This window comes from Salmonella sp. A1325 (assembly GCF_056991255.1).
On sequence record NZ_JAMLWO010000008.1, the window covers coordinates 115,344 to 173,014 of the forward strand.

The following is a 57,671-nucleotide window of genomic DNA, read 5'->3' on the forward strand; positions in this document are numbered from 1 at the left end:
TTGCCGGAGCAGGAAAGATAGTTCGGTTCGCCGCCGCTGAACATGCTGTCCGCGCCGGTCGCCAGGTTGACGTGCGCAGTGGTGGCGCCCTCGGTATCCGCCGCGATATAGCTGTGTTTCTGCGTCGGCCAGCCGTAGGTCGTTTCCATCGCGTTGCCGGAATGGGCCTGATACAGCGTATCCAGCAGCAGTTGTCCAGGCACCTGGCCTGTACCGCACTGGTTCGTTGCCGCCGTTACCGAGTTAAACGTGGCCCAGTATTCGTTATTTTCAAATTCAGATCCGGTGTCCTGCGTAGCTTCTTCCGCCAGTAGCGGGCGTTTGTAGATATTGCCCGCCTCCACCACGCCCTGCATATGGCCCCACATGCGCGCCTGCGCCACGTCCGGGCTGGTGATTACGGTAAAAATCACGTTCTGCGTCGCTTCTGTACCGTCGAACAGCACCACACGCACCGGGGTTAGCACGCCCGCGCCCTTGTCCTGAGTCAACACCAGCGAGAACTGACCGTTGGCGTCGGTGACACCGTGGTAATGGCCCTCGCCGCCCTCCAGATTGGTGATAATTACCGGTTCATCCGTCCACTGATGCGCGCTATCAAGATCAGCATTCTTTTGATTCTGACGGTTCTGCTCGTCGCCCAGGTAGACATTAAAGTAGCGATAAGGCAGCGGCTTATTGGTGGCGCTGTCGGTGACGGTGATCTCCATGTTGATGTCATCACCGACCTTCACTTTTGCCGCGTTGACCGTCGAATCAACATTATCGGCGCTAATCACTAATTTCGGCGTGACCGCAGGCGAGGCTTTATCCACGCAGCTCACCAGCGATTGCGTGGCGTCTGGCATTTGCGTGAGGCTGCGGCTGCGCATATCAATGCTGATATGCGCAGTGGCAGTCGATCCCTGGGAGGAGGACCAGTACTCTTCGTCACCGGATGTCAGCCCCACCGGCCAGCCGAGGGTGGTGGCTAAATCGCCGCGCTCGATTTTTAGCCCTTCCAGTTGGCGCGCATCCGGCAGGATGTCGCAGTGCGCGTCGGCGTGGCCCCAGTTGAACTGCGCCCAGCTTTCATTGTTGATGCTGACGGCACGGTCTTCGCCATCGGTTTCCGCCGCCAGTTTGGGGCGGCTAAAGGTGTAGCTTTCGCCGTCCACCGTGGCGGTGGAATTGTCCGCCATATGGCCGTACATATTGGCGCTGCTGCTGTCCGGACTGGTGAGGGTGGTAAAAATCACGTCCACGCCAGCTTTCAGCGCAGGCGCGCCTGACGGGTGCGCCATCAGCGGGGTTTTCACACCCGGACCGTTAGTCTGGGTGACGGTTACCGTCGCTACCCCTTCCGCATTGGTGGTGCCGTGATATTCCGTGGCGGTGGTGGTCAGTTCGGTGCTGTCGACGCGCACTGGCGCGGTATTGTTCACCACACCCTGGCGGTTTTGCGCATCGCCGCGGGTGATCACGAACGCGATATTGCCCACAGGCTCACCGTTACAACCTTTGGTATTTACCGTTAGCGTGATGCTTTCACCCGCTTTGACCTTCGCGGCGTTGAGCGACTCGTCCAGATGATCGGCGGCAAGCGTTACCGGGTCGCCCATGGCTGGCGCGATATCCACGGCAAACTTTTGATCAAGCACTTCGACCGCCGTGTTATAAGGCACGCCAGTGCGGGTAAGCAACCACAGCGGCGGTATGGCGGTTGAGGTATCCAGTTGCGGCCAGACCACCAGATGGCGGCCTGCCATATTTTGCTCACAGAACGTCAGGTTTGCCGACGGCTGCGGAGAAAGCGGTGTCTCCGGCGTGGCGGCGTCGGCCCACACCAGCGTGACGGTAGGCGCACGTTCAGCCTGCCAGGCCAACGGCGGCACGGCGAAGATATCGCCTTCGGTGTCGTGCGGATTGGTTAAGGTCAGCGCGCTGCCGGCATCACTGGTGCTGAACTGGCTGGGTTTCGCGAAATAATCAACAGGATTCGCCACATCCGAGCGCAACTGAACGCTGCCCTGATATATCGGGATCGTCACACTATCGGCCTGAGGGGGAGTACCGTTAATAGCCGCAGTTTGCTCAGTGAGTTCTTGCCATGCACCGCTGCTTCGCACGGCCTGCGCGAAGAAAGGCGTTAAAATGAAGGCGCATAGCAGCAACCAGGATAAAAAACCGACACACTTTTTCGATTTCACTGATATACCTGAGAAAAGTCTATTTCGTTGCAGTTCATTCCATTAATACCAGGAATTAAAAACGCATCGCTACCCAACAACGCCAGTCACAAGGGATACCCAGGTTGGGCGACGCAAAGCACAACCCAACGTTCACGCCCAACATCCGGCGTCGCAGTGTTGGGTTTCGGCTTTGCCTCACCCAACCTACTGCACCCGACACGACCCAAAACCAAAATCACTTTTCACACGAGTACAGGTTTCCACCCCGGTGGTTTCGTTAAATGAGCAGAAACGACCGCTTTGGCTCCCTTCCGTTTGCGACATATAGTCATAGGTGTAACTTGACGCTGGTGCTGACGTCGGCCATCGCAAGGTGCCAATAACGTCACGTAGCGCCTTCAAATCGTCCAGCGAGGCCATGTTTTCCTGCGATCCGCAAAGAACAACCAGCGATGTATCCGCATGTCCGCCACTCGCGTAATCGATATAGTTCGGCGACCATACCTCATTATTAAACGGCCACACGCCCGGCCCCTTTTTAGCGAGCTCGGCTCTCAGATACGGGCGGCGCAACGTGACGCCGTTAACCTTCACGGTATCCGGCATATGGCCCCAGTACGACGCATATGGGGTATCCGGGCTGGTTGGCGCCGTAAAGATCGTATCGACGCTCGTCGTCTCGGTAGCTTGATCCGCAAGCGTCGCCGTGACGGACGTTCTCAAACCCAGCGATTTATCCTGGTTTAACGTGAACCGCAGCTTACCGTCATCGCCGGTAAAGCCATACCATTTCGTGCTGGTTCCCCTCTGGTTAGTAAACGGCAATGCCGCACCCGCAGGCGAAACCGGCGTCAGGGTCATGTCTGATGACGAACCTTTGGACGCAACCGGCTCGCCAATCACGCCGGGCTGAATGGCTCCGCTATCCACCGTACCACGTGAATAAGAGTAATCACGCGTCAGCATAACCGTCGCCCCCGCCTGTGGTTGCCCGGCGGCGTTCGTTACCGTGACCGTCATCGGTATCGCCTCGCCTTTTTTCGCCACCGCCGCCGATTTATCCGCGTTCCACACGTCCGCCGAGAACGCCATATTCATATGACGCGGTTCCGTCAGACAGAGCTGGTAATAGTAATTACCCGGGGTCTCCTGACTAGTGCCGCCTTTATTCGTACTGAGATCAATAAACTGCCAGTAAAGGGTTTGATTCTTTATCAGGCTGTCGCCCGCCCACCATTTCTTCTTGATGGGCAGCCCAAGGTCGGTCGTGACCTTGCCGCTGGGGTGATCGCCGTACAGCGCCTGGAGATCCACCAGTGTGGCCATCTGATTCATCGAGCACGCGCCATAATCACCGGTATTAAAATTATTCACCGTAAACCAGGTTTCATTAGTTTCAGGATAACTCGCCGTATGCTCCTGCGATGAGAGTTCGTCATACAGCAGCGGGCGCATAAACTTCGCGCCGTTGCTGGCGGTGAAGGTTTCCGGCATGTGGCCGTACATGTTGGCTTTGTCGCTGTTCGGGCTGGTGATAGTGGTGAACACCACCGGCAGCGATGAGGTCACCATCGGCGTATCGGTCAGCGCCGCAGTCAGCACGTTTTTCACCCCCGGCCCATTTGGCTCGGTCAGCGTGAGGGCTAACGTACCGTCTGCCCCGGTCACACCATAAAGCGTATTTGCATCAGTGAGTTGTTGCGTCGCGCCACTGCTCTGCGCCACTCCTATATCGGCGTTGCCAGTAAAGTCATAGCCAGCTTTACGCGCCGACCCGGCGTCACGTGTAAGCGAAAAAAACGCATAAGGCGCCGGGTTGCCCGCCGCATCGGTGGTGGTGACGATCAACGGGAGCGATTCGCTGTTTTTCACCTTCACCGCCTGTACATCGCTATCCGTCGCCAGCGTGGAGGTCAACGTAATCTGCATGGCCGGCACCTGCGACGTCGGGGAGCAAATTAGATATTGCGTACTGTAAGTCGAGTCCACGCCCGCCGCCCGACGAGTATCGTCACTCAGATCGACGGCATAATAGTTACGGGAAGTGGAGGAGCTTATTGACCCTGCGTTCGAATTACTCCAGTAAGAACGGACGACAGGCCAGCCCTGGGCCGTTTTTATCGTGCGATCGGGGTATTTTCTGTACAGTGAATCCAGCGATGCTAAGGCAGGATAATAGCCGCTGGCGCAATTGGCCGGATTGGTTTTCGTTGTTGTCGGCCCGAAAAAACCGGCCCAGGTTTCATTATCTTCCAGGTACGAAACGACATTTGACTTATTCGTCTCGTCGTAAAGCAGCGGGCGCTGATACACCGTGCCGTCCTCCGCCGTCAGTGACGGCGACATATGCCCCCACATACGGGCGGCGTCAACATCCGGGCTGGTGATGACGGTAAATATCGTATCAATGCTGGCGCTCACAGCGGCGTTTTCATACAGCGTGGCAATAATGGCCGTACGGGTACCGTGGGTGTCCGGGCGGGTGACGCTGATGATGCGGGTGCCGTCAGCGCCGGTCAGCATCCCCATTTTAGTGGTGGTCCAGGCCAGTGATTCACCATCGATCACCACGGGCGTGACGATATTTTGCTGATCGCTACCGTCCTGGGCGGTGTACTGCTCCCCGCGACGGTCATAACCGTCGCCACGGGTGAGCACAAACGGCGCTTCCGGCGCCGGGTTGCCGTTGGCGTCCTTCACCGTCACCTTCAGTTGGACAGTATCGCCCTTTTTGGCTTTGACCGCGTGGACGCCGCTGCCGTCGTACCATAATGATGGATCGACCGGCTCAATGGTAATCGAGGCCGTCGCCGGGTTAGCGTTGACCAGACAGCTGGCGTAAATTGAGACGTTGGCGTTGGCAAATTCGCTGCCGCTAAACAGTGAGATCAGTTTCCACGTGCTGGCGCTCTGGAAGGTGGACGACCAATAGTTAAGCAATGTCGGCCAACCCTGGGTGCTTTTTATCGCGCCGTCGCTGTTGGCCTTGTACAGCGCCTCAAGCTGGTCGATGCGCGGCAGGTGGTTCGCCGCGCAGCCGCCCTTATCCGGATTACCCGCCGCGTCAGGGTGAAGGACGCGCGCCCAGGTTTCGTTGGCTTCAACCTGGGTACGTTCCGGCGCCACTTCATCCGCCAGCTTCGGTCGCTCAAAGGTCAGATCGCCGACGGTGATGGTGTCGGCCATATGGCCCCACATTTTGGCTTTTGCCGTATCCGGGCTGGTGGCGACAGTAAACTTCACGCTGCGAGAAATGGGCGAGCTGATTAATGAATCGACGGGCGTGATGCTTAACGGCGTCAGCAGCCCCACGCCCTTCGGCTGGGTGAGGATAATGGTCGCATCGCCGTTGGCGTCGGTGATCCCCTGATAAACCTGTCCGGCAACGTAGCCGACGCCGTCAAACTGCATCTCGCCGTTGCTGGTATCGGTAAAGCCGGTCGTCAGCCCGTCGCGCCGCCTGCCGTTCGCCATGGTGACGGTGAAGTCGGTATAGGCGACCGCCATGTCGTTGAGGGCGTTGCGCGAATGAACGTTCAGCTTAATCTGTTCACCCACTTTGGCGTCGGCGTTTTTGATCACCGGGTCGTCGTTGAAGTAGACGTCCAGCACCGCCACCATTTCGTTAGCCGAGCAGGTCAGGTAGTTCGGTTCATTGGTAAATTTGCCGCTATCGCCGTTTTCGAGGTTGACGTGTACCGTTCCGGAGGCGTCGCTGTCGGCGGCGATGAAATAATCTTCGGTCGGCCAGCCGTGTTCGCTTTCTATCTGGCCGCCAGCATGTTCGCTGTACAAATGTGCCAGCGATGACTGGTCCGGCACCTGGCCGGTGCCGCACTGCGCGGTAGCAGACGCCACCGAGTTAAATGTCGCCCACTCTTCGTTATTTTCGCTGAACTGGCCGTCTTTGTGGCTGCTTTCCACCGCCAGCAGCGGGCGTTTATACAGGTTACCCGCGTCTATTACACCCTGCATATGGCCCCACATGTTGGCGCCATCCACGTCCGGGCTGGTGACCACGGTGAAAATCACTCTAAAGGGAAGTTCGACGCTGCCGCCTTCATCATCCGGCATCACGATGCGGATGGGCGTCTCAACGCCCAGGCCGCTGTCGTGCTTTAACGTCAGGTGCGCCTGGCCGTTGGCGTCGGTCATCCCGGTATAGTGCTCCGGTGAAGAAGCGCGCATATCGTCACTACTCACCGTTACCCGCTGATTATCCCACGCATCCTGATGCTCTCCCTTGCGGTTCTTCGCCGGATCAATCAATATCTCCACGTAGCGATAAGGCAGCGGTTTTTGCGTGTCTTTGTCGACCACGGTCATCGCCAGATCAATCTCTTCCCCTACCTGCGCTTTATAGGGTCCCTCTGGAGAGAGGGTTATCTGCGGGTGCGCCGCAGGCTGGGCCTTATCCACACAGCTGACCAGCAACGTATTACTGTCGGCAACTCTGGCAACCGACGCGCTGTTCATATGCACCGCAGCGTGATAGCCGCTCAGTTGATCTTTGTTAGACGACCAGTATGCCGCATCGCCCGATACCGGCCAGCCGGTCCAGGTTTCCAACGTACTATGCTCTTGCCTTAGCTCCACCAGCTGTTCGGCGTCCGGCAGAATGTCGCAATGGTTATCCGCGCCGCTCCAGGTAAACAGCGCCCAGGTTTCGTTGGTATCCACAACGGTGCTATTTCCGCTGGTTTCCGCCGCCAGTTTTGGCCGGGTAAAGGTGTAGGTCGTACCGTTCAGCGTTGCCGTGGTGCTCTCCACCATATGGCCGTACATACTGGCCTTATCGCTGTCCGGGCTGGTAATGGTGGTGAAAATAACGTCGACATTCGCCGTTAGCGTGGGATAGTTTGCCGAAGAGACGATAAGACGCGTTTTTACGCCTGGGCCTTGATCCTGCGTCACCACTACCGTGGCGTTGCCCTGCTCGTCCGTTACGCCATGATACTCTGTTTGCGCGGTCGTCAGCTCAGTATTACCAACGTGTACCGGGTTAGCGTTATTGACCACGCCCTGGCGATTTATTGCATCCTCGCGACGGATCACGAAGGCGGCATTCGGCGCCACGTCGCCATTACAGGCTTTGGTGGAGATGGTAAGGGTAATGCTCTCCCCGGCTTTGACTTTCGAGGCGTCAAAATTAGCGTCAAAATGATCGCCGCTCGCGGAAACGGGATCGTTCACCGCCGGTTTGATATTCAGTGTCACTTTTGGGCTAAGCAGCGGAATGATCGCATTATTTGGCACGCCGGTTCGGGTATAAAGCCACAGCGCGGGAACGTTTGTTTCATCTTCCAACTGCGCCCAGGCAACCAGTTGCCGACCCGCCAGATTCTGAGCGCAAAAGGTCTGGTTGAGAATCGGCTGTGGCGAGAGGGGCGTGTCTGGCGTGGCGGCATCGGCCCATACCAGGCTCATGGTCGGCGGCTGTTGATTTTCCCAGGCGATGCTCGGCGGATCGGTAAAAAGATCGCCTTCGGTATCGAGGGCGTTAACCGCACGCATCGAATCTGGAGCCGCATCCGCACTAAAATCGCGCGGCATGGCGGTGAATTCAATATCGTAGGTTTTGGTAGGGTCAAGCAGCATACTTCCCTGATACAGGGGAATAATGGCACCGTCGGCTAGCGGCGCGGTGCCGTTAACCGCGCCGGTCGTCGAGTTCAGCTCTTGCCAGGTCCCGCCCTTCAATAACGCCTGCGCAGGTGCGATCAACACTGCAAACATGATCAGTAATGTCAGTAAGAAATGTACAACTTTATTCACTTGCCGATTCCTGCCCATGAGCGATAGCCACCCGTTTTCATTCTTTGTCGTAATTCAACCCACTTTGCTTAGCGTGCAGCTAAGCAAAGTGCGCGGAAAATACCACTCCCCGCAGGGAGTGGTATGTTGAGGACAACTTATTTGCGTCTGTAGTCGATGGACAAACCAAAGCCCTGGACACCGTCGCTACCCACGGTAACGCCGCCGTCTGCTCCTTCGAACGCCGTTTTCGCTTCGGCGTTGGTGACAGGGATGACAAGGTCTTTATCGTTCCAGCTTTCGTTGACGATACCGCCAGTACCGGTACCTGCAATTTTACTGGTGCCGACGAATTTCCAGCGGTAGTCGTACTGGCTGGTAACCTCTTCACCGGTATCGTATTTACCTGCCGTACCACCCTCTTTATCTTTCCACAACAGAACTTTATAAGTTGTGTTGGTTTTGAGCGGAGTAGAGGTACCCAGCAGGTTGGTGGTTGAGCCAGACTCGTAGATAACCACATGGACGTTTTCATCCACCACCGGACCTTCCGGAATATCGTCGTCATCCGAACCACCGCCCGTATTGGTCGACAGGTCTTTCAACAGCAGTTCGGTTGCCACGGCAGGGTCGCCGGTAGTGGTGGTTGGCGTGATTTTGATACCGATATAGTGGTCTGCATCACCCGCCTGAATTTCATAGGTATCGCTACCTTTGGTGCCAATCTCTTCGGGATTGCTACCATTCTGGTCGCTGTATCTCATCCACTGCACCGTCAGTTTCGTGGCGGCGTTGTCGGTGTCGAGGTCGCCTTCCGTATCGCCAATCGCCCAGTTCACCGTGACTTTATCGCCAACGTGAAACTGCTTATCGCCTTCGGTCGTAATGGTCCTTGAGCCGCGATCGATAGTTACCGTCACGTGATCTTTGTCGGTATCCGCGGTTTTATCCGCCGCACGGGTAATCCACGGCACCGTACCCTGAATGGTGCCCGTCTGTTCAGAGACAATCTGCCACTGCCCCGATTTCAGATTACCGTTTGCCGCCACCGCTGGCGCGGCGCAATATCCGGCAACCACTAATGCTAAAGCGACCTTCGTCAGCCGCCGTTTTACTGTTGCTTGCATTCAGACTCTCCTTTTTCTCCAAATTCAGCGGCTGGCTGGTCAGCCATAACGCTGACGCTATTTCTGGCTATACGTAACGCGTATGCCGTAACCCTGAACGCCATCTTCCTCATTGGCGGCAAACTTCTGCGCTGCCTCTTTATTGGTTACTGGCAGGACAAGATCTTCATTCATGGTGTTGGCCAGCGCGCCGGTATGTCCGTTTGTACTTTGCCCGGTAAACTCCCACTGGTAGTCGTACAGCGACATCTCTTCTTCCGTGAGCTGCTCAGACATCTGGAATACGCCGTCTTTATTCTTGTCGCGCCACAGCAGGAAACGGTAGGTATTATTGACCGTAGGGTGCTTATCTTCTTTGCCGATAAGGTTGACAGGGTTGGCGGCTTTGACCTGATAAATCACCGCATTCAGCGCGCTCAGGTTGTCGCCGATAAAAGTGACATCAACGTAGTTACTGTCGCCATAGGCGTCTGCTTTCGCCTTCCAGCGGAAAGTTCCCGGCAGGGTGCTGGAAAGCGTCACCGTCCCCGCTTCTTTGTCACGGCTGGCAATAAACACGCAGGGGGTTTCCGTGGTGCAGGGCGTCTGGGCCAGGGTGACTTTTTTATCATTGCTGTCGTACAACTCTGGCATCATGGTATCGTCCACCAGTTCGTTACCATTGCGATCCGTGGCGTCGCCAAAAGAATCGGTGATCAGGAGATCCATCACCACGCCGTCTTCGCCATCGGCCAGCGCGCTGGCTTCATGGCTGTGATCGCTGCGATCGGTATCGGCAATGTTGTCGACGATCAGTTCAATTTTGCGATCCTGCTGGACGGTGATTTCAACCACGCCGGAGTTCTGCTTATTGCCCTTTTCATCTTCCAGCGTCATGCGTACTTTCCAGGTGTTCAGGGCGGTGCGCTGCTCCTCGGTCTCGGCATTAACCCAGGCAGGAAGCACCAGATTCCAGCTGTTATTGTTGCCTTCGGTTAACGCATTAGCTTTTACTACCGGCATCACCAGCGTACGGGCGGCGTTGTTTTTCGCCTGCCAGGAAGCAGAAATAATTTTGTAATGGTGGTTAATCAGCGCGTTGACCGTCCACTTACATTTCTCCAGCCCCACCGCAGCCTCAGGCGTATCTTCAATCACGCATTCCGGGTGTTCGTTGGTGGTGTCAGCCTTCAGCCACAACGTAACGTCCAGCGGATCTTTCTCGCGATATTCGAGAACGATGAAATTGTTACGATCGACAAAATCGGTGCGGCTGCCCATTAAGGAGTGCTGAATTTTAACGTTTTCCGGATCGAGCTGAGCCGCCAGCGGCGTGCCTATCTGATAGTTCACGGTCGCGTTAACGCTAAAATCGTTACTATCGCCAGTACCGGCTTTGTAATCCGTACCAACCGTGACCAGCGGTACCGGCGTATAATTTAGTCCGACGGTAACGGCATGAGGATCTTTTTGCAGGTTATCGGTGCCAAACAGCGCCACTTCATCGCCGTAGTACTGTTCGTAAATTAATTTAGCGCCAAGCTGCGGATAAAACGGCAGCCAGCTTTCCATGCGGATATCCCAGCCGCGCGCGGGTCGTTCTTCATAAAAGTCAAAATCTTTGGAATCTTTCCAGTCAGAAAGAGGATGGTAATAGTTGCCGGAGAATTTCAGGTAATCCGTCCAGGCTTCGGTTCCCAGACCTAATCGACGGTGACCGCGCGTAAAATCGTAGTCATAGAATGCGTTGCCGCCAAGCAGCCAGTTGCCGACATTCTGGCGCACGCCAAGCCCAACGTTACCAATGGTGCGGTCTTCCTTACGTTGAGCCGAAATCTGGCTAAAGAAAAGCGTGCTCTGGTTGTCATACCAGGGAATAAAATAATCCAGCGAACTGCCGTCCAGATCGCCGCCTTCGCCAATAGATAAACTGGTACGAACTTTACCATAAGGCGAAAGCATACCTTCGAGATAGGATTGCGCAGAAGACGTGACTTGCCCTTGAATATAACCGCGCGCCTGGGATTCCAGCGCTTGCGGGGTGAGATTATCAAAGCCCTGGGTGGCGGAATTAATAAAGTAGTCAGCGCCCCGTTCTTTAAAGGTCTTTCCTTTATTTTCCTGTTCTTCTTTTTTCGCGGATTCGCTGGCTAAATCAGGCAGGGAGGAGTGGCTTTCATCATTATTTGCAGATACAGGGTTATCTGCGCCGGAAGCCGCTACTGATACTCCAGACACTAATAGCAGAACCAGAATGCGAATCCTTCGCACCATATGATATCCCTGTCGTTAAATAAATACGCCTCTATAAAACGATATTATATGGATGATTCACACGGAATCATAACCAACAGGCCTAAATATATTCCTAAAAAGAAATGTTTAATATGAAACAGACTAATAATATTGATATAATAAATAAAAAAGAAAGCTGCTATTTATTTATAATATTAATTTTAGGGAATAATATTCCCTATAAATAGTTGAATAAATAAAAAGAATTAAATAGCCGCCGGGCAGAATACTATGCTGATATTACGGGAGTATCGAATAACTATTTTGCCTTTAGCCGGATAAGACGTCGGCGCCTCTGCTCTGCGGCGCAACGTCGACAGCGGTTTTATTGATCGGAAATGACGAAATTAACCCGTTTTTTTGAAATTAAACCGTGACCGTTCTGGCAAAAATAGTCCATTGCGCCGCAAGCTTTCAAAACCTGTAACGGCTGGCGGCAGTCAGGACAAATTGCCTGTAACGAGAAATCTTTAGCGCATGTCTCGCAATGCGCAGTATCGCCATTGCGCTCCAGCGCGTGATGGCAAACGGGGCAGGTTATTTCCATAACATTCTCCTCAGGCGCGTGACTCACTTTTACTCGAAAGGCCTGATAGCGCGAGCTTGTCAGGCCTGGAATATTACTGAAAAAGCATTACTTGCTTTTCTTGATATGTTTCATCAGACGCTTACGTTTGCGCATTTGCGTTGGCGTCAGTGTGTTACGCTTGTTCGCATACGGGTTCTCCCCTTCTTTAAACTGAATGCGAATCGGCGTCCCCATCACTTCCAACGACTTGCGGAAGTAGTTCATCAGATAGCGCTTATAGGAGTCTGGCAGATCTTTTACCTGGTTGCCGTGAATAACCACAATCGGCGGGTTATAGCCGCCAGCGTGGGCATATTTCAGTTTTACACGGCGACCGCGCACCAGCGGCGGCTGATGATCTTCAACCGCCATCGTCATGATACGGGTCAGCATCGCAGTGCTCACCCGGCGAGTGGAACTGTCGTAAGCCTCGCGTACGGACTCAAACAGGTTGCCGACGCCGCTGCCGTGTAGCGCAGAGATAAAATGAACGCGGGCAAAATCAATAAAGCCCAGACGGAAATCCAGCGTCTCTTTCACCTGCTCTTTGACTTCCTGGCTCAGGCCATCCCATTTGTTGACTACGATAACGAGTGAGCGCCCACTATTGAGGATAAAGCCCAGCAGAGACAAATCCTGGTCGGAGATCCCCTCGCGCGCATCGATAACCAACAGTACGACGTTAGCGTCTTCAATCGCCTGCAACGTTTTAATCACCGAGAACTTTTCTACCGCATCGGTGATTTTTCCGCGCTTACGCACCCCCGCCGTGTCAATCAGCACATATTCCCGTTCGTCGCGTTCCATCGGGATATAAATGCTGTCGCGAGTGGTGCCCGGCATGTCGTATACCACCACGCGCTCTTCGCCGAGAATACGGTTAGTGAGTGTGGACTTACCTACGTTCGGGCGACCAACAATCGCCAGCTTTATCGGCAGGCTTTGCGGGTCAAAATCATCTTCCGGCGCTTCTTCGCCATTTTGTTCCGCCTCGAACTGCGCCCAGTATTCCGCGTCTTCATCCACCTCTTCCTGCGGCGCGACATCATCCATCCACGGCAGAAGCACATGTTCCAGCAGGCTCAATACGCCGCGACCATGTGAGGCGGCGATAGGGTAAATTTCGCCTAATCCCAGCGAGTAAAAATCGACAACCGCCTGATCGGGATCGAGACCATCCGTTTTATTCGCCACCAGGAAGGTCGGTTTTTCACGGGAACGCAGATGTTTGGCAATCGCTTCATCCGCCGGCATCAGGCCAGCGCGCGCATCTACCATGAATAACACCACATCCGCTTCTTCAATCGCCAGCAGCGACTGTTCCGCCATCCGCGTTTCGACGCCATCTTCGGTGCCGTCAATACCGCCGGTGTCGATACAGATAAACTCGCGGCCTTCAACTTCCGCACGACCGTACTTACGGTCACGAGTCAGACCCGGGAAATCCGCAACCAGCGCATCTCGGGTGCGGGTCAGACGGTTAAATAGCGTGGATTTTCCGACGTTAGGGCGCCCGACAAGCGCGACCACAGGTACCATGTTTAAAGCCTCATTAAAAAAATCATCAGACAACGCGCGCATTTTGCGCCATTGTTAAAAACAGGAAAACGGCCCCTACACCAGGAGCCGTTTTTTAAAACGCACAACCGTGACGATTAACGCGTAATTGCGTAGACCGTACCGTCTTTGGCCTGGATAAGCAGTTTACCATCCGCCACCGTCGGTTCGGTCAGAAAACCGGAACTGTCTACTTTTTGTTGGGCCACAAAACGCCCGTCATCAACATCAATCCAGTGCAGATAACCTTCGCTATCGCCGACGACTAAATCACCATTATACAGCACCGGGGAGGTCAGCAAACGGTGCAGCAGATCGCTTTGCGTCCACAGCGTTACGCCGCCGTCAGTGGTCAGCGCCAGCACGCGATCGTTCTGATCGACCAGGTAGATACGGTCGCCGTCGACGATAAAGTCATTGACCGAACCCAGCTCGCGTTTCCACATAATCTGACCACTGCGCAGATCCAGCGCCGTTAAGTTACCATTATACGCCAACGCGTAAACGACGCCGTTTACCACAACCGGCGTGGTATCAACGTCGCTCAGACGGTCAATTTCCGTTGGGCCAGTGGCCTGGGAGATACGCTGTTGCCAAATCATCTGGCCTTGTTGCATCAACACGGCGCTGACGCGGCCATTGTCGCCACCAACGATAGCCGCGCCGAACGCGGTTGCCGGCGCAGATTCCCCGCGCAGCGACAGCGAAGGCATATCCAGGTTCACCGTCCATTTAATGGCGCCATCCGCCTGATTTAGCGCCTGCAACTGACCGTTGCTGGTATGGATAAGGACGATTCCATCACTGACAACCGGGCGAGACAACGCTTCGCCTGCGACCTTCGTCTGCCATGCTGTAGTGCCGTCGCTGGTATTCAGCGCATAAACCTCGGCCTTTTCACTGCCGATATAGACGTGACCGCCCGCGACCGTGACTCCGCCGGACAACAGCGCGGACGAACGAGAGAACCAGCCGTCTTTTTCGCCCAGATTCACAGACCAGATCTCTTTGCCATCATCCGCATTGAGCGCTTTTACCACGCCCGCGCGATCGGCTGCATAGACCACGTTATCTGCCATTACCGGATGAAGGTTAGAATAAAATTCGCCAATTCCGTTACCGACAGAGGTGCTCCAGACAGTGGTCGGGGTAAACTGGTTTTCAACCTGCGGTAATGGAGACATCTTGACGACATCTTCTTCGCCGCTAAACAGTGAACAGCCGCTGAGCAGGGTAACGGAAAGCAACCCTGGCAGAAGTAATTTACGCAATTGCATCGGGTCCCTCTCAGATGGACAAATTATTGATTTTCATCTGCATCATTTCGCTCAACGCCGGAGAAGCATCGCTATTGACGCCCGCTTCCCATGCGCTGCGCGCGCCTTTTTTATCACCCTTACTCAGCAACGCTTCGCCGCGCAAATCAGCGACAATGGCCGTCCATCCTTCGCCTTTAACGGCATCCAGAGTTTTCAGCGCGGCATCAGCTTGCTTAAGCTGTAACTGAACGCGAGCGAGACGCAGATTAATCACCGCTTTGAGATTTTCATCGCTGGTGGCCGCCAACCCCTGCTGCAACTGGGCTTCGGCTTTTTTAAGTTCATTCTTATCCACAAACTGCTGCGCCAGTTCCATAGACGCCAGCGCACCATAGGTATTTTTATTCTCAGCCGCGAATTTTTCTGCGGCGGGAATGCTATCCGGCTTATCGGCGCTTACCGCCGTCACCGCATTTTGATACGCCAGAGAAGCAGCACGCGCGGACTCCGTCTGATGGCTGCTCCAGTAACGCCAGCCAACCAGCGCGCCAACCCCTAAAATCACTCCGACAGCCAGCGCTTTGCCGTTTTCGGCAAAGAAGCGTTTAATCGCATCCACCTGGTCGTGTTCGTTCTCGTAAATTTCCACGCTGTCCTTCTCCTTAGCCCAATAAAGTGCGCAAATGCGCGGCGACGCTGTCCTGCGCCACTGCCGTTTGCTCACCGGAGCGCAAATCCTTCACTACAACAGTCCCATCGGCGACTTCAGATTCGCCAAGAACCAGTGCAATACGGGCGCCCCACTTATCGGCGCGGGCAAACTGTTTCTTAAAGTTGCCGCCGCCGTGGTTTGTCATTAGCTTCACGCCTGGCATTTCATCGCGCAGCCGCTCCGCCAGCGTCATTGCCGCAGACTGCGTTTGTGCGCCGGCAGCTACCAGGTATATATCGACAACAGGAGAGGCAATAAATTCCGGATTAACTGCCTGAACTAACAAAACAAGTCGTTCCAGGCCCATCGCAAAGCCCACTGCCGGGGTAGCGCGACCACCCAGTTGTTCCACCAGACCGTCATAACGACCACCCGCACAGACGGTGCCTTGTGACCCCAGACTGTTTGTTACCCATTCAAATACGGTGCGGTTGTAGTAATCCAGACCGCGTACCAGACGCTGGTTGACGGTGTAGGCAATCCCCGCCGCGTCCAGCAATTTACACAGGCCGGCAAAGTGCTCGCGTGAATCGTCATCAAGATAGTCGCCGAGAGCGGGCGCGTCGTTGAGCAGCGCCTGCACGTCCGGATTTTTTGAATCCAGCACGCGCAGCGGATTGGTATACATACGGCGTTTGCAGTCTTCGTTCAGCGTCTCTTGATGCTGTTCGAGGAACGCGACCAGCGCATCGCGATAGTTCGCACGCGCCTCTAATGAACCAATAGAGTTCAGCTCCAGGCTAACGTGGTCAGCGATGCCTAGCGCGCGCCACCAGCGTGCGGTCAGCATAATCAGCTCCGCGTCAATATCCGGGCCTTGTAAGCCGAAGACTTCGGCGCCTAGCTGGTGGAACTGACGGTAGCGGCCTTTTTGCGGACGCTCATGACGGAACATCGGGCCGATATACCACAAACGCTGTTCCTGATTGTACAGGAGACCATGTTCGATGCCGGCGCGTACACAGCCCGCCGTACCTTCAGGGCGCAATGTCAGGCTATCGCCGTTGCGATCCTCAAAGGTGTACATCTCTTTTTCAACCACGTCAGTAACTTCACCGATCGCGCGTTTGAATAACGGGGTCTGCTCTACAATCGGCAAGCGGATTTCACTGTAACCGTAGCTGCCGAGCACGTTTTTGAGTGTGCCTTCAATGCGCTGCCAGATGGCGGTTTCGCCAGGCAGATAATCGTTCATGCCGCGAATGGCTTGAATGTTTTTTGCCACGTTTATTCTCTTTCTGAATATAAAAATGAACCCTCAGCGCTTCCCCGAACGAACCGGGAGCCATGCGGGTTCAATCATACACGGGAAGCGCGCCGCTTCCCATCACGTTCTTATTTTTCAACCTGCAGCACGTCAATCCGACGCGCTTCATCAAGTTGACTTGCTTTCGCGCGAATACGAGATTCAAGCTGCGCAATCATATCGTCGTTATCGAGTCTGTCCTTACGCACGCCGTCTTCATACAGGCCGCTTTTCTTATTGCCGCCCGTCACGCCCAGCGTTGATACCAGCGCTTCGCCCGGCCCGTTCACCACGCAACCGATGATCGAGACGTCCATCGGGGTGATGATATCTTCCAGACGCTGCTCCAGCGCGTTCACCGTGCCGATAACGTCGAACTCCTGGCGAGAACAGGTCGGGCAGGCGATGAAATTGATGCCGCGCGCGCGAATGCGCAGCGACTTGAGGATATCGAAACCGACTTTGATCTCTTCCACCGGATCGGCCGCCAACGATACGCGCAGCGTGTCGCCGATACCTTCCGATAACAGCAGACCTAAACCGATCGCCGACTTGACTGCCCCGCTACGCGCGCCGCCCGCTTCGGTGATCCCCAGATGCAGCGGCTGATCGATCTGTTTAGCCAACAAACGATAAGACTCAACGGCAAGGAATACATCGGACGCTTTTACGCTCACTTTGAACTGATCAAAGTTGAGACGATCAAGATGATCCACATGGCGCATGGCTGATTCCAGCAACGCCTGCGGCGTCGGCTCACCGTATTTTTCCTGCAGATCTTTTTCCAGCGATCCGGCGTTTACGCCGATACGAATAGGGATGTTTTTGTCGCGCGCGCAGTCCACCACCATACGAATACGTTCTTCGTTACCGATATTGCCGGGGTTGATACGCAAGCAGTCAACGCCGTATTCCGCTACTTTCAGCGCAATGCGGTAGTCGAAGTGAATATCGGCAACCAGCGGGACGTTAACCTGCTGTTTGATAAGCTTGAACGCTTCGGCGGCGTCCATTGTCGGTACAGAAACACGAACAATATCTGCGCCAACGCGCTCCAGCGCTTTGATCTGATTAACCGTCGCTTCCACGTCAGTGGTACGCGTGTTAGTCATCGACTGGACGGTGATGGGGGCGCCATCGCCAATCGGCACATTCCCAACGTAAATACGTGTCGATTTTCTACGTTGAATCGGAGCCTGGTTATGCATGAAAAATCTCCCGCGTTACCCGTCTGTTACTGCGCCGGTGTCGGTTCGGCATTAAGGGTCAGACGCGCAACCTGATTAGTTCTGATAAAGCGGCTCAGATCGACAGGTTTTCCTTGATACTGGATCTGCACCGCGGCCGGCGCGCCAATTTTAAGTTTATAAGGCGCCTGACCTGTTAGGTTTAAATTACCATCTTTACGCTGCATACCGCTAAACAGCTTCTTACCCGTGGCGTCAGTGACTTCTAGCCAGCAGTCAGCGGTAAAATTCATCACCAGCGCGTTCGGATCGGCAGCAGGCGCCGCTACGCCAGCCTGACTGGTCGGCAGCGCGGACGGCGTCTCCGTTGCCGCTGGCGCGGCAGATGTCGCAGCCGTATCGACATTCGCCTGCGAAGGCGCGACTACCGTATTTTGCGCTGCCGTTGGCGCTGGCGTTTGCGTCGCCGCTGTCGAATCAACCGGCGTCGCAGGAGCCGGAGCCGTTTGCGCTGGCGTCGTATCCTGACTTGTCGCGTCACGGGTGTCCAGCGGTACGCTTTGGCCGCTGTCTTTATCTGCGTTCAGTTCAGCCGTGCTTTGATCGGCCATTGTCGTGATCTCTTCCTGCTGCGCCTTATGGTTCTGCCACCACCAGGCGCCGGTGAGCCCTACGACCACAAACAGTACCAGCCAGGTAAAAGACATTAACCAGCCGTCGCGTTTTTTGCGACGCTTTCCTAATGAGAAACTCTGCATCGGAGCGACTTTGGCGGCGCGCAGCGGGGCCTGTTTTTCCAGCCCCGGCAGCAGTTCCTCTTCTGGAACATGCACCAGACGCGCATATGAGCGGATATATCCGCGCAGGAAGGTTGAAGCAAGATCGGACGGCGCCTTATCTTCTTCAATATCGCGTACCGTAGAAACCTTCAGGCAAAGTCGCTCAGCGACAGCCTGCTGGCTGAGTCCGAGTTGTTCACGGGCATTGCGCAGACGAACGCCGGTGGTTTGTGCTTCATTTTGGTCGTGCGTGGCTTCAGTATTCATTCGCTACAGCTACAGGTACGTGTAAATTAGGATTCAGGCGCCGACGAGCCGTAATGCCCGCCCACACCGCGAAACATCAGGTTAGTTAACCTTAGTCAGACAGTATAAGCCTGTCAGGCCGCAGATGACAAAACCGCGTAAGACACAAGGCTAAACTCTTGTTGCACCGTTACATACTGCCTTAAAGTCGACAAAAACGCACCGTTATTATTGACCAGACAAGTACAACGCCAGATATTATTCAACTGACATTGCGCCACGGTATAATGAATGCCCCGTGGCGCAACTGCTATCAAATAGCCTTGATGTCAATCACCTCTCCCTGCATACGCTTACGCAGAGTACGTTTAGTACGGTCAATCACATCGCCTGCCAACTGTCCGCACGCCGCATCAATATCATCGCCACGCGTCTTGCGTACGATGGTCGTGAAACCATAACTCATCAAAACTTTAGAAAAGCGATCGATACGGCTGTTAGAGCTGCGGCCATACGGCGCGCCAGGGAACGGGTTCCACGGAATCAGATTAATCTTACAAGGCGTCTCTTTTAATAGCTCCGCCAGTTGATGCGCGTGTTCAGTGCCGTCGTTGACGTGGTCAAGCATCACGTATTCAATCGTCACGCGCCCCTGATTGGCGTTGGATTTCTCCAGATAGCGGCGAACCGCGCCCAGGAACGTTTCGATATTGTATTTTTTGTTGATCGGGACGATTTCGTCGCGAATAGTGTCATTCGGCGCATGTAAGGAGATAGCCAGCGCGACATCTATCATATCGCCCAGTTTATCCAGCGCAGGCACCACGCCGGACGTTGAGAGCGTGACACGACGTTTGGACAGGCCGAAACCAAAGTCATCGAGCATAATTTCCATCGCCGGTACGACATTGGTCAGGTTAAGCAATGGCTCGCCCATCCCCATCATGACCACGTTGGTGATCGGACGCTGGCCGGTGACTTTGGCCGCGCCGACGATTTTCGCCGCACGCCAGACCTGACCGATAATTTCCGATACGCGCAGGTTGCGGTTAAAGCCCTGCTGCGCAGTTGAACAAAATTTGCACTCCAGCGCGCATCCTACCTGTGAAGAGACACACAGCGTAGCGCGGTCATCCTCCGGGATGTAGACCGTTTCAACGCGCTGATCGCCGACAGCAATCGCCCACTTAATGGTGCCGTCTGAGGAACGCTGCTCTTCAACGACCTCCGGCGCGCGGATTTCCGCGACCTCTTTTAATTTGCCGCGCAACACTTTGTTGATGTCGGTCATCTCATCAAAATTATCGCAGCAATAGTGATACATCCATTTCATCACCTGATCGGCGCGGAAAGGCTTTTCACCTAAGTTTTTAAAAAACTCGCGCATCTGCTGACGGTTGAGATCCAGCAGGTTGATTTTTGTTTCTTTGTTAGGAACTACCGGGGTACTGCTTTCAGGTGTGACAATTTGTTCAGACATATGCTATTCCGGCCTCGTTATTACACGTTATGGCCCCTGGAGGGTTGAAAAAAGAAACGCCCCGGTAAGCTTACTGCTCGTCCGGGGGCGCTGCATTGTACAAATTCTGGCGTAAGGATGCCACGTCTGCACGCGGCATTAGCAAAAATAATATTTGAACCGATAATTTATCGCCAACGCATTTGCAGCGTGAAAGACGAAGGAGATTAACGGGTGCGCGGGCACACTTCGCCTTCACCGAAGAAAAAGGCGATTTCGCGCTGCGCGGATTCCAGCGAATCCGAACCGTGGGTGCCGTTTTCAGTTAAGCTATCAGCGTAGTCGGCGCGCAGCGTACCCGCCAACGCGTTCGCCGGATTGGTGGCGCCAAGCAGATCGCGGTGACGCTGTACCGCATTTTCACTTTCCAGCACGGATACCACGATAGGGCCAGAGGTCATGAACTCCACCAGACCGTCAAAGAACGGCTTGCCGTCGTGCTCAGCATAGAAGCCGCGCGCCTGCTCAACGGTCAGGTGCAGCATTTTAGTGCCAACAATTTTGAACCCTGCAGCTTCAAAGCGCGCAAAGATGCTGCCAATAACGTTTTTTGCCACCGCGTTGGGTTTAATGATGGAAAAAGTCCGTTCAATAGCCATGTTTACCTCTGAAATATGTTCTGTTGTTATGTCAGGCGCGGATTATAAAGAGCATCCCATCAATTGCCTATGGATGCAGGTAACATTTTTTTAAAATAAAATGAGCATTAGCAACAAAAGTCAAAGGCGCACAGCAAACTCAGGGGACTGACACAGCACGCAGTGCGTGTGTTCAGACGTAAGAGCATGGAAAGTACGTTTGCAGCTTTCGCAGGTGAGCGTATGCACCGCACTATGCCGCGTTGAGGCGGGTTCCACGTCAAACCGTAGCCGCAGCGCCTGATGCGGACATACCGCCGCACAGCCGCCGCATCCCGTACAACGCGTCGCCACTATCGTCAGGGTATTGTCGTCAAACTGGATAACGTTTTCCGGGCAGCTTCGCCAGCAGGCACCGCACATCCTGCACTCTTGCGGACTGATTTCGGGTACGCATTCGCTGAACGCGGAAAACGCCTGTCTGAGACGCCGTTTCCCCGGCTCGACGGCGCACGGAGTAATGGCGTCGCGCGGAACATGAAACAGAGTGCGCCGCGAGGCGTTAATCTCCGCGCCGACAACGTGTTTGAAAGACCAGCCCGTCTCTCCGTAGCGGCGCAGCGCTAAATTTAGCCCCGCCAGCGCCATCAGCCACTGCGCCGATCGCTCCACCGCAATATCAATAAAGCGAATACCGTACTGGCTGTGCCAGAGAAGCAGTTCATCGACCGTTGGCGCCTGTAGCGAAAACGGCCCCACCAACGTATCCCCCTGCACAAAGCGTTTAACCGGTTTGATACCGGTAATGGCGTCAACAGGACAGACAAACAGACAGTCGCCACAGGCTATGCAGCGCGCCGTATCTATGCTGACCTGCCCCTGCGCCAGCGAAAACGCCTGCGCCGGACAAACATCGGCGCAAGCGCGGCAGGAAGAAAAACGAAAGCGACGACGGACGCAAGCCTGCGTCACGTCTACCGCCGGATCGATCGTCAGGTTAACCATCAGCCAATACTAAAGAAGACGTAGCGCAGCATAATCTCGCCGATAAGCAGCAATACGCTGCCCGCCACCAGCGTCCCTCTGGCGTTTCGCAGACCGCCTGCGGCAAAGCAGAGCATTCCCGCCGCTGAGACACACCAGCCGAGAAGATAGACGTCGCGCAACTGCGCCAGCGCCTGTAGAGGATGATGCGGGAAAGTGACGACCGTCGTATCCACCGCATTAATATCCGCCAGCCATAACGGCTGCATGATCAGGCGAATCAGCACCATCAGTGCGACCACCACCACAGCGCAGCGCATTGCGGCGCCAGCGTTGCGCAGATAAGCCAGCGCAATGACTACCGAGCCGATAATGCCTGACGTGCCAAAGAACAGCGCCAGCGTGTTGCTATGCTGCCAGGTCGCCACCGAGGCATGGATATAAACCTGCGCCATGCAGAATACATCCACCAGCCCGCACGCTGCCGCCAGCGCCAGCAGCGGCTGCCAGCCTGGCTTTCGGAAAAACAGCAGCACAACCCCCAGTCCCAGCGCCGCCAGATAAAGGCTGGCAAAGACGATTTCGCGACTCAGCCACGAACTGGCGACATGACGTAACGCATTTAGCGCATTCAGGGGATAGCCCATGTGCAGCGCTGAAGCAAGCAGCCCCACGCAGGCCAGTACAAACGCCCCCGCCATCGCGGGAAGCGCGCCGCGTGCAGGCACGCGTCCCTCTACGGCGTACTGGCGGCCCAACGCCAGCCACAGCGTCACCCCCACAGACCCTTGCAAACAGAGCGTAAAAATCAGCAGCGGTAACTCATGCATGGCGTTTACCCTCTTTTTCTGCGCCATGATGCGCTTTGACAACCAGATTAGGCTTGGTTATGGATGAATCTGGCAGCCCGTTAACGTCGCATACGCTACCGTACTTCGCGCGCAGTTCATCAATCGGGCCAAACTTGATGGCCTCCAGCGGACAGGTCGCGACACAGACGGGCTGTTCACCTTTCGTCTGTAAATCAACGCACATGTCGCACTTGGACATTTGGCCGGTCTGCTCGTTAAGCTGCGGCGCGCCGTAAGGGCAGGACCAGGCGCAGTAGCCACAGCCGACGCATTTGTCGGTATCAACGCGCACGATGCCGTCGCCAGGGCGTTTATGCATAGCGGTAGTCGGGCAATTTTTGGTGCAGACAGGGTCCGCACAGTGGTTGCAGGAAATGGAAAGCGTATAAGCAAATACGTTATTGCTGACCCCGCCCTGCCCGGTCGGGATGAAACTTCCGCCCTTGACTTCATAGACGCGGCGGAAACGGCGGCCTACTTCCAGATTGTTTTTGTCTTTGCAGGCCACCTGGCAGGCTTTACAACCGGAGCAGCGTGAGGAGTCGATAAAAAATCCCAGTTGTTTATCGCTCACCGGCGGGTAATGTGTAAACTGACTCATGCTTTAGCCACCTCCACCAGCATGGTTTGATGTGAATTTCCCTTCGCCAGCGCGGTAATACGGGCCGAGCTGAGGACGTTCGCACAGCCGCCTTTATCAATACCGTTCTCATCCGGCTGCCACCAGGCGCCGGCCTGCATCGCGACAACGCCAGGAATAATGCGCGGCGTCACTTCCGCCGGGACTTCGCAAATCCCGCGTGAGTTATGAATGCGCACCATGTCGCCATGCGCAATGCCGCGCTTTTGCGCATCCTGCGGGTTGATCCACAATGTCTGCTGCTGCACTTCAATCAGCCACGGGTTAGCGTATTGCGTTGAGTTGGCGCGGTTTTTTCCTTTCCACGTAATTAACTGGAGCGGAAAATCTTTTGCCAGCGCATCCTCCGGGCCTTCATGTGCAGGAACGTAGTGCGATAACGCCGGGATTTCCGGATGCTGCATGTCGTACAGGCGCTTCGAGAAGATCTCTATTTTCCCTGACGGCGTCGGGAACGGATGATTGTCCGGATCGCGAATATTGTCTTCAAAGGCGATAAATGGCGCGCTTTTGAACAGATGCTGACGGGTCTTTTGCAGCGTGGCGAAATCCGGCAGATTTTCGTCCGGCATCGCCAGGCGCGTCTGTTCCCAGATGTGTTCAATCCACGCTTTCTCATCGCGCCCCTGGCTAAATTCATTCTCAATGCCTAATTTCGCCGCCACCTCACGTAGCCAGTCGTAGTCGGAGCGACGCTCAAATTCAGGCTCGATCAGTTTTTCAGAGAGCATCAGGTAGCTTGCCGTGCCCCAGGTTTCACCGATGTTCCAGCGTTCCATAAAGCTGGTTTCCGGCAGCAGTAGATCAGCGTATTTCGCGCTCGGCGTCATAAACAGATCGCTGGCGACAATAAATTGGATCTTTGATTCATCCTCCAGTACGCGTACCGCCTGGTGCAGATCGGGGTTCTGATTCGCCAGATAGTTCCCGGCCAGCGAGAACAGAATACGGATGTTACTGTCCAGCTTATCGGCATCTTTCAGCCCCATATCCGGCGTCACTTTGCTGGCGTCGTCTGCGGCCTGCACCCAGTTCATCACCGAAATTTTGGCTTTTACCGGGTTATCCGGCATCTCCGGACCCGCGGCAAATTTACGGTTAGCGCAGCCGCCGTAACCCGCAGCCCAACCGCCTTTGATGCCGACATTACCGGTAATGGTCGCCAGTAGAGTCGAGCCGCGCGCGGTGCGCTCGCCGCAGTTGTGGCGCTGTGGCCCCCACCCCTGAATCAGCGCGGCGGGTTTGGTATTCGCGTAATCACGCGCTAACTGGCGAATGGTTTGCGCCGGCACATGGGTGATCTTTTCCGCCCACTCGGGGGACTTAACGACACCGTCTTTGGCGCCGGTCAGATACGCCACCAGCGATTCGTTAGCCGGTACGCCTTCCGGCATTGAGTCTTCGTCAAAACCGATAGCGTAGCGCGCAATAAATGCGCGATCGTGCAGATTCTCGCTGATGATGACGTACATCATCGCGTCCATCAGCGCATTGTCGGTGGTGGGCAGTAGCGGGATCCACTGATCCGCCAGCGACGAAACGGTGTCGGAATAGCGCGGATCGACCACGATAAACCGCGTACCGTTCTGCTTCATCTTCTGCAAGAAATAGTTGGTATGACCAAAAATGGTCTCCGTCGGGTTATGGCCCCACAGAATCACCAGTTTGGTGTCCAAAAGCGTATCCAGCGAACTGCCGCTGGCGGCAATGCCGTAAGTATAAGGCGTCGCGGCCGCCGTGTTGCCCATACTCACAGAATGGTAGCTTTCGAGATAGCCGCCGGTCAGATTCAGCAGGCGACGCGCCATTTTATCGCCGGAAAAGGTGCCGCCGGAAACGGCGGTACCAACATGAACATAACGCGAAGCCGGGCCATATTTTTCAGTAATCGATTTTAAATTATCGGCGATTAAGGTTGTCGCTTCATCCCAGGAAATTCGCTCGAACTTTCCTTCACCGCGTTTTCCTACGCGCTTCATGGGATATTTAAGTCTGTCAGGATGATAAACAAATTTACGGTATGCGCGTCCACGAACACAGGCACGCATCACCGGCATTTGCGCATCCAGCGCATTATCCGGTCGCGTTGAAATTCGCGTCACGATACCGTCACTAACATGCGCCCGAATATCGCATTTGCCCCCGCAGTCAAAAGTGCTGCATGTCTGAACGACTTCTTCCGCAGGCCTGTTTTCAGTTGCCGTCACAGCGCGCGCCTGAGCGGTAGCTGGCGAGGAGACAAACGGTAACGCAATAAGCGCGGAGCTGGCCTGGATAAAGTGGCGGCGAGAAATAGCGGGCTGTTCGCCATTTCCCTGGCTTTTTATATTTTTCATGATCCGACTCGTCAAATAAAAACCCATTCTCACGTTTTTATGCGCTGGTTCTCTTGATATTTATCAAGCTCCCTCATTAAGGGTAATTCCGGAAAAATTAATAATTCTCATTAACTTTAAATTAAATGAAATTCATAATTTATTCTGAAGAGTTGTTAACGTATTAATTCAAAATTAACAGCTGCAACCTGACCGGACTCATCCATTACGACAAGTTGATAACGTCCAGCGATATTGAGTAATAAAGAAAGGCGATTATTTTCGCCATTAACAGGTTCGCCATTTAAAAACCACCAGCGACGCCCTTTACCGCCGGTAGTCGAGACGGGCAGCGTGACGTTTTCCTGGCCTAGCAATTGCCTGATCACCGCGCCATCCCTCACTCCTGACAGCATTAACGGCGCGGCATCATTGCCCTGTAGCGGCGGACAGTAAGCGGACGCCGCGGGCAAGCGGGCGCTACGTCTTTCCGCAGGCGGCAGCCACGGCTCCAGCGGCCGCGGCCAGACGATAAACGTATGCGCACGCGCCTGCGGACAGTCGGCAGCGACACGCCGCCCCGTATCATCCAGCCAGATCGGGAAACGAATACCGTTGATGTCTTCCTGCTCAGGTAACAGCAGCGTGGGCGGCTGGCTGTCATCGAGCAGCCATGTCGCCAGTCGGCGGCGACAGTTGCTGTCTCCGGCAGGCAGAGTCTGTCCGCCCGGCCAGCAAATGACGCCGCGGCTTACCGTCTGCGGACGCGGATCTTCCGGTAGGCGTCCCGTATGCGCCAGTAACAAATTATTGACCTGGTTAAGCAATGGCACCGCGCTGGCAAAACCAAATTGCCCCACCACAGGCGTGCCGTCGGGTCTGCCTGTCCAGATGCCGATGATATAGCGCGCGTTAACGCCAATAGCCCACGCATCGCGATAGCCGTAGCTGGTGCCGGTTTTCCACGCCAACGGCACAATGCGCGGCAGCGCGTTATCCGGTAAGGGTTGCGCTTCATCCGCCATAATTCGTCGAATGATCCACGCCGCTCCCGGCGACATTAATGGTCTTTCCGACAGCGGATCGTCCGGCTGTAACCGTAATTTCGCCGCTTTCCCATGACGAGCGAACGCGCTGTATGCCGCCGCCATCTCGTCAAGCCGCGCGCCCGCGCCGCCCAGAATCAGCGAAAGATTGGGTGCCGCGCCAGCAGGCAAATATAGCGGCAAGCCGACGTTACGCAGTTTTGCCGCAAATCGTTTCGGCCCATAGGCTTCAAGCACCTGAACGGCAGGCAGATTCAGCGAGCGTACCAGCGCGTCGCTCATGCTGACCGGGCCGTGAAATCCGCTGTCGAAGTTTCCCGGGCGGTAATCTCCGGTGCGGCGCGGAACGTCCTGTAATAATGATGCGGGATGGATCAAGCCGTCATCCAGCGCCAGACCGTACACAAAGGGTTTGAGTACCGATCCCGGCGATCGGATCGCCGTTACCATGTCGACATGACCAAAACGGCTGTCGTCATTAAGGTCTACCGATCCTACCCAGCCGCGCACGCTCATATCGGTATGATCGACGACGATCATCGCCAACGAACTGCGTGCAGGCAACCGCCCTTTCCATGCCCGTGCCAGATCTTCCAGTTGCCGCTGCAACCCGGCGTCCAGCGTGGTCACAATTTTGTCGTTCTGGCTTTTACTCAACATCATTCGGGCAAAAAGCGGCGCCAGTTGCGGCATTTGACGCGGCGCCAGCCAGACCGGTTCTTCACGCGACTCGCGTACCGTTTCGGCAGGCCAGACGCCCTGCGCCGCCATCCGATCCAGCACTTTATTTCGTGCCGCTTCGGCTCTCGCAGGCCAGCGGTCGGGGCGTAACCGGCTCGGCGCCTGCGGCAATACGGCCAGCAGCGCCGCGTCAGCGTAGCTCAGGCGCGCGGGCGGCTTGCCGAAGTAGGCCCAGCTTGCAGCGCCAATACCCTGTAGCGTGCCGCCGAACGGCGCGCGGTTCAGGTACAGCGTCAGGATATCGCGCTTGGACAAATGCCATTCAAGCTGGAGGGCGCGCCAAAGCTGGCGGATTTTACCGCCGAACGTGCGCGAATGCGGGTCCAGCAGTCTCGCCACCTGCATAGTCAGCGTACTGCCGCCGGAAATAACGCGCCCGGCGGTAAGATCCTGCCATGCCGCGCGCGCGACGGAGAAAGGGTTAACGCCAGGGTGCCGCCAGAACAAGCGATCTTCGTAATTGATTAAGGCCTCCAGGTAGCGGGGAGAGACCTCTTCAATCGTCACCGGATAACGCCAGATCCCCCCGGCGTCGGCAAAGCGCCACAGCGGCGTACCGTCATGGGCTACCACGACCCGCGCAGGATGGACCTCATTGAGCGGCAGCGGCCAGAGTTTATCCGCCGCCCATAACGCCAGGAAAATAAAAAGCGGCGCGCCCGCCAGCCACAGCCAGCGGCCACGTTTACCACGCCAACCGTTCATTTAAGGCGTCACAATCAGCAGCCCCTCGCTCGCGCCGGTTGCCCGCCACTGAGGCGCGTACATCGATTCCACCTGCGGTTGCGCAAGCTGGTACGTCCCCGGAGTTACCGCGCGCGCCAGGTAGACCATCGTCACGGGCTGGCCCTCATTGACAACGACGGCAGCCACAAACCGATCGTCGCGGAATTCCATATACTGAATATCCGCCTGCTGCATCTGATTAAGCAGATTTTGCACTTCGCTACCGCTCTCCGGCAGGCTGGCGCTGCTGTCAGCCAGATTCTGGTTTTCCAGCTCCAGCCCGGCCGGGAGCAGGTCCACCACCAGCGCATCCGGCACATTGCGATCGGCCACTACCGTTAACCAGACCAGCACCAGTTCGCCGCTACGCAACGAGGACAGCGATTTGCGCTGACCATCGGTCCCCAGTATTTGTCGTTCAATCTGCAAAACGTTGCTGGCAGGCTTAGGCGCAGATGAGGGATAGCCGCTGCTATCCAGACGCAGCCATAGCGGCTGGCTACCGGTGTTCGTCACCTCAAGGGCGGCTAGCTGGTCAGCATCCAGATTACGGGTCAGCGCCTTGTCGCCCGACAGCGGCTGCGCCTCTAACGAGGTCTGCGCCTGCCAGGCGCCCGCACTGGCCTGTCGCGAATGCGCGGCGAGGAACAAGGCATTGTTCTCCTGGGTAGAGAGCCAGCGCTGACCGAAGGCCTGCTCAGAAAGCGAGCTTAATAGCGCGTTTTGCGCGTCCGGTCTGAGGTTGTTCTCTTCCAGTAACGACAACATCAGAGCGTTATCGCGCAGAGAACTGCCGTAATCCGCTATCCATTGCCGTTCGTCCTGACGCGGCGTATTCAGAGCCAGCGTAATGGCCTCTTCGCCGCGTCTGGCATCACCCATCGTGTTTAACGCGATGCCCAATTGCATCAGCGGCAGTCCTGAAGCCGCCTGACTACGGCGCTCCCAGATTTCGCGCAGCGCGCCGAGCGGCGCTTTCTGCTGACGCGCCAGTACCAGCGCGGCGTAAGCCTGAGCGGCAAAAGTACTGGCCTGGGTATTATCGCTATAACGAATCAGCATCGTGCCGGGATCCTGCAGATAGCGCAGCAGTCGCTCATTGCCCCGGTTAATGGCCTCCGGCGGGACGCTATATCCCTGCTCGCCCGCGCGAATGAGGAAATCCATCGCGTAGGCCGTTAGCCAGGGCTCTTCCGCCCCATTTTCATCCCATAGCGCAAAACCGCCGTTATCACGCTGCATCTGTAGTATGCGGGAGATGCCGATATCCACCGCGGCGCGCCGTTTTTCATCGCTATCGCCGGTAATACCGAGCGACTGCAATTGAGCGGCATTAGTATACAGCGCCGGGAATAACCCGCTGGCGGTTTGTTCCAGGCACCCGTACGGATATGCTTTCAGCTCGCGAATGTAGCGCGCCAGATTGAGCGGCGGTTTTCCGCTTAATAGCAGTTGTCCCTGTAACGTGGCTGGCGAGACGTTTGTCAGATGCTGCTCTGGTACATGCCAGCTCTCTCCCGGCGCCAGCGCAATGCCGCTATTTACCGTTTGGGCTGGCCAGGCCGGACGCACGCCGATTTGCCACTGCTTATGCTGCGCGCCGAGGGTTTCTCCCGGCAGATTCAGACCGCTAATGGTCGCCTGGATTTCGCCTTCGCCAAAACCTTCCAGCGCGCGTACCGGAACGAATAAGGTGGTGCGCACGCCCGGCGCCAGGTTGACCGGTTGCGGCTGCTGGCTAAGCAGTTCCAGTAACCCACTGGCGGCGAGCGCAATATTCAGCGTCTGCGGACGGTCGGTCAGATTGGTGACGTCCAGCACCAGTCGCGAAACATCCCCTCCCGCCAGAAAACGCGGCATATTCAGCTCGGCAATCACTGGCGCGGCGACAACGACTTTGCTTTCGCCGCGACCAAAATCGTCCGCTGTCCATGCCTGCGCCATAACCCGCAGTTCGCCGTTAAAGTCGCCAATCGGCAGCGTTACGACCCCTTCGCCCTGCTCATTGAGCGTGATCGGCTGCGCCTGCTGCGCGATGATATTGACATGGTTTACCGGCGGTTTTCCGCCGCGCTTAAGGTCGTCGCCATCGCCGCCAAAACGCAACGCCGCCAGCCGCCCCTGCCCTTCAATGACCTGGCCGTAAATATCGTAGATATCCGCACCGTAGCGTTTTTGACCGAAGAACGCCTGCCACGGGTCCGGCGTCGCGTAATCGGTGATGTTCAATACGCCGCTATCGACCGCGGAGACCAGCACGTTGATCTGTTTTGGCATTTCGCCGTGTTTAACGCTGGCTTTCACCCTGACGGTGAGCGGCTGATTTGGGCGCATTTTAGCCGGGCTTTCGAGCGCCAGATCGAGGCGGCGGTTTTCATCCCCCAGCGGTAGGTGTAGTAACCCCACGGCGCGTTTTGGCGTCGCGGAACGAGATTTATCGCCGGGACGCACCACCAGCGTACTGAGATAGAGATCGTGGCGATTCCAGGTTTTATCCACCGGAATCGTGAGCTCCAGACCTTGTGCCGGCACATCGATTGCCTGCCACCACAGCGGACCATCGCTGGACTCCACCATGGCATAACCTTTACCGGCGACCGGCGCGGCGATATGCAATTTCATGGTATCGCCTGGACGATAATTCGCTTTATCCAGTTTGAGGGTGACGCGATCCGGACGCGCCGCGCCGCTACCGTCGCTGTTATCCTGCCAGCTATAGCCGGCCCAGAAACGAACGCTGCTGACCGTCTCATTCGGCGCTTTGACCTCCAGACGGTACGCTCCCCATTCCACCGGGAAGCTGACTTTTCCGGTTTCATCCGCGTTCAGATCCAGCGTCTGCTCGCCCTCTACCAGATCTTTTTGATCAAACTGCGACTGCCAGCCTTCGCTTTCCGACCAGTTCCAGTAATAGTCGCGACGCTCGCGGATGAGCCGCACCTGTAAACCAGACACCGCTTTTTTCTCGCCCTGCGCGTTGGCGTAAACAATATCGAATGCGGCGTTGCTGTCTTCGTCGACAATCGGTTGATTAACGGTGGTATCCGTACGGTAGTCGTATACCGCTTTGGCGGCGAACTGTGGACGAATTCCCGGTAACGTATCGGCAGGCCAAATCGCCTGCTCTACGCGACGAGTGACCGGACGACCGCCAGACTCCAGCAGGCTGGCCTGTAGAATTACCTGCAGCGGCGAATGCGCTTCTTGCCACTGGCTGGCAGCACTCACTTCACCACGTCCGCCTTTATCCAACGTAAGCTGAACTTCGTCCAGGCTGCGCGAAAGATTCTCTTCGGCAATATTGCCGAACTGGAAGCCAGGCAACGCCGCGACAGCGTCGCGCAGCGGACGCAGGAAAAGTTGCCCTTGCAGGGTATTGCCGTTAGCAGGCGCGCCATACAAGTAATAGCCGACAACGGAGAATTTCACCTCATCCGCAGGCGCCAGCGGTGTTTTTTGCGCCGTCAGGGTGAGCGCCATCCGCTCCGGCATAAAGTCTTCCACGTGGAAATCCCAACTCCGCAGCAAATTATCGCCGGTGTTGGCGCGGACATGCCACAAGCCGGTCGGCGCGTTGATATCCAGCGGATAATTCAAACGGTATAGCCCGTTTTCCGGCTGGCTGACGACGGTACGCATCACCTGTCCGTCTGGTTTTACCACTTCCAGCTTAACGGGTTGATCGGGCAGCGTTTTACCGTCGCTATCGCGCAGTAATCCGTTGAGGATAACCGTTTCGCCCGGTCGGTAGAGATCGCGCGGGCCGAACATAAAGAACTGCTTGCTGTAGCCGGGCGCGCCAGCGACATTAAATTCCGACAGATCCAGAGCCGGAAGCGTGAGATCGAGCAGCGTGGTCTGCTCCTCTTTACGCGCCAGTAATAGCGCCGCCGCTTTATCAGCCTCCAGTTGCACATGTCCCTGCGCGTCGCTCGTCGCCTGCGCCAGCGTCTGCCCTTTATCATTCAGAAGAACGATCTCAATTCCCGACTGCGCCGCGCCGTTTTCCAGGCTTTGCGTAAAGATATCCAGCCGATTATGGTAACGGTGCGCGGACACGCCGATATCGCTAAGGGTAAACAACGTAGCGGCATTACTATAGTTGTAGTGTCCAGCCTGATTCATTACCGCCACATATACGCCCGCCTGTTGCAGCGGCTTAATATCGCTTAATGGCAGCAGCAGTTTCTCACGCGTATTGCGCGCCGGATTAAGATCAAAACGACCGGTATAAACCAAATCCGCCATTTTCAGCAGATTGTCGGACTCCCAGTTAGAGAGAGAACTACGGTACTCCCACTGGCTGACAAATGACGCCAGCGATCCGGGCTTAACGCGGAAAAAGTTCACATCAACGTGGTTGACGTTAAGCGCCATGACCGGCAGTCCTTCCGCGATTTTCCCCGGTAGCAGCGATCCCCGGCTGGCAAAGCCGACGCTGGGCTGGACATCACGCGTGGTAATCGTTTTTTCATAAGACTTGCCGAAGGTGGCGTTATTCAGCGCCTTAACGGCGGGATCAACCGTGACCACCAGCACGCGCTCAGGTTCCAGATGACGTAACCTTAGCTCTTTTAAATTTGGCGCCAGCTCCCATGCGCCGTCAACGCTGCCGCTTTTCTTATCAACCACGTGAACCACACGGGAGAAATCCTGTTCAGGATCTAAAGGAATTGAAAACGTCAGCACCAGCGTCGCCGCGCCGTCAAGCTGCGCTTCGGAGGCGTCTAATAGCGTGAGCGCTTTGCCCTGGCTTTGCTGCGCCAGCTTTTGTAGCTGTGCCGGATCTTTCGCAGGCGATGGCTGCGCTACGGCTGGCGCTTCGCTTTTAGTCGTCGGGGCGGTTTTATCGTTGTTATCGCACCCCGCCAGCGCCAGCATGATCATGCAGGCCACCACGCGTAAATGTTTCATCTTTCATCCCTGGCCTTAACGGCCTGTCAGCAACGGTTGATGAGATATTATGCGCGAGAAATTTTATTGTGTAAGTCCGTATTACTGTGATGATGCGAAAATTTTACGCAGAAATGTGGTTTCGCCAGCCAAACCAGCCTCTTCTACTTGTCCCTTTTCGGGAAACGTCCGACAATTTGACCATAATCAGGTAACAATGGAGATGCCCATGACCACCGCCTTTTTTGTCGCCGCCGACTGGCTTGCCGAACATATTGATGATCCGGAAATACAGATTCTTGACGCCCGTATGGCGCCGCCGGGACAGGAACATCGTGATATGGCGGGCGAATATCGCGCCGGACATATTCCCGGCGCGCTGTTTTTTGATATTGAAGCGCTTTCCGATCGCGCATCGCCGCTGCCGCATATGATGCCGCGCCCGGAAGCGTTTGCGGTGGCCATGCGTGAACTGGGTGTTCGCCAGGATAAACACCTGGTCATATACGATGAAGGCAATCTGTTCTCCGCTCCGCGGGCATGGTGGATGCTGCGCACGTTCGGTGCCGAGAAAGTGTCCATTCTGGCGGGCGGACTGGCGGGCTGGCAGCGTGACGAATGGCTATTGCGCGAAGGCGAGGAAGCGCATGAAGGAGGCGAGTTTGAGGCCAAATTCGCGCCGCAAGCCGTGGTGCGTCTCACCGACGTATTGCTGGCAAGCCATGAAAAAACCGCGCAAATTGTTGACGCGCGTCCGGCGACGCGTTTTAACGCTCAGGCTGATGAACCGCGTCCGGGACTGAGGCGCGGACACATTCCTGGCGCGCTAAACGTCCCGTGGACGGAACTGGTGTATGAGGGCGAATTAAAGACCACTGACGAACTGAATGAGGTTTTTTTCAGCCACGGCGTGAGTTTCGACAGACCGATTATCGCCAGTTGCGGTTCCGGCGTGACGGCCGCGGTCGTGGTGCTGGCGCTCGCCACGCTGGATGTGCCTGACGTCACGCTTTACGACGGCGCATGGAGCGAATGGGGCGCGCGTACCGATTTACCGGTTGAACCCGCTTAATATCTGCCATGCCGGATGGCGCTCACGCTTATCCGGCCTACCGTTCAGGCTGATGTAAAACGATCTACAGACATTGTTTTTATTCAGCTCTTTTCCGCTGTCCTGCAAACGGGCATTATGTTCTCTTAATAAAATCCTATTTTTTATCGGTAAATACTTTACGCCGGGTATAAGGAGTATCATCACCGCTGTTTTGGTTTTCACCGGGAATAACTCCTGTAAATATAATTTTTTAAGGATGGAAAATGAATATTTCACTCGCTAATTTAATTGAGTTGGTTAAAAAGGTTAACCGCAATAAGGTACCTAATCCTATGCCTGCCGAGGAAATAAGTCGTCTGCGGGTGCGTAAGTATCGCGATCCGCAAAATACGGAAACCACTGAGTTACCTGAAAGCCTGAAGGCGCTACTGGCCTACGACCGCGATCTACTTAGCAATTATAATATGCCTGTGATTGAAACATTACAAAGATCTATTGATAAAGAGGGAGTAATTCATTCTTACTCCCCTGATGAAGAGGCGTATTACGGCGTTGGCATGGATGGCTCAGGTATTGATATTGAAGATCTGATGCCTGTCTGGAGTAACGATCCCCGTCTTCCGGCATTAATTTGTATCGATCATGTCGGCGATCAGGCCATTTTTATCTATATCACAGAACGGGATGCCAACGGCGAATACCCTATTGCCCGCATGGAACGAAATGAATTCTGGCTGGCGGAGTCTTCCCTGGTGGAATATCTCTATAATATTCTTTCGCGCGCTAAAGACATTGGCTTTACCAAAGAGGATTTACATCTTCCGCAATGGAAGGCACAGCAAAAAATGAATGAACAACGCGATGCCGCTTTACTTGACCTGGAGAATTATCATGAGGAACTTTGGGCAAAACTGGACGCGCTCGGCGATTAATCGCCATGATGTCGGGTGGCGCTCACGCTTATCCGGCCTACCGTTCAGGCTGATTTAAAACGAATCTACATAAATTCTGTTTAAGCAGGCCACAAAAAAACCGCTCAATTGAGCGGTTTTTTTGTGCTGGTCCGGTTCGCGGCCTTTCCAGCAGGCTTTGTTGCCATAGCAACGCAGGCACACCACAGTAGGTAAATACTCCCTTTTAAGGAGAGCAAAGTCAAGTTAATTCACGACGAAACTATTCAGCATTTGAGGTATTATCTTTCCCGGCCCCCTCCGCCGTCTCGCAAACGGGCGCTGGCTTCAGGAGAGGATGTTCCATGGCCGTAAGCACAGGCACACCACAGTGCCTGCTATCACGGCATTATCGTCAGCGGTGCTGCCGTGATGCGGTCTTCGCAAGGACCGCAACATGAAGGTACGATGCTTTTGTGTCGTGCTTCTTGTTTCTGGCACGTTGTGTCTTCACGCAGACAGAAGCCACCCAGGTAGCTCTGTTCCCGTAACGCTCAACGTCCAGAGCAGGTAAGCCAGGAGGCCGCCCTGTTGGGCGGCTCAGATGATGCGGTTCTGTTTAAAATCGCGCAGGAACCCGCCCCAGCGGCGCTCGTAGAACGGCGCGATATGCTCGGTGATAAAGTGGCTGATACCCTGCTCGCCCTTCCTCACCTGACAAATATCGATCGGTTCGTCACCCGGTAACGTGTCGGTCGCCACATTGCCCGCTGCGTGAATGATCTCTTCAATATCGCCGTCAGCCTCAATGCCAATCAGCAGATTGGGTTGGGCGTCCGCATGTTCTTTAATCGCGCAGAGAAATGCGCGTTTCACCGGTTTGATGGTTTTAAACAGCGTAGTGAGGGAATCAATCATCTGCGACGGCGGCTCGGCCACTTCGGATAAAATAAGCGACTCGCCGCCTTCCAGCACTTCCTGCGTACTTAATGGGCTGCTTTCCTCAGCGAGAAGCAGGCTGATTTCACGCGGCATAAACTCTTTGCCGGTCGGCAATTTAGCGTTGAGGAATAGCGTTTCGCCAAGCGTCATTTCAAACAGCGTGCGCGCCGGCATCACCACAAACGCCTGTTCGTCTTCCACGGCCTGCTGCAGCGCCTCCAGAGAAGTAAAGAAGGGAATGACGGTCGTGCCGTCTTCTTTTTCCCAGTGCTGCAAATCCAGAGCGCTGTCTTCCACAATCGCCTCGCCTTCGGCAGCGCTGCCCGGCACCCAGACGGTGGACTCCAGTAAGGTACGGAAAAATGCCGGACGATGCGCGGGCTCAGTCGCCGCTTTCTCCAGCAAGATTTCTAATTCATTTTTAGTTTCGGACATAAGAATCACAAATTATGTATATGGGTTGTAGGCCAGATAAGACGCACGGCGTCGCCATCAGGCAAAATGCCGGGTGGCGCTTCGCTTACCCGGCCTACAAAAACACCGTTCAGGCAGTCAGCAGATTCGCGATTGTGCGCACACCCAGACCGGTTGCCCCGGCAGCCCACTGCTCAACCGGCGCTTTGCGATAAGTGGCGGAACAGTCAATGTGCAGCCAGCCTTCGCGGTAATTTTCAACAAAGTGCGACAGAAAACCCGCGGCGGTGCTTGCCCCAGCGGGATACGCCGCGCTGCCGGTGTTGTTCAGTTCCGCAAAGTTAGACGGCAGCTGGTTACGGTGGAACTCCGCCAGCGGCAGACGCCAGAACGGTTCATTCTCTTGCGCCGCGCTGGTCAGCAAGCGCCCCGCCAGCGTATCGTCAAAACTGAATAGCGCATGGTAGTCGTTACCCAGCGCCGTTTTCGCCGCGCCGGTTAACGTCGCCATATCAATGATTAGCTGCGGGTGTTGCGCGCTGGCGTCAATCAGGCCATCCGCCAGTACCAGTCGCCCTTCCGCATCGGTATTCATGACTTCAACATTCTTGCCATTACGGTAGCGAATAATATCGCCCAGTTTAAACGCATTGCCGCTGATCAGATTATCGGCGCAGCACAGGAACAGTTTTACGCGTTTATTCAGCCCACGGGTAATGGCGAACGCCAGCGCGCCCGTTACTGTCGCCGCACCGCCCATATCGGATTTCATTGAGTCCATAAAAGCGCTTTGCTTGATACTGTAGCCGCCGGAGTCAAAGGTAATACCTTTACCGACCAGGCAGGCATAAACCGGCGCATCTTTGTCTCCCGTCGGGTTGTAATCCAGCGCCAGCAGCACCGGCGGACGCTCAGAACCACGGCCTACGGTATGCAGCCCCATATAGTTCTGCTCGCGCAGATCTTCGCCTTTGGTGATACGGTAAGTGACGCTATCGCACGCGACGCTGCACAGCAGATCCACCGCGCGCTGCGCCAGTTGCTCCGGCCCAAGCTCTTCCGCCGGAGCATTAATGGTGTCGCGCACCCAGTCAATAATGGTCAGGCGGTTATCCAGCTCCTGACGTTGGGCATCGTCTAAATCCGGCCACACTACGGTACGGACGCCTTTTGGTCCTTTGTAACCCGCCCAGAATGCCCAACAACGCTCGGTATCCCATCCTTCGCCTGTCAGCGCGACCTGTTTTATTCCCAGGCCGTCGATTTTACGCGCCGCACGCTGGATCAACCCCAGATCGTCTTTACCGTTAAGATGCAAGGTAATACCGTCGTTATTAATACTGTAAGTGGCTTTATCGCCCCAGCGCGCATCGGCAGGCTGCGTGGAAAGCGTAATTTTCATGGCTTCTGTCATTGTTATTTTCCTTATTAGCAAACGGGCCGCCGTAGGGCAGCCCGTTATTTGACTTACTCTGCTTCATCCAACCAGACTAGCAGAATCGCCTCCAGAATTTTTTCATTGGATGCGTTAGGGTCGTCGTCAAAATCGTCCAGTTCGCAGATCCACTGATGCAGATCGGTGAAACGAACGGTTTTAGGATCGACATCAGGATATGCGTCGTATAACGCTTCGCCGATCTCGCGGCTATCGGTCCACTTGAGTCCCATACTACCCTCTGTTAATGCTCACGCGCATGGTTGATTGTGTAACGTGGAATTTCGATAACCAGATCGTCGTCGGTAACGCGGGCCTGGCAGCTCAGTCGACTTTCCGGCTCCAGCCCCCACGCTTTATCCAGCATATCGTCTTCTTCTTCCGAACTTTCCGGCAAGGAGTCGAAGCCTTCACGTACAATACAGTGACAGGTGGTGCAGGCGCACGATTTCTCACAGGCGTGTTCAATCTCGATGCCGTTGCGCAGCGCAACGTCAAGAATGGTTTCACCGGTCTCAGCTTCCAGAACTGCGCCATCCGGACAAAGATCCTGATGAGGCAGAATAACAATCTTCGGCATGTTAAACCTCGTCTACGGAATGGCCTTTCAACGCGCGACGAACCGACTGGTCCATGCGGCGAGCGGCAAATTCCTGGGTTTGTTTATCTACGTTTTTAATGGCTTGTTCTATGGCGTCAACATCATCGCCTTGTGCGACCGCGCTTAAATGTGCGGCGGCATCATCAATGCATTGACGTTCTGCGGCGCTTAGCAGCGCGGCGTCGGCAGTTAGCGCGCCGGTCAAACTTTCCAGCACGCGCGCGGCTTCGACTTTTTGCTCCGCCAGCATACGCGCTTTCACGTCCTGCTCGGCAAAACTCATGGAATCCTTGATCATCGAGGCGATTTCGCTATCGGTCAGGCCATAGGAAGGTTTGACCTGAATGGAGGCCTCGACGCCAGTGGATTTTTCCATTGCGGTGACGCTCAACAGGCCATCGGCGTCTACCTGGAAGGTCACGCGAATATGCGCCCCGCCCGCCGGCAGCGGCGGAATCCCGCGCAGCGCAAAGCGCGCCAGCGAACGGCAGTCCTGCACCAGTTCGCGTTCGCCCTGCATCACATGGATAGACATCGCGGTCTGACCGTCTTTGAAGGTGGTGAAATCCTGCGCGCGCGCCACCGGGATAGTGGTGTTGCGCGGAATGACTTTTTCTACCAGGCCGCCCATCGTTTCCAGCCCAAGAGAGAGTGGAATCACGTCCAACAGCAGCATTTCGCTGTCCGGCTTGTTGCCGACCAGAATATCGGCCTGAATCGCTGCGCCGATAGCGACCACTTTATCCGGGTCGATAGCGGTTAACGGCGTGCGGCCAAAAAATTCGCCTACTCGCTCACGCACCAGCGGTACACGGGTCGAACCGCCGACCATGACCACTTCCAGAACGTCCTGGGGATCAACGCCGGCATCTTTCAATGCACGACGGCAGGCCAATAGCGTGCGCTTAACCAGCGCGGAAATGAGATCGTTAAACTGCTCGCGAGTGATTTCCCCCTGCCAGCCCGCAACGTTAACGCGAACGGTATCGGCATCGCTTAAGGCGATTTTCGCCGCAATCGCGGCATCCAGCAGTTCGCGCTGAACGCGATTGTCGCTACGATCGGCAATTCCCGCCTGCTCACGAATATAGTCCGCCAGCAGATGGTCAAAGTCGTCGCCGCCGAGCGCAGAATCACCGCCCGTCGCCAGCACTTCAAACACCCCGCGGCTCAGGCGTAAAATAGAGATATCGAAGGTACCGCCGCCGAGATCGTAAACAGCAATAACGCCTTCTTTGCCTGAGTCCAGACCGTAGGCAATCGCCGCCGCCGTCGGTTCGTTGAGCAGGCGCAGTACATGCAGGCCCGCCAGCCGCGCGGCGTCTTTCGTCCCCTGACGTTGGGCATCATCGAAATAGGCGGGAACGGTAATCACCACGCCATCCAGCTCGCCGGAGAGCGATTCGCTAGCCCGCGCGGCCAGCGCTTTGAGAATATCAGCCGATACGCGTACCGGATTGAGCAATCCAGCCGCCGTGTCAATCATCGGCAGCCCATTAACGCTTGCCTTAAACCGGTAAGGCAGATGCGGATAGCGCGCCTGGATATCCGCCAGCGAGCGTCCCATCATGCGTTTCACAGAGCTGATAGTGTTGGCCGTATCCTGCGCGGCATTGTCACGCGCAGCGTAACCGACCGTATGGCCCTGCTGCTGATAGTGAACCACTGAAGGCAACAGGTGGCGCCCTTCGTGGTCAGGCAGAGTTTCCGCCTGGCCGCTGCGAACCGTCGCAACCAGAGAGTTGGTAGTGCCTAAGTCGATGCCCGCCGCCAGGCGACGCTGATGCGGCGCGGCGCTCAGACCAGGCTCACTAATTTGTAATAAGGCCATGTTAGATTCCAGTTAAAAATCGAGCAGCTTTTCTTCGAGTTGTTCTGCGCTGCTTCGCAGTTTATCGAGAAACCGCAGTTTGCGCACCGTATCCGCCGCCGCGTCCCACGCGGCGTTGTCCAACTGTTCCACCATTTGCTGAAGGCGAGCATCAAACATCTTTTGTACGCGTTTGATGAAGCTTTCCAGCCGCACGTCGTCTTTTGATTGCTCGATATCGTCCAGCTCTTCGCGAAGCGTGAGTTGTTCCATCAGAAACGCGGTGTCGCGTACCGTATGTTGCTCGCTGGCCAGATCGAACCCGTGTAAGGAAAGCAGATACTCCGCGCGCGTCAAAGGGTGACGCAGCGTTTGCCAGGCCTGGTTGATCGTGGCGGATTGCTGGACGGCGGCAAGCTGCTGCGCCTGAGTGCCGTTGGCAAATTTGTCAGGGTGATACTGGCGTTGCAGATCCTGAAAACGAAGGCTCAGCGCCTGGGTGTCAATCTGATAACGGGCTGGTAAGCCAAAGAGGGTGAAGTAATCCATAACATTCTCAGGGATAGCCTGTCAGAACAAACCCCACACGCAGGCGACCACGGTGGGGTTATACCTTCTTACTTCGCGCCGCAGATGCGTTGTCTGCGCGGGTTCCCCCAGTCACTTACTCAAATAAGCGCCTGGGGATTCACTCGCTTGCCGCTTTTCTGCAGCACGAATGCTCAGTATAACAGCGGAACACGGTTACACGTGGAAGCTTTCGCCGCAACCACACTCATCTTTCACATTCGGGTTGGAGAATTTAAACCCTTCGTTCAGACCTTCTTTTACGAAGTCCAGCTGTGTACCGTCCAGAAATTGCAGGCTCTTGCCGTCAACCACTACCTTAACGCCTTTGTCTTCAAACACGGTGTCTTCCGCCGTTGGCTCGTCAACAAATTCCAGTACATAAGCCATACCTGAGCAGCCGGAGGTTCTCACGCCCAGACGCAGACCAAACCCTTTACCACGGTTGGCCAGGAAGGTATTAACTCGCGCTGCTGCACTGTCGCTAAGTGTAATCGACATAACAAAACCTCAATGTTAACGTTCTATTTTATTTCGCTTCGCGTTTGCTTTTGTAATCCGCAATAGCGGCTTTAATCGCGTCTTCCGCCAGAATAGAGCAGTGAATTTTCACCGGCGGCAGTTCCAGTTCGTCTGCAATATCGGTGTTTTTAATCGCCTGCGCTTCGTCCAGGGATTTCCCTTTCACCCACTCCGTTACCAGAGAACTGGAGGCGATAGCGGAACCGCAGCCATAAGTCTTGAAGCGCGCGTCTTCAATGATACCTTCATCGTTAACTTTAATCTGCAACTTCATGACGTCGCCGCAGGCCGGAGCGCCAACCATGCCGCTTCCCACGTTATCGTCGTTGTTGTCAAACGACCCTACATTACGCGGGTTCTCATAGTGATCGATTACTTTTTCGCTGTAAGCCATTATAAATTCTCCTGATTCCGATACCGATTAATGATGTGCCCATTCGATGCTGTTTAGATCCACACCCTGCTTGTACATTTCCCACAGTGGAGAAAGGTCACGCAGACGGCCAATGGATTTACGAACCAGATCAATGGTGTAGTCGATCTCTTCTTCAGTGGTAAAACGACCTAAAGAGAAACGGATAGAGCTATGCGCCAGCTCGTCATTCATGCCCAACGCGCGCAGCACGTAGGACGGTTCCAGACTGGCGGATGTACAGGCGGAACCGGAAGAGACCGCCAGGTCTTTCAGCGCCATGATCAGCGACTCGCCTTCAACGTAGTTAAAGCTCACGTTGAGAATGTTTGGCGCGCCCTGCTCAAGGTCGCCGTTCAGGTAAACTTCTTCAATATCTTTGATGCCGTTCCACAGGCGGTTACGCAGACCGCGCAGACGGGCCATTTCGGTCTCCATCTCTTCTTTCGCGATACGGTAAGCTTCGCCCATGCCGACGATCTGGTGGACAGGCAGAGTTCCAGAGCGCATACCGCGCTCGTGGCCGCCGCCATGCATCTGCGCTTCAATGCGAATACGCGGCTTACGACGCACATACAGCGCGCCAATGCCTTTCGGACCATAAATTTTATGACCGGAGAAGGACATCAGATCCACTTTCAGTTGGCTCAGATCGATAGGCAGTTTGCCCACGCTCTGGGTGGCGTCAACGTGGTAGATGATACCGCGCGCGCGGCACATTTCGCCGATGGTCGCGATATCCTGCACCACGCCGATTTCGTTGTTCACGTGCATGATGGAAACCAGAATGGTGTCGTCACGCATCGCTGCTTCGAGCTCGTTGAGATCGATGATGCCGTTGCGCTGGGGCGCCAGGTAGGTCACTTCAAACCCTTCGCGCTCAAGCTGACGGCAGGTGTCCAGCACCGCTTTGTGCTCGGTCTTGCTGGTGATGATGTGCTTGCCTTTTTTCTGATAAAAGTTGGCAGCGCCTTTGATCGCCAGGTTATCGGACTCCGTCGCCCCTGAGGTAAAGACGATTTCACGCGGGTCGGCGCCGACCAGCTCAGCAATCTGGTTGCGGGCGATATCTACCGCCTCTTCAGCCTGCCAGCCAAAACGGTGTGAACGGGACGCCGGGTTCCCAAAGGTTCCGTCCAGGGTCAGAAACTGCATCATTTTCTCGGCAACACGCGGGTCCACCGGCGTGGTTGCGGAGTAGTCGAGATAAATCGGTAATTTCATTGCTCTTAAACTCCGTACATCACTCAATGCAAGGAATCAGGCAACCGGCTGGATGTACGACCGTGTTGACGGGACGTCCGCGTCCCGGCCTGATTCTGAATTCTTTTTTACGCTTCATCCTTCAGACGACCACGGCATTCACCGCATGAGGCCGCCAGAAGAGATGGCGTAATATTTTAATTAAGCACGTAATTTAACGTCGATAGCGTCCTGCGCACGACCGCTGGCGCGCGGCGCGTCATGCGTGTGCTGGCGACCAGACACATCCAGAACTTCCTGGTTATTCACCAGCTCGCCTAAGGTAATATTGTTGAGAAAACCGGTCAGACGATCGCTTAAATCACGCCACAGCGCATGGGTCAGGCATTTATCGCCGCCCTGGCAGCCGCCTTTGCCCTGACAACGGGTCGCGTCAACGGATTCATCAACCGCGCTGATCACTTCGCCGACCGCGATACTGCCAGCATCTTTACCCAGCAGATAACCGCCGCCCGGCCCGCGTACGCTGGAAACCAGACCGTTTTTACGTAAACGGGAAAATAGCTGTTCCAGATAAGAAAGGGAAATCCCCTGACGTTCAGAAATATCAGCCAACGGTACCGGGCCCGCTTCGGAGTTGAGCGCAACGTCTAACATTGCGGTCACGGCATAACGCCCTTTAGATGTCAGTCTCATGTCTTACTTAACCTCAAACTCGCCCCTGCCCGGGGTTTTTTATTGTAAAATGGGGGTATTGCATAGCAGGGACAAGTCTGACATTCCCGAGTAATTTGGTCAACTATTTACTTGAGTAAATTAGTCAGGTATTTAGCGTTCCGTGCGGTATTGACGCGGTTACTTGCCTTTATTCTGCTGCTCAATAGACGCCAGAATCCCACGCAGAATATTCAACTCCTGGCTTTCCGGGCGGGCGCGGGTAAACAGACGGCGCAATTTATTCATCACCTGCCCCGGATGGTTTTCGCGAATAAAGCCAGTGGAGAGCAACGTCTGCTCCAGATGGCCGTAGAAACGTTCAAGATCGTCCACCAGCGGATACGGCGTCTCTTCATGATCTGCCGCGTCGCCGTTTTCCTGCGTCGCCAGCCAGGCCATACGGACTTCATACGCGATGACCTGTACCGCCATCGCCAGATTCAACGAGCTGTACTCCGGGTTAGCGGCAATCGCGACGTGATAATGGCATTTTTGCAACTCATCGTTAGTCAGCCCAACACGCTCACGACCAAAAACCAGCGCAACCGGCGTATTTGCCGCTTCCGCCACGCTTTTTAAGCCGCACTCGCGCGGATCAAGCATCGGCCACGGCAGAGTGCGGGAACGGGCGCTGGTGCCGACCACCAGGCTACAGCCAGCCAACGCTTCGTCCAGCGTATCGACGATCTGCGCATTACCGATCACATCGCTGGCGCCTGCCGCCAGAGCGATGGCCTGGGAGTCCGGTTTCACCAACGGGTTTACCAGCCACAGGTTAGTTAAGCCCATGGTTTTCATAGCGCGAGCCACAGAGCCCATATTGCCGGTGTGGGAGGTTTCCACCAGCACAATTCGAATGTTTTGCAGCATTGTCTTTCTTCAGCTAAAGATTATTCTGACATCTTACCATAAAACCAAGACAGATTCCGATCTCGCTGCTATACTCTGCGCCGTTTTCCCGTTCTTTAACATCCAGTGAGAGAGACCGATGCATCCGATGCTGACCATCGCCGTGCGCGCAGCGCGCAAGGCGGGTAATGTAATTGCCAAAAACTATGAAACTCCGGACGCTGTAGAAGCGAGCCAAAAAGGCAGTAACGATTTTGTGACCAACGTAGATAAGGCCGCTGAAGCGGTGATTATCGACACCATTCGCAAATCTTACCCGCAACACACTATTATCACCGAAGAAAGCGGTGAGCTCGTTGGCACAGATCAGGATGTTCAATGGGTTATCGATCCGCTGGATGGCACCACCAACTTCATCAAACGTCTGCCACACTTCTCTGTTTCCATTGCTGTACGCATTAAAGGCCGTACTGAAGTGGCTGTCGTTTACGATCCGATGCGTAACGAACTGTTCACCGCCACCCGCGGTCAGGGCGCGCAACTGAACGGCTACCGTCTGCGCGGCAGTACCGCTCGCGATCTGGACGGCACTATTCTCGCCACCGGCTTCCCGTTCAAAGCCAAACAATACGCGACCACCTACATTAATATTATCGGCAAGCTGTTCACCGAATGCGCCGATTTCCGCCGCACCGGTTCCGCCGCGCTGGATCTGGCCTATGTGGCTGCAGGTCGTGTCGATGGTTTCTTTGAAATTGGCCTTCGTCCGTGGGATTTCGCCGCGGGCGAACTGCTGGTTCGTGAAGCGGGCGGTATCGTCAGCGATTTCACCGGCGGTCATAACTACATGATGACCGGTAATATCGTGGCGGGGAATCCGCGCGTCGTTAAAGCCATGCTGGCGAATATGCGCGACGAACTGAGCGATGCGCTGAAGCGCTAAGTCTCTTCGGCGGATGGGGCCACTCATCCGCCGTGCCTTTTCAGGCGTTTTTCCTAAACACAACCTGATTGCTTTACTTGCCTGCATGTTTTTGTACGATCGCTCCCTGCTCCGCTATTGGCATAAAGCGGCAAGGAAGCGAACATGACCCTTCAACATACCCGACGCATCGTCAAATCCCTTTTTATTCTGTTTATCATTGTGGTCTGTATTTATCTGCTACCCCGCGTAGCGATCAATGCCTTTTATTACCCGGACAATAAAGTCTATGGGCCAACCCCTGCCGAAGCTGAATCCATTACCTTTACCGCCAAAGATGGCACGCATCTGCACGGCTGGTTTATTCCCACTGCTTTCGGCAGGCCGGAAAACGCCGTCGCGACGGTGATTCATGTCCATGGCAACGCCGGAAATATGTCGGCGCACTGGCCGTTAGTCAGTTGGCTGCCAGAACGCAACGTAAACCTGTTTATGTTTGATTACCGTGGTTTTGGCGAATCTGAGGGTACCCCATCACAAGAGGGGCTACAGGACGATACGAAAAGCGCGATAGATTATGTGCGGCATCGCGCCGACGTTAACCCCGAGCGCCTGGTACTGCTGGGGCAGAGCCTGGGCGGTAATAATGTACTGGCCGCCGTAGGCCACTGCGTAGGCTGCGCAAATATGCGCTACGCCGACCAGGCGGGCATACGTGCGATTATCCTCGACTCAACGTTTTTATCCTATTCCTCCATCGCCAACCAGATGATCCCGGGCAGCGGCTATTTGCTTGATGACCGCTATAGCGCGGATCGCAATATCGCCAGCGTCAGCCCCATTCCGGTATTGATTCTTCATGGCACGGCAGACCATGTTATTCCCTGGCAGGACAGTGAGAAATTGTATGCCCTCGCCCAAGAGCCCAAACAAAAAATCTTCATTCCTGGCGGCGATCACATTGATGCTTTTTCCGGGCGTTATGAAAACCTTTACCGCGATGCAATGATTAATTTTATTCAGACCGCGCTATCCGCTAAATAGCGCGACGCTGTATATATGCATATTTTATGATTAAGAATATATTTATTATACCGATAGTAAAAACCATTTTTTCCCGTTAGCGAAGGCGGTGGATTAGCGCTAGCGTAACAGTAATATTCAACTGATTTTTATAACAATTTATTTTCATTTGTTTTTCCTGAATATTACTGTGGAGTATGTGATGGCTATCAAAATTACGCCTGACGAGTTTAGTCTGCTTATCCAGCGATTAAACAAAAAATGGCGCGTGTTTGCCCCGTCCGCAGAGTTTCGCGGCGGACGTTTTTCCGACACTGACAACATTATTTATCAACGAATTAGCGGCTGGCGCGATCTCATCTGGCACGAGAAATCGCACATGTCGCCGAATACCATTATTGCCCCTATCACCGAAACGCTCTTTTATTTCGATAAAGACACCATTCAAATTGCCGAGACAGACACCTCCCCGATAATCATCTTTGCCCGCGCCTGCGACATTAACGCCATGTCGCGGCTGGATTATATGTATTTATCAAATGGGAATAATTCCGATTACAGTTATCAACTGCTACGGGAGCATATTCGTTTCGTCCTTATTGAGTGTGAAGAAAGCTTCGAAAATTGTTTCTGCGTCTCAATGGGTACCAATAAAACTGACTGTTATAGCGCCGCCATGCGTTTTAGCGATGAGGGCGCGCTTGTCAGCATCCGCGATCCCTTTATCGAGGCGGCGATACAAGGGCTGGGGCAGGAGGCTGACTATACCCCCTCTTTCGTCAGCGAAAACCGGGAAACCGTCGTCACGCCGGACAGCGTTTGCCGCGATCCGCAAAAAATTCGCGACATTCTCACCCGCCATCCGCTATGGGACACCTACGACAGCCGCTGCATCAGTTGTGGCCGCTGCACTACCGGGTGCCCAACCTGTACCTGCTATAGCGTCTTTGACGTCGCCTATGATGAAAATCCGCAGCGCGGCGAACGCCGTCGCCAGTGGGCAAGCTGCATGGTGCCGGGCTTTAGCGACATGGCCGGCGGTCATGGTTTTCGCGAAAAACCCGGCGAGCGTCTGCGCTACCGCGCCCTGCATAAGGTCAATGACTACAAAGCGCGCAACGGCATTGAACATATGTGCGTCGGCTGCGGCCGCTGCGACGATCGCTGCCCGCAATACATCAAATTTTCTTTGATTATCAACAAAATGACCGCTGCCGTTCGGCAGGCGCTGGCAGAGGAGGCATAACGCATGTCACATTGTTCCTGTCATGATAAACCGCAGCACAGTTTGCTGCCTGCGGCGTACCGCATCCTCAGTATTACTCGCCACACGCCGCTGGAGTGGAATTTCCGCGTGGCCGTCGATTTTCCCGCGCACTGGGGGCAATTTGTTGAGGTGTCGCTGCCGCGCGTCGGCGAAGCGCCCATCTCCGTTTCCGACTATGGCGACGGCTGGATAGATCTGCTGATTCGTAATGTCGGAAAAGTGACCAGCGCCCTCTTTACGCTGAAAGAAGGCGACAACGTGTGGCTACGCGGCTGCTATGGCAATGGCTATCCGGTCGATACGCTGCGCCATAAACCCTTACTGGTTGTCGCAGGCGGCACGGGCGTCGCGCCGGTGAAAGGCTTAATGCGCTATTTCGTTGAGAATCCCCAGGAAATTGGTCAGCTGGATATGATTCTCGGCTATAAAAATCGCGATTGCGTGCTGTACAAAGAAGAAATGGCGACGTGGCGCGGCAAACATAATCTGGTGCTCACGCTGGATGAAGGCGAGGCTGATGACCGTTACCAGATTGGCCGGGTGACCGATCGGCTTGCCGACATGACGCTTAGCGATATCGACACCATGCAGGCCATCGTCGTTGGGCCGCCAATAATGATTACCTTTACCGTAAAAATGCTGCTGCAAAAAGGGCTCAAGCCGGAGCAAATTTGGGTGGACTACGAACGCCGGATGGCCTGCTCCGTCGGGAAGTGCGGCCACTGCCGTATGGGCGAAGTGTATGTCTGCACCGACGGCCCGATATTTAACTACGCCGTCGCGCAACATTTTGCCGATTAAGGAGAACATCATGAGCATTGATATTGATATCATTAAAGCCCGTGCAAAAAACGAATATCGCCTGTCAAAAGTGCGCGGCGAAGCCATGATCAGCGTCCGCATTCCCGGCGGTATTTTGCCCGCGCATTTGCTAACGGTGGCGCGTGACATCGCCGAAACCTGGGGCAACGGACAAATTCACCTCACTACCCGCCAGAAGCTGGCGATGCCGGGTATCCGTTACGAAGATATCGACAACGTGAACGCCGCGCTGGAGCCGTTTCTTCGCGAGATTGAAATAGAACTGTGCGACGTCCAGGTTGAGGATACCAAAGCGGGCTATCTCGCTATTGGCGGGCGAAATATTGTCGCCTGTCAGGGGAACCGCATTTGCCAGAAAGCCAACACTGACACGACCGGTCTGTCCCGTCGTCTTGAAAAACTGGTCTATCCCAGCCCTTATCATCTCAAAACGGTCATCGTCGGCTGCCCGAATGATTGCGCGAAGGCGTCAATGGCCGATCTGGGGATTATTGGCGTGGCGAAAATGCGCTTCACTGCCGATCGCTGTATCGGTTGCGGCGCCTGTGTGAAGGCCTGTAGTCACCACGCGGTAGGCTGCCTGGCGCTGAAGAACGGCAAAGCGGTCAAAGAAGAGTCCGCCTGTATCGGCTGCGGCGAGTGCGTGCTGGCCTGTCCGACGCTGGCCTGGCAACGTAAGCCGGATCAGCTCTGGCAAGTCCGTCTGGGCGGACGCACCAGTAAAAAGACGCCGCGCGTCGGCAAGCTCTTCCTCAACTGGGTGACTGAAGATGTGATAAAGCAGGTGATCGTTAACCTGTATGAATTTGAAAAAGAGATGCTCGGCGGAAAACCAATCTATCTACATATGGGCCATCTGATCGACAAAGGCGGCTACCTGCGTTTTAAAGAACGGGTACTGCGCGGCGTTCAGCTCAATCCGGAAGCGATGGTCGCCGAACGCATTTACTGGGCCGAAGACGAATCCGTCGCGCGGATGCATCTCAAACCCGCCGGGCACTAATCAACCACGCCATGGCCGCAGCCCGCCCACAGGCTGCGGCACGCTAAACCACATGACCAGCGCCGCGACAAGCAGTATGATCCCTCCGGCCAGCGCCAGCGTTGACCAGCCTACCTGCCGCCATAACGCCGGCGCTTTGTTTCCACTGAGTTTCACCGCCAGAGCACGAAAAGTGTGTACCAGCAGCGCCAGCGAGGTAATCGTTAGCGAGGTTCCTGCCGCCATCGCCAGTACCGACGCCATTCCCCAGCTAAAAACGCCAATCACTTTACTGAATAACAGCACCATTATCGCCCCGGAACAGGGCCGCATCCCCATAGACAGTACGATCATGAGTCGCGCGCGCCAGTCATCGCCGCTATGCAATTGTTCCTGCGTCGGTAAATGCTGATGTCCGCAGCCGCATTTTTCATGGTGAACATGGCGCGGCGTAAAAGCGATAAAGACAGGTTTACGTAGCAGCGCGCGTAACCTTTTTATGGCCCGCCAGCACAGCAAGATGCCCAGCCCGCCAACTAACGCATAGCTCCCCTTTTCCAGCCAGAAGCCGCTCAGATGGAGCTGCCTGGCCGGAAGCTGCAATACGGTCAGCACGCCCACCACCAACCCGATAGCCACGAATCCCTGTAATAACGCGGCGGCGAGGGTTAACACGATACTTGATTTCAGCTTCGAAGGATGCGTCGCCAGCCATGTCGCGATCACCACTTTGCCGTGTCCCGGCCCCAGCGCATGAAGCATGCCATACATAAAACTCAGCAGAAGCAACGATCCGCCCGCCCGCTCAGGATGCGTCGCCACCGCGTTAAGCAGCGCGCTCAACTGCTGATTTACGTCCCGCTGCCAAAGAGCGCTTTTCAACATCACCTGCGGCCAGGCCTGCCATATCCACAGACCGCCAACCAGCATCAACAGCAGGAATAACACCAGTGGCCACAGCGAGAGCCAGCGTCGCCCCGGAGCGCGTTGAGAAAAAATTACTGACATTGCAAGGTCACCGTTTGGGCAAACTGTTTACCTAAATCCATATCCTCCGGCGGCGCGTCCTCTTTATCCAGCGACTGGGCGAAACGTAGCGTCTCTTCGCCGGGCGCAGGAGTATAAACCTGAATCCGACACTTTTCGCGCAGCGGTTCCGGCATCGTGATATCGCTGTCCTGGTCATAATGCATATCGACATAATAAGAGGGATCAAACGTTGAAAAGGTATAAGTTTGTCCGCTTAACGGCTGCGGTTCAGCCAGCGGTAGCGTAAAGGTCAATACCGCCTGATGCACGTCACGCGTCATACCGTATTCTGTCGGCCTGTTTTTAAACTTCACTTTCGCGCCATTGCGCCACACTTCTGTAAAGTAGTGCTGCCCAAGTACGTTAGCCATCACTTCCGCCGCCAACTTTTTCCATATTTCTGACCCCGGTGCCGCGTTTCCGGCGTCATACAGCAGATCTGCGGATGTCAGCGCGTCCATTGTCCAGCGCATTTTTAACGCCACAAATTGCTCATTTTCACTGACCACCTGCGTTTGCAGACGGATGAAGCTGTGCGGATGCGCCGCCGCCACGAAAGATAAAACGGCAAGAAATAGTGTTAAGGCGCTGCGTTTCACTGGCTTCATCTGTTCCTCGCGATAAAAATTCTGTGACGTTCCTCAGCATTCCTGGCCTAAAAGCACGCTTATCACATTTTTCACACGCAAACTTTAGCTATCCTTACCAGACAAACTAACGGGAGACCTGACAGATGATGCCGACAATTGCCCCACCATCTGTACTTTCCGCTCCCCAGCGCCGCTGTCAGGTATTGCTGACGCTTTTCCAGCCGGAGCCAATTGCCACGGTGGAAATCTTCAGCGCGCTTAATGGCGTTGATGATGATACTGCCCGTGAGGATATCACTGAGACAAGCCTGGAGATCCAGCGCTATCATCGCCTTGCCATCACAACATGCCAGAACGGTTGCTATCGGATCGAAGGTACAGCACTCGATCAGCGCCTTTGCCTTTTACACTGGCTCAGGCGTGGCCTGCGTTTATGCCCGACCTTCGTCACGCAACAGTTTACCCCGGCCTTAAAAAACGCGCTAAAGCAGCGCGGTATCGCGCGTCCGCTGTATGACGATATTAATCTGCACGCGCTCATCAATCTGTGCGCCCGCCGGTTGCAAAAACCATTTGAACATCGCGACGTACAGTTCCTGCGTCTCTTTTTACAGTATTGTCTGCTACAACACCATGCCGGCATCACCCCGGAATTCAACCCTGTGCAGCAGATTTGGGCGCAGTCGTGCGCGGAATATCCACTCGCCCAGGAAATTGGTCGTCACTGGCAGCGCCACGTGATGCAGGCCGCACCGCTCAATGAAGCGCTGTTTATGGCGTTACTGTTTTCAATGATTCGCCTCCCCGACCCGATTCGCGACACGCATCAACGGGCGCAGCAACTGCGACTGGAAGTGGCGCGGCTGGTGCTGCGCTTTCGAGAAAAAGGGAACGTACGCTTCAGCGACGAACAAGGGCTTAACGATCAGCTGTATGTCCATCTCGCCCAAGCGCTGAACCGAAGTTTATTCACGATTGGCATCGATAATACGCTTCCGGAAGAGTTCAACCGTCTTTATCCGCGTCTGGTTCGCACCACACGTGAGGCGCTCGCCGGATTTGAAGCCGAATATGGTGTCCACTTTTCCGAGGAAGAGACGGGGCTGGTGGCAGTGATTTTCGGTGCCTGGCTAATGCAGGATAACGATTTGCATGAGAGACAGATCGTATTGTTAGCGGATAAAAATGATGCGCTGGAGACGCATATTGAGCAGCAACTGCGTGAACTGACCCTGTTGCCGCTGAATATCAGGCGGATATCGCTCCAGGCGTTTCAAAAAGAGGGATGCCCGCGCGGCGTAGCGCTGATTGTTACCCCTTACGCCACGCCGCTACCGCTCTTCTCACCGCCATTAATTCATGCGGATCGCACCCTCACAGAGCACCAGCAGCAGCAGATCCGCAAGATCCTGGAATCATGACGCGGCAACCACTTTGGGCCGAAGGAAGATAGCGGGCAATGCCACCAGCGCCATAATCCAGAATACGCCGCCGCCCAGATGTTGATACAGAAAACCGGCAAATACCGTCATAATCGCGATACTGCCGCCCATCGCCACAGCGGAATAGACGGCCTGCAAACGAATCACCTCGCTTCCCTGACGCGCAGCGATATAGCGCATGGCGGCCAGATGGCAAACGGTAAACGTGCCACAGTGCAGGATTTGTATCACAATCAGCCACGGCAACGCCGTACTCCAGCCCATCAGTCCCCAGCGTACCACCCCGCACACAGCGGAAAGCAACAGCAAGTCGCGGGCGCTAAACCGGCGAAATAGCTTTTTACTCAGGGCGAAAATGATCACTTCCGCCACCACGCCCAACGACCATAAATAGCCGACCGCCGATGCTGAATAGCCAGCCCCCTGCCAGTAGATGGCGCTAAAACCGTAGTAGGCGGCGTGCGCCCCTTGCAGCAAACAGACGCAGGCGAGAAAACGCCAACTTTGTGCCACCAGCGTACGCCAGGCGGGCCAGCCTGCGCTCTCCTGCTGACGGCTTTCCCCTTGCGGCGGCACGCTGGGACGTAACAACATACCCAGCAACATCGAGGCGACGCCGAGCGTCAGTAGCGCCAGAATCGCCTGGTAATCGTATAAACTCACCAGCTTACCGGTCAGCGCCGACCCTATCACGAAGGCGATGGACCCCCACAGCCGCACCCGACCATAGTCCAGGGTAATTTGCTTTTGCCAGGTATTGGCCAGCGCATCGGTCAGCGGCACCAGTGGTGAAAAGAAGAGGTTAAACCCAACCATCACCACCATTAGCCACGCGACATGCGTTCCTGCCCAAAATGCCAGCGCAAATACCAGCGTCAGCAATGCCAGTACGCGCAGCGCGGAGATCAACCGCGAAGGATCGCTTACGCGAGGCGCAATGAGCAGGCTGCCGAGAAAACGCGCGACCAGACCCACACCCAGCAGAAGACCGATGGTTTCCGGCGTTAGCCCAAGACCTTTGAGCCAGACGCTCCAGAAGGGCAGAAAAATACCGTAACTAAAGAAGTAGGTGAAATAACTGAGCGCCAGCCAGCGCGTGGAATGCAATGCCATGATTCCCTCCCGTTTGGAGGCGATAGTCTGGCGGTAAACGGTTGCGCTGGCAAGGGTAACATAAGGTTAACAGGCGGAGGGAGAAGTTTAAACGACAACGCCGCCGGATAATGACTTCCGGCGGCGTCACGTTATGGCGCATAAGTAATGCCCGACAGACGCAGCGCCATCGGGCCATTTACACAACACAAACGCTTACGCGTAAACCGGGAAGCGGGCGCAGATATCCAGTACTTTCGCTTTCACGCGTTCAATGGTGGCTTCATCATTGATGTTGTCCAGCACGTCGCACATCCAGCCAGCCAGCTCTTTCACTTCCGCTTCTTTGAAGCCGCGACGAGTAACCGCCGGAGAACCGATACGGATACCGGAAGTCACGAACGGGCTCTTAGGATCGTTCGGCACGCTGTTTTTGTTCACGGTGATGTTAGCGCGGCCCAGCGCGGCGTCAGCTTCTTTACCGGTCAGGTTTTTATCCACCAGGTCCAGCAGGAACAGATGGTTCTCAGTGCCGCCAGACACCACTTTGTAGCCGCGGTTCAGGAACACTTCTACCATCGCTTTGGCGTTTTTCGCCACCTGCTGCTGGTAAACTTTGAACTCCGGCTCCATCGCTTCTTTCAGCGCTACCGCTTTACCGGCGATCACGTGCATCAGCGGGCCGCCCTGCGCGCTTGGGAACACGGCGGAGTTCAGTTTTTTGTACAGCTCTTCATCGCCGCCCTTCGCCAGGATCAGGCCGCCGCGCGGACCCGCCAGGGTTTTGTGGGTGGTGGTGGTGACAACGTGAGCGTGCGGAACCGGGTTCGGGTAAACGCCTGCGGCAATCAGGCCCGCCACGTGCGCCATGTCGACAAACAGGTATGCGCCGATGCTGTCAGCGATTTCACGCATTTTTGCCCAGTCAACGATACCGGAATAAGCAGAGAAGCCACCGATAATCATCTTCGGCTTGTGCTCTTTGGCCAGCTTCGCCATCTCGTCATAGTCAATTTTACCGGACTCATCGATACCGTAAGGTACGATGTTGTACAGTTTACCGGAGAAGTTAACCGGGGAGCCGTGAGTCAGGTGGCCGCCCTGCGCCAGGTTCATACCCAGAACGGTATCGCCCGGCTGCAGCAGCGCGGTGTAAACAGCGAAGTTAGCCTGAGAACCGGAGTGCGGCTGCACGTTAGCGTAGTCGGCGCCGAACAGTTCTTTCGCGCGGTCGATAGCCAGCTGCTCTACGACATCAACGTATTCGCAACCGCCGTAGTAGCGCTTGCCCGGATATCCTTCAGCGTATTTGTTGGTCAGCTGAGACCCCTGCGCCTGCATCACGCGCGGGCTGGTGTAGTTTTCGGAGGCGATCAGTTCGATGTGCTCTTCCTGACGTACTTTTTCCTGCTCCATAGCCTGCCACAACTCGGCATCATAATCGGCAATGTTCATTTCACGCTTTAACATCCGCATCTCCTGACTCAGCTAACAATAAAATTTGTGCCTGAAAAGGCAGTCCGTGGGACTTCGGCCAACAGTATAACCGAATCATTCTTCGATAACAGGTCTTGACAAAGGTTTTTACGCAAACGATTACCTATGCGTCAGATAAGGGTTTCCTGAACGAGAGCCTGACGAATTTCAACGGATTTCTTTTCAGCTTTGTGATGCAGATTTTTCACGTTGTTACCTCCATAACGTAAAGCAGAGAAGAACCATTTACAATGCAAGGGTATTTTTATAAGATGCATTTGATATACATCATTAGATTTTCACATAAAGGAAGCACGTATGCTTGACGCACAAACCATCGCTACAGTAAAGGCCACCATTCCCCTGCTGGTTGAAACAGGACCGAAACTGACCGCCCACTTCTACGACCGTATGTTTACGCATAACCCGGAGCTCAAAGAAATCTTCAATATGAGCAACCAGCGTAACGGCGATCAGCGTGAAGCCCTGTTTAATGCTATCGCGGCCTACGCCAGCAATATCGAAAATTTACCGGCGTTGCTGCCGGCGGTAGAAAAAATCGCGCAGAAGCACACCAGCTTCCAGATTAAGCCGGAGCAGTACAACATCGTCGGGACGCATCTGCTGGCGACGCTGGATGAAATGTTCAACCCGGGCCAGGAAGTGCTGGATGCGTGGGGCAAAGCCTATGGCGTACTGGCTAACGTCTTTATTCATCGGGAAGCCGAGATTTATCACGAGAACGCCAGCAAAGACGGCGGCTGGGAAGGCACGCGCCCCTTCCGCATCGTTGCGAAAACCCCGCGTAGCGCACTGATCACCAGCTTTGAGTTTGAACCGGTCGACGGCGGTACGGTGGCGGAATACCGTCCCGGGCAGTATCTGGGTGTCTGGCTGAAGCCGGAAGGTTTTGCGCATCAGGAGATCCGCCAATATTCACTGACCCGTAAACCCGATGGCAAAGGGTACCGTATTGCCGTGAAGCGTGAAGACGGCGGCCAGGTATCAAACTGGTTACACCATCACGCCAGCGTGGGCGATGTGGTGCATCTGGCTGCGCCGGCAGGTGACTTCTTTATGAATGTCGCCGCTGATACCCCCGTTTCGCTGATTTCCGCTGGCGTCGGCCAGACGCCGATGTTGGCGATGCTCGATACGCTGGCGAAAGAACAGCATACCGCGCAGGTGAACTGGTTCCATGCGGCGGAGAACGGCGACGTTCATGCGTTTGCCGACGAAGTAAGCGAGCTGGGCCGTACACTGCCACGTTTCACTGCCCATACCTGGTACCGCGAACCGACCGAGGCCGATCGCGCCCAACGCGTCTTTGACAGCGAAGGGCTGATGGATTTAAGCAAACTGGAAGCCGCAATCAGCGATCCGGCAATGCAGTTCTATCTTTGCGGCCCGGTAGGCTTTATGCAGTTTGCCGCAAAACAACTGGTTTCCCTTGGCGTGAATAACGAAAACATTCATTACGAATGTTTCGGCCCGCATAAAGTGCTGTAATTGCAAGAAATCCTCTGAAAAAACGGGCGTTATCGTTAAGGCGAACGCCCGTTTTCCTCCCCGTTCCCCTGCTTATTACACTGCTTTTTATGCCTTTCTTTTACAAAAAAGGGGAATAAAAAAAGTCTGTGCAAATCGTGTTATTATTAACGTTTGACTTAGCTCGTTAGGGCATCTTTTTATGCAGCAACCTGTTGTACGCATTGGAGAGTGGCTGGTTACACCTTCTGTTAATCAGATCAGTCGTCAGGGACGCCAGATTACTCTTGAACCACGGCTGATCGATCTTCTGATGTATTTTGCGCATCATCCGGATGAAGTGTTAAGCCGGGATAACATTATTGATCATGTCTGGATGCGCACCATCGTGACCAACCATGTTGTCACCCAAAGCATTTCTGAACTACGCAAATCATTAAGAGATGGCGGAGACAGCAATGCGGAATACATCGTTACCGTACCTAAACGCGGCTATAAGCTGACGGCGCCGGTTATCTGGTGCGAAGAAAATAGCGATGAGATCGATAATTCATCAACGTCGCCGCCGCCGATCGCAGCGACGAATGCAGAACCGACGGAGGGGGTTACTGCCGCTACGCCTGTGCCGCCCGCCTCTTTGCAAACGACGACTAAAAAGGCGAAAAAGCCGCGTATCGCCGCTTTCTGGACGTGGGTGATGTTCCTGCTCTCGCTGGCGACGCTGGTGGTGTTTATCGTGATGTCAGTGGTAGATCATAATGCCGCGGTAACAAAAACGCGGTTATTACTTAACCCACGAGATATAGATGTTCGTTTTGAAGGCGGCAATTCCTGTAATAACTGGGTCTCGCAGGAGTCCTACGCCATCGGTCTGGGCGGCTTAATCACCGACCTGCTGAACACCTACTCGACCTTTATGGTGCACGATAAAACTAATTACCGGGTCAAT

At 55.1% G+C, this 57,671-nt stretch carries 46 protein-coding genes (2 of these 46 cut by a window edge); 11 read left to right on the forward strand and 35 right to left on the reverse strand.

The genetic code is table 11. The annotated features are described in order from the left end of the window. The 19 genes from ratB to NAZ64_RS16250 form a co-directional block, all read right to left on the reverse strand. Nucleotides 1-2,189, reverse strand: the start of a protein-coding gene (ratB, locus tag NAZ64_RS16160; RefSeq protein WP_483640988.1) for a DUF823/DUF824 repeat adhesin RatB. It extends 5,128 nt beyond the left edge of the window; the window shows 2,189 of its 7,317 coding nt (coding positions 1-2,189); its start codon is at nt 2,187-2,189; its stop codon lies off the left edge, out of view. Nucleotides 2,190-2,375: 186 nt separating this feature from the next. Next, the gene (gene ratA, locus NAZ64_RS16165; protein WP_220569720.1) at nt 2,376-7,964 is read right to left on the reverse strand and encodes a DUF823/DUF824 repeat adhesin RatA; all 5,589 of its coding nucleotides are present in this window, start codon (nt 7,962-7,964) and stop codon (nt 2,376-2,378) included. A gap of 119 nt (nt 7,965-8,083) precedes the next feature. Further along, nucleotides 8,084-9,052, reverse strand: a complete 969-nt coding sequence (locus NAZ64_RS16170; RefSeq protein ID WP_024797649.1) for a SinI family autotransporter-associated protein — start codon at nt 9,050-9,052, stop codon at nt 8,084-8,086. A 57-nt stretch (nt 9,053-9,109) separates the two neighbouring features. Beyond that, nucleotides 9,110-11,305, reverse strand: coding sequence for an intimin-like inverse autotransporter SinH (gene sinH / locus NAZ64_RS16175; RefSeq protein WP_220569719.1), 2,196 nt, complete (start codon nt 11,303-11,305; stop codon nt 9,110-9,112). A 346-nt stretch (nt 11,306-11,651) separates the two neighbouring features. Then, the gene (locus tag NAZ64_RS16180) at nt 11,652-11,873 is read right to left on the reverse strand and encodes a zinc ribbon domain-containing protein (protein ID WP_024797651.1); all 222 of its coding nucleotides are present in this window, start codon (nt 11,871-11,873) and stop codon (nt 11,652-11,654) included. 87 nt (nt 11,874-11,960) lie between these two features. Next, a complete protein-coding gene (der, locus tag NAZ64_RS16185) occupies nt 11,961-13,433 on the reverse strand; it encodes a ribosome biogenesis GTPase Der (protein ID WP_000249411.1) in 1,473 nt (490 codons plus the stop codon). Between the two features lie 116 nt (nt 13,434-13,549). Continuing rightward, on the reverse strand, nt 13,550-14,728 hold the full coding sequence (bamB, locus tag NAZ64_RS16190) for an outer membrane protein assembly factor BamB (protein WP_001177071.1): 1,179 nt from the start codon (nt 14,726-14,728) through the stop codon (nt 13,550-13,552). A gap of 10 nt (nt 14,729-14,738) precedes the next feature. Next, nucleotides 14,739-15,359, reverse strand: coding sequence for a YfgM family protein (locus NAZ64_RS16195; protein ID WP_000409190.1), 621 nt, complete (start codon nt 15,357-15,359; stop codon nt 14,739-14,741). Nucleotides 15,360-15,372: 13 nt separating this feature from the next. Continuing rightward, the gene (gene hisS / locus NAZ64_RS16200) at nt 15,373-16,647 is read right to left on the reverse strand and encodes a histidine--tRNA ligase (protein WP_220569717.1); all 1,275 of its coding nucleotides are present in this window, start codon (nt 16,645-16,647) and stop codon (nt 15,373-15,375) included. Nucleotides 16,648-16,757: 110 nt separating this feature from the next. Continuing rightward, nucleotides 16,758-17,876, reverse strand: a complete 1,119-nt coding sequence (gene ispG / locus NAZ64_RS16205; RefSeq protein ID WP_000551832.1) for a flavodoxin-dependent (E)-4-hydroxy-3-methylbut-2-enyl-diphosphate synthase — start codon at nt 17,874-17,876, stop codon at nt 16,758-16,760. Between the two features lie 26 nt (nt 17,877-17,902). Then, complete coding sequence (gene rodZ / locus NAZ64_RS16210; RefSeq protein WP_079963407.1) at nt 17,903-18,901, reverse strand: cytoskeleton protein RodZ; 999 nt, start codon at nt 18,899-18,901, stop codon at nt 17,903-17,905. Nucleotides 18,902-19,193: 292 nt separating this feature from the next. After that, complete coding sequence (gene rlmN, locus NAZ64_RS16215) at nt 19,194-20,360, reverse strand: dual-specificity RNA methyltransferase RlmN (RefSeq protein WP_000003211.1); 1,167 nt, start codon at nt 20,358-20,360, stop codon at nt 19,194-19,196. Between the two features lie 206 nt (nt 20,361-20,566). Further along, a complete protein-coding gene (gene ndk, locus NAZ64_RS16220) occupies nt 20,567-20,998 on the reverse strand; it encodes a nucleoside-diphosphate kinase (RefSeq protein ID WP_000963846.1) in 432 nt (143 codons plus the stop codon). A gap of 120 nt (nt 20,999-21,118) precedes the next feature. Then, entirely contained in the window at nt 21,119-21,982 is an 864-nt protein-coding gene (locus NAZ64_RS16225) for a 4Fe-4S binding protein (protein ID WP_220569716.1), read from the reverse strand. After that, the gene (locus NAZ64_RS16230) at nt 21,982-22,791 is read right to left on the reverse strand and encodes a dimethyl sulfoxide reductase anchor subunit family protein (RefSeq protein ID WP_220569715.1); all 810 of its coding nucleotides are present in this window, start codon (nt 22,789-22,791) and stop codon (nt 21,982-21,984) included. Before NAZ64_RS16230 ends, NAZ64_RS16225 begins: the two co-directional genes overlap by 1 nt. Then, nucleotides 22,784-23,413 carry a DMSO/selenate family reductase complex B subunit gene (locus tag NAZ64_RS16235; RefSeq protein ID WP_000077442.1) on the reverse strand — a complete coding sequence of 210 codons (630 nt, stop codon included), beginning with the start codon at nt 23,411-23,413 and terminating at the stop codon, nt 22,784-22,786. Before NAZ64_RS16235 ends, NAZ64_RS16230 begins: the two co-directional genes overlap by 8 nt. After that, on the reverse strand, nt 23,410-25,788 hold the full coding sequence (locus NAZ64_RS16240; RefSeq protein ID WP_483640989.1) for a DMSO/selenate family reductase complex A subunit: 2,379 nt from the start codon (nt 25,786-25,788) through the stop codon (nt 23,410-23,412). The genes NAZ64_RS16235 and NAZ64_RS16240 overlap by 4 nt, the downstream gene beginning before the upstream one ends. Before the next feature lie 155 nt (nt 25,789-25,943). Continuing rightward, entirely contained in the window at nt 25,944-28,259 is a 2,316-nt protein-coding gene (gene pbpC / locus NAZ64_RS16245) for a peptidoglycan glycosyltransferase PbpC (protein WP_220569713.1), read from the reverse strand. Next, nucleotides 28,260-33,194, reverse strand: coding sequence for an alpha-2-macroglobulin family protein (locus tag NAZ64_RS16250; protein WP_483640990.1), 4,935 nt, complete (start codon nt 33,192-33,194; stop codon nt 28,260-28,262). It abuts the gene before it with no gap. Nucleotides 33,195-33,402: 208 nt separating this feature from the next. Between NAZ64_RS16250 and sseA the strand changes: the two genes are divergently transcribed. Further along, complete coding sequence (sseA, locus tag NAZ64_RS16255; RefSeq protein WP_000205245.1) at nt 33,403-34,245, forward strand: 3-mercaptopyruvate sulfurtransferase; 843 nt, start codon at nt 33,403-33,405, stop codon at nt 34,243-34,245. Here sseA and NAZ64_RS16260 read toward each other — a convergent pair. Then, nucleotides 34,225-34,449, reverse strand: a complete 225-nt coding sequence (locus NAZ64_RS16260; RefSeq protein ID WP_220569711.1) for a hypothetical protein — start codon at nt 34,447-34,449, stop codon at nt 34,225-34,227. The two genes, sseA and NAZ64_RS16260, sit on opposite strands and share 21 nt — an antisense overlap. 41 nt (nt 34,450-34,490) lie before the next feature. Here NAZ64_RS16260 and NAZ64_RS16265 point away from each other — a divergent pair, with 41 nt between their 5' ends. Together NAZ64_RS16265 and timP are read left to right on the forward strand one after the other, a co-directional pair. Then, on the forward strand, nt 34,491-35,159 hold the full coding sequence (locus tag NAZ64_RS16265) for a DUF5066 family protein (RefSeq protein ID WP_220569710.1): 669 nt from the start codon (nt 34,491-34,493) through the stop codon (nt 35,157-35,159). A 415-nt stretch (nt 35,160-35,574) separates the two neighbouring features. After that, nucleotides 35,575-35,691 carry a small toxic inner membrane protein TimP gene (gene timP / locus NAZ64_RS16270; protein WP_242618368.1) on the forward strand — a complete coding sequence of 39 codons (117 nt, stop codon included), beginning with the start codon at nt 35,575-35,577 and terminating at the stop codon, nt 35,689-35,691. Between the two features lie 26 nt (nt 35,692-35,717). On the opposite strand, the gene sseB is transcribed toward timP, so the two are convergent. From sseB to trmJ, 11 genes are all read right to left on the reverse strand, one after another. After that, complete coding sequence (gene sseB, locus NAZ64_RS16275) at nt 35,718-36,494, reverse strand: enhanced serine sensitivity protein SseB (protein ID WP_023254933.1); 777 nt, start codon at nt 36,492-36,494, stop codon at nt 35,718-35,720. Nucleotides 36,495-36,603: 109 nt separating this feature from the next. Beyond that, nucleotides 36,604-37,887, reverse strand: a complete 1,284-nt coding sequence (gene pepB / locus NAZ64_RS16280; protein ID WP_220569709.1) for an aminopeptidase PepB — start codon at nt 37,885-37,887, stop codon at nt 36,604-36,606. 53 nt (nt 37,888-37,940) lie between these two features. Continuing rightward, complete coding sequence (gene iscX, locus NAZ64_RS16285; RefSeq protein ID WP_000523621.1) at nt 37,941-38,141, reverse strand: Fe-S cluster assembly protein IscX; 201 nt, start codon at nt 38,139-38,141, stop codon at nt 37,941-37,943. Nucleotides 38,142-38,152: 11 nt separating this feature from the next. Continuing rightward, nucleotides 38,153-38,488, reverse strand: coding sequence for an ISC system 2Fe-2S type ferredoxin (gene fdx / locus NAZ64_RS16290; protein WP_001124466.1), 336 nt, complete (start codon nt 38,486-38,488; stop codon nt 38,153-38,155). 1 nt (nt 38,489) lies between these two features. After that, nucleotides 38,490-40,340 (reverse strand): Fe-S protein assembly chaperone HscA, encoded by a 1,851-nt coding sequence (gene hscA, locus NAZ64_RS16295; RefSeq protein ID WP_001196652.1) that lies wholly within the window; start codon nt 40,338-40,340, stop codon nt 38,490-38,492. Between the two features lie 12 nt (nt 40,341-40,352). Then, the gene (hscB, locus tag NAZ64_RS16300) at nt 40,353-40,868 is read right to left on the reverse strand and encodes a co-chaperone HscB (RefSeq protein WP_000384398.1); all 516 of its coding nucleotides are present in this window, start codon (nt 40,866-40,868) and stop codon (nt 40,353-40,355) included. A 195-nt stretch (nt 40,869-41,063) separates the two neighbouring features. Next, entirely contained in the window at nt 41,064-41,387 is a 324-nt protein-coding gene (iscA, locus tag NAZ64_RS16305) for an iron-sulfur cluster assembly protein IscA (RefSeq protein WP_000028952.1), read from the reverse strand. Nucleotides 41,388-41,415: 28 nt separating this feature from the next. Continuing rightward, the gene (iscU, locus tag NAZ64_RS16310; protein WP_000331704.1) at nt 41,416-41,802 is read right to left on the reverse strand and encodes a Fe-S cluster assembly scaffold IscU; all 387 of its coding nucleotides are present in this window, start codon (nt 41,800-41,802) and stop codon (nt 41,416-41,418) included. 27 nt (nt 41,803-41,829) lie between these two features. Further along, nucleotides 41,830-43,044: a cysteine desulfurase gene (gene iscS / locus NAZ64_RS16315; RefSeq protein ID WP_000775263.1), complete on the reverse strand. Its 1,215-nt coding sequence runs from the start codon at nt 43,042-43,044 to the stop codon at nt 41,830-41,832. 180 nt (nt 43,045-43,224) lie between these two features. Next, entirely contained in the window at nt 43,225-43,719 is a 495-nt protein-coding gene (gene iscR, locus NAZ64_RS16320; RefSeq protein WP_001241346.1) for a Fe-S cluster assembly transcriptional regulator IscR, read from the reverse strand. Nucleotides 43,720-43,878: 159 nt separating this feature from the next. Beyond that, nucleotides 43,879-44,610, reverse strand: coding sequence for a tRNA (cytosine(32)/uridine(32)-2'-O)-methyltransferase TrmJ (trmJ, locus tag NAZ64_RS16325; protein WP_000940032.1), 732 nt, complete (start codon nt 44,608-44,610; stop codon nt 43,879-43,881). Nucleotides 44,611-44,728: 118 nt separating this feature from the next. On the opposite strand from trmJ, the gene suhB reads away from it, so the two are divergent. The 5 genes from suhB (at nt 44,729) to asrC (ending at nt 49,626) form a co-directional block, all read left to right on the forward strand. After that, nucleotides 44,729-45,532 carry an inositol-1-monophosphatase gene (gene suhB, locus NAZ64_RS16330; RefSeq protein WP_023214306.1) on the forward strand — a complete coding sequence of 268 codons (804 nt, stop codon included), beginning with the start codon at nt 44,729-44,731 and terminating at the stop codon, nt 45,530-45,532. Nucleotides 45,533-45,676: 144 nt separating this feature from the next. Then, a complete protein-coding gene (locus NAZ64_RS16335; protein WP_115285771.1) occupies nt 45,677-46,555 on the forward strand; it encodes an alpha/beta hydrolase in 879 nt (292 codons plus the stop codon). Between the two features lie 181 nt (nt 46,556-46,736). After that, on the forward strand, nt 46,737-47,780 hold the full coding sequence (gene asrA / locus NAZ64_RS16340) for an anaerobic sulfite reductase subunit AsrA (RefSeq protein ID WP_086776813.1): 1,044 nt from the start codon (nt 46,737-46,739) through the stop codon (nt 47,778-47,780). 3 nt (nt 47,781-47,783) lie between these two features. Beyond that, nucleotides 47,784-48,602 (forward strand): anaerobic sulfite reductase subunit AsrB, encoded by an 819-nt coding sequence (gene asrB, locus NAZ64_RS16345; protein WP_000017586.1) that lies wholly within the window; start codon nt 47,784-47,786, stop codon nt 48,600-48,602. 10 nt (nt 48,603-48,612) lie between these two features. After that, nucleotides 48,613-49,626, forward strand: coding sequence for a sulfite reductase subunit C (asrC, locus tag NAZ64_RS16350; protein ID WP_000020685.1), 1,014 nt, complete (start codon nt 48,613-48,615; stop codon nt 49,624-49,626). On the opposite strand, the gene NAZ64_RS16355 is transcribed toward asrC, so the two are convergent. Together NAZ64_RS16355 and NAZ64_RS16360 are read right to left on the reverse strand one after the other, a co-directional pair. Beyond that, entirely contained in the window at nt 49,627-50,613 is a 987-nt protein-coding gene (locus NAZ64_RS16355; protein ID WP_220569708.1) for a nickel/cobalt transporter, read from the reverse strand. Further along, nucleotides 50,604-51,242, reverse strand: a complete 639-nt coding sequence (locus NAZ64_RS16360; protein WP_001653455.1) for a DUF1007 family protein — start codon at nt 51,240-51,242, stop codon at nt 50,604-50,606. The genes NAZ64_RS16355 and NAZ64_RS16360 overlap by 10 nt, the downstream gene beginning before the upstream one ends. Before the next feature lie 125 nt (nt 51,243-51,367). Here NAZ64_RS16360 and csiE point away from each other — a divergent pair, with 125 nt between their 5' ends. Then, complete coding sequence (gene csiE, locus NAZ64_RS16365) at nt 51,368-52,645, forward strand: stationary phase inducible protein CsiE (protein WP_039590993.1); 1,278 nt, start codon at nt 51,368-51,370, stop codon at nt 52,643-52,645. Here csiE and NAZ64_RS16370 read toward each other — a convergent pair. Together NAZ64_RS16370 and glyA are read right to left on the reverse strand one after the other, a co-directional pair. After that, complete coding sequence (locus NAZ64_RS16370) at nt 52,640-53,779, reverse strand: 3-phenylpropionate MFS transporter (protein WP_001173729.1); 1,140 nt, start codon at nt 53,777-53,779, stop codon at nt 52,640-52,642. The genes csiE and NAZ64_RS16370 overlap by 6 nt on opposite strands. A gap of 195 nt (nt 53,780-53,974) precedes the next feature. Beyond that, entirely contained in the window at nt 53,975-55,228 is a 1,254-nt protein-coding gene (gene glyA / locus NAZ64_RS16375; protein WP_076934893.1) for a serine hydroxymethyltransferase, read from the reverse strand. 324 nt (nt 55,229-55,552) lie between these two features. Between glyA and hmpA the strand changes: the two genes are divergently transcribed. Next, nucleotides 55,553-56,743: an NO-inducible flavohemoprotein gene (gene hmpA, locus NAZ64_RS16380; RefSeq protein ID WP_000883147.1), complete on the forward strand. Its 1,191-nt coding sequence runs from the start codon at nt 55,553-55,555 to the stop codon at nt 56,741-56,743. Nucleotides 56,744-56,924: 181 nt separating this feature from the next. Further along, on the forward strand, nt 56,925-57,671 hold the 5' portion of the coding sequence (gene cadC / locus NAZ64_RS16385) for a lysine decarboxylation/transport transcriptional activator CadC (protein ID WP_220569706.1). 795 nt of this gene lie beyond the right edge of the window; only the first 747 of its 1,542 coding nucleotides appear in the window; it begins with the start codon at nt 56,925-56,927; the stop codon falls past the right edge of the window.

What these genes read in the sequence shown, in the direction of transcription:
- NAZ64_RS16370 (WP_001173729.1), bottom strand. Translation starts at nt 53,779, where the DNA reads ATGGCATTGCATTCCACGCGCTGGCTGGCGCTCAGTTATTTCACCTAC.
- csiE (WP_039590993.1), top strand. Translation starts at nt 51,368, where the DNA reads ATGATGCCGACAATTGCCCCACCATCTGTACTTTCCGCTCCCCAGCGC.
- NAZ64_RS16225 (WP_220569716.1), bottom strand. Translation starts at nt 21,982, where the DNA reads ATGGTTAACCTGACGATCGATCCGGCGGTAGACGTGACGCAGGCTTGC.
- NAZ64_RS16235 (WP_000077442.1), bottom strand. Translation starts at nt 23,413, where the DNA reads ATGAGTCAGTTTACACATTACCCGCCGGTGAGCGATAAACAACTGGGA.
- NAZ64_RS16240 (WP_483640989.1), bottom strand. Translation starts at nt 25,788, where the DNA reads ATGAAAAATATAAAAAGCCAGGGAAATGGCGAACAGCCCGCTATTTCT.
- bamB (WP_001177071.1), bottom strand. Translation starts at nt 14,728, where the DNA reads ATGCAATTGCGTAAATTACTTCTGCCAGGGTTGCTTTCCGTTACCCTG.
- iscA (WP_000028952.1), bottom strand. Translation starts at nt 41,387, where the DNA reads ATGTCGATTACACTTAGCGACAGTGCAGCAGCGCGAGTTAATACCTTC.
- ratA (WP_220569720.1), bottom strand. Translation starts at nt 7,964, where the DNA reads ATGGGCAGGAATCGGCAAGTGAATAAAGTTGTACATTTCTTACTGACA.
- rlmN (WP_000003211.1), bottom strand. Translation starts at nt 20,360, where the DNA reads ATGTCTGAACAAATTGTCACACCTGAAAGCAGTACCCCGGTAGTTCCT.
- der (WP_000249411.1), bottom strand. Translation starts at nt 13,433, where the DNA reads ATGGTACCTGTGGTCGCGCTTGTCGGGCGCCCTAACGTCGGAAAATCC.
- NAZ64_RS16335 (WP_115285771.1), top strand. Translation starts at nt 45,677, where the DNA reads ATGACCCTTCAACATACCCGACGCATCGTCAAATCCCTTTTTATTCTG.
- hscB (WP_000384398.1), bottom strand. Translation starts at nt 40,868, where the DNA reads ATGGATTACTTCACCCTCTTTGGCTTACCAGCCCGTTATCAGATTGAC.
- NAZ64_RS16170 (WP_024797649.1), bottom strand. Translation starts at nt 9,052, where the DNA reads ATGCAAGCAACAGTAAAACGGCGGCTGACGAAGGTCGCTTTAGCATTA.
- iscR (WP_001241346.1), bottom strand. Translation starts at nt 43,719, where the DNA reads ATGAGACTGACATCTAAAGGGCGTTATGCCGTGACCGCAATGTTAGAC.
- NAZ64_RS16230 (WP_220569715.1), bottom strand. Translation starts at nt 22,791, where the DNA reads ATGCATGAGTTACCGCTGCTGATTTTTACGCTCTGTTTGCAAGGGTCT.
- NAZ64_RS16180 (WP_024797651.1), bottom strand. Translation starts at nt 11,873, where the DNA reads ATGGAAATAACCTGCCCCGTTTGCCATCACGCGCTGGAGCGCAATGGC.
- sseA (WP_000205245.1), top strand. Translation starts at nt 33,403, where the DNA reads ATGACCACCGCCTTTTTTGTCGCCGCCGACTGGCTTGCCGAACATATT.
- glyA (WP_076934893.1), bottom strand. Translation starts at nt 55,228, where the DNA reads ATGTTAAAGCGTGAAATGAACATTGCCGATTATGATGCCGAGTTGTGG.
- ispG (WP_000551832.1), bottom strand. Translation starts at nt 17,876, where the DNA reads ATGCATAACCAGGCTCCGATTCAACGTAGAAAATCGACACGTATTTAC.
- sseB (WP_023254933.1), bottom strand. Translation starts at nt 36,494, where the DNA reads ATGTCCGAAACTAAAAATGAATTAGAAATCTTGCTGGAGAAAGCGGCG.
- trmJ (WP_000940032.1), bottom strand. Translation starts at nt 44,610, where the DNA reads ATGCTGCAAAACATTCGAATTGTGCTGGTGGAAACCTCCCACACCGGC.
- iscU (WP_000331704.1), bottom strand. Translation starts at nt 41,802, where the DNA reads ATGGCTTACAGCGAAAAAGTAATCGATCACTATGAGAACCCGCGTAAT.
- timP (WP_242618368.1), top strand. Translation starts at nt 35,575, where the DNA reads ATGAAGGTACGATGCTTTTGTGTCGTGCTTCTTGTTTCTGGCACGTTG.
- hmpA (WP_000883147.1), top strand. Translation starts at nt 55,553, where the DNA reads ATGCTTGACGCACAAACCATCGCTACAGTAAAGGCCACCATTCCCCTG.
- NAZ64_RS16355 (WP_220569708.1), bottom strand. Translation starts at nt 50,613, where the DNA reads ATGTCAGTAATTTTTTCTCAACGCGCTCCGGGGCGACGCTGGCTCTCG.
- NAZ64_RS16265 (WP_220569710.1), top strand. Translation starts at nt 34,491, where the DNA reads ATGAATATTTCACTCGCTAATTTAATTGAGTTGGTTAAAAAGGTTAAC.
- iscS (WP_000775263.1), bottom strand. Translation starts at nt 43,044, where the DNA reads ATGAAATTACCGATTTATCTCGACTACTCCGCAACCACGCCGGTGGAC.
- asrC (WP_000020685.1), top strand. Translation starts at nt 48,613, where the DNA reads ATGAGCATTGATATTGATATCATTAAAGCCCGTGCAAAAAACGAATAT.
- pepB (WP_220569709.1), bottom strand. Translation starts at nt 37,887, where the DNA reads ATGACAGAAGCCATGAAAATTACGCTTTCCACGCAGCCTGCCGATGCG.
- pbpC (WP_220569713.1), bottom strand. Translation starts at nt 28,259, where the DNA reads ATGAACGGTTGGCGTGGTAAACGTGGCCGCTGGCTGTGGCTGGCGGGC.
- suhB (WP_023214306.1), top strand. Translation starts at nt 44,729, where the DNA reads ATGCATCCGATGCTGACCATCGCCGTGCGCGCAGCGCGCAAGGCGGGT.
- fdx (WP_001124466.1), bottom strand. Translation starts at nt 38,488, where the DNA reads ATGCCGAAGATTGTTATTCTGCCTCATCAGGATCTTTGTCCGGATGGC.
- hscA (WP_001196652.1), bottom strand. Translation starts at nt 40,340, where the DNA reads ATGGCCTTATTACAAATTAGTGAGCCTGGTCTGAGCGCCGCGCCGCAT.
- iscX (WP_000523621.1), bottom strand. Translation starts at nt 38,141, where the DNA reads ATGGGACTCAAGTGGACCGATAGCCGCGAGATCGGCGAAGCGTTATAC.
- rodZ (WP_079963407.1), bottom strand. Translation starts at nt 18,901, where the DNA reads ATGAATACTGAAGCCACGCACGACCAAAATGAAGCACAAACCACCGGC.
- asrB (WP_000017586.1), top strand. Translation starts at nt 47,784, where the DNA reads ATGTCACATTGTTCCTGTCATGATAAACCGCAGCACAGTTTGCTGCCT.
- NAZ64_RS16250 (WP_483640990.1), bottom strand. Translation starts at nt 33,194, where the DNA reads ATGAAACATTTACGCGTGGTGGCCTGCATGATCATGCTGGCGCTGGCG.
- ndk (WP_000963846.1), bottom strand. Translation starts at nt 20,998, where the DNA reads ATGGCTATTGAACGGACTTTTTCCATCATTAAACCCAACGCGGTGGCA.
- asrA (WP_086776813.1), top strand. Translation starts at nt 46,737, where the DNA reads ATGGCTATCAAAATTACGCCTGACGAGTTTAGTCTGCTTATCCAGCGA.
- NAZ64_RS16360 (WP_001653455.1), bottom strand. Translation starts at nt 51,242, where the DNA reads ATGAAGCCAGTGAAACGCAGCGCCTTAACACTATTTCTTGCCGTTTTA.
- sinH (WP_220569719.1), bottom strand. Translation starts at nt 11,305, where the DNA reads ATGGTGCGAAGGATTCGCATTCTGGTTCTGCTATTAGTGTCTGGAGTA.